The following is a 57003-nucleotide window of genomic DNA, read 5'->3' on the forward strand; positions in this document are numbered from 1 at the left end:
TCTTTTACTCGAAATAAGTATGTCGAAACACCCCAGTGCCGGAAAATCCGGCAATGGGGTTCGATACAATATTATTATGATTGTAGAATTAAATTATACCTTTATCTCCACATCGACGCCAGCAGGAAGCTCTAATTTCATCAACGAATCTACCGTCTTGTTAGACGAGTTGAGTATGTCGATGAGGCGCTTATGGGATCGCATTTCAAACTGTTCGCGCGATTTTTTATCAACGTTGGGAGAACGCAAAACAGTGTAAAGTGTTCGTCTTGTTGGTAAAGGAATAGGACCGGATACGATTGCGCCAGTCGACTTTACCGTCTTGATAATTTTCTCAGCCGATTTATCGATAAGCGTATGATCGTACGATTTCAATTTAATGCGTATTTTTTGTCCAGCCACTTTATTATTCCTTTATTGATCGTTATTTACTCAAGAATCTTTGTTACAACGCCTGCACCAACTGTGCGACCACCTTCGCGAATTGCAAATCGTAAACCTTCTTCCATTGCGATTTCGGAGATGAGTTCTACCGATAGGTTATCAACGTTATCACCGGGCATAACCATTTCGGTTCCACTCGGTAATGTTGCAACGCCTGTAACGTCGGTTGTTCTAAAATAAAATTGTGGACGATATCCGCTGAAGTACGGAGTATGACGGCCACCTTCTTCTTTTTTCAATACGTACACCTGACATGTAAATTTTTTGTGAGGTGTGATACTTCCTGGTTTTGCAACAACCATACCGCGCTCGAGATCGTTCTTTTCAACGCCGCGTAATAACAAACCGGCATTATCGCCTGCTTGCACTTCATCGAGTTCCTTGCGGAACATTTCAGCACCGGTAATAACTGTTTTCTTATGAGCACCTAAACCGATCACTTCAACTTCGTCTCCGACCTTTGCATGGCCGCGTTCAACACGACCTGTACCTACAGTACCACGTCCTGTGATGGAGAAAACGTCTTCAATAGGCATTAAGAATGGCTTATCAACGTCGCGCTTCGGTAACGGAATGTAAGCGTCGACTGCATTCATCAATTCATAAATCGGTTTGAATGCTGCATCGTCCGGTTTTGCATCAGGGGCTAAAGCGCGTTCCATTGCTTTCAACGCACTGCCTTTTACTATGGGAATTTCGTCGCCCGGGAATTCATATTTTTTCAGAAGATCGCGTAATTCCATTTCAACTAATTCGATTAGTTCCGGATCATCCACCATATCAACTTTATTCAAGAAGACTACAATTTTAGGCACTCCGACTTGTCTTGCGAGAAGGATATGCTCACGTGTTTGTGGCATTGGACCGTCATTCGCGGCAACAACAAGAATGGCTCCATCCATTTGTGCGGCACCGGTTATCATGTTCTTTATATAATCTGCGTGGCCAGGACAGTCGACGTGTGCATAATGTCGTTTATCTGTCTGGTATTCTACGTGCGCAACTGCAATTGTAATACCACGTTCACGCTCTTCTGGTGCGTTATCAATGCTATCGAACGTACGGACTGCCGATAATCCTTTCTTGCTCAATACCATTGTGATTGCAGCGGTGAGCGTCGTCTTACCATGGTCAATATGGCCGATGGTACCGACGTTCACGTGCGGTTTGTCTCGGTTAAATTTTTCTTTTGCCATAAATGATCTCCTTAATTAGCTGAGATGTTTGTTTGTTTCATTAACTAAACTTATACAGTGACGGATTCCCGTCCACGAACTTTTTCAACAATTTGATCTGTAATGCTTCTGGGTACTTCTTCATAGTACGCAAATTGCATTGTGTATATTGCGCGACCCTGCGTCATCGACCTCATTTGGGTTGAATAACCGAACATTTCCGAAAGAGGTACTTTCGCTTTAATCACTTGCGCATCTTTGCGCGCAACAAGTCCTTCGATTTTTCCTCGACGTGAACTGAGATCGCCCATCACATCGCCCATATAATCTTCGGGAGTAACCACTTCAACATCCATAATCGGTTCTAATATTACCGGATCGGCTTTATCTGCGGCTTCCTTGAAAGCGATTGAACCTGCGATTTTAAATGCCATTTCAGAAGAATCGACCGCATGGAAAGATCCGTCGAACAACTTCACTTTAACATCAACCACGGGATATCCGGCTAAAACTCCGTTTTTCATCGCTTCAACGATACCTTCTGAGACAGGTTTAATATACTCTTTTGGAACCACACCTCCAATTATTCCATTTTCGAATTCGAAACCCTTACCTTTTTCATTCGGTTCAAGAGTGATCCAAACATGTCCGTATTGACCCCTTCCACCGGATTGACGAACAAATTTACCTTCTTGCTCAACCTTTTTACGAATTGTTTCTCGATAAGCTACCTGCGGTTTACCGACATTTGCCTCTACTCTAAATTCACGCTTCATTCTATCAATAATAATTTCAAGATGCAATTCACCCATTCCACTGATAATTGTTTGGCCTGTTTCTTCATTTGAAGAAACCCTGAATGTGGGATCTTCTTCAGATAACTTAGATAACGCTTCTCCCATCTTTTCTTGATCGGCTTTCGTTTTCGGTTCGATTGCAACTGCGATCACGGGTTCCGGGAACTCCATCTTTTCTAAAATAATTGGATCTTCCTCGTCGCACAGTGTATCGCCTGTTCTTGTATTTTTTAATCCTACTACTCCAACGATATCTCCGGCGTATGCCGCATCCGTATCTTCACGATGATTCGCGTGCATGCGCAGCAATCTTCCGATTCGCTCTTTGCGTCCGGTACTTGAGTTAAATACATAAGAACCAGATTCAATTTGCCCGCTATACACACGCAGGTAAGTGAGCTTACCGATGTACGGGTCTGTCATGATCTTAAATGCTAAAGCAGAAAATTTTTCATTATCTGATACTTTTCGCGTTACATGATCTTTCATGTTGGGATGATGACCGCTAACTTCACATGCAGAAAGATCAACAGGCGATGGAAGAAAATCTATGACTGCGTCCAACAATCCTTGAACACCTTTATTTTTGAAAGATGAACCACAAAGCACAGGAATGATGCTAACTTTTAAACAGGCCCTGCGTAATACATTTTTAATTTCTGTCGGTGATATTTCTTTACCGTCGAGATATTTTTCAAGAAGCGTGTCATCTTCATCAGAAACCGCCTCCAACATTTTTGTACGGTATTCACATGCTTTCTTTTTTAAATCTTTGGGGATTTCGATATCGTCCCACGATGTACCGGCGGATCCTTCGTGGAATACTCTTGCTTTAAAAGTAATAAGATCTATGTAACCGGTGAATAATTCACCTTCACCAATCGGGATTTGTACTGGAACAGCATTGGCATGAAGACGATTTTTCATCATATCAATTACATTATAGAAATCAGCACCTACGCGATCCATCTTATTTACGAATGCTAAACGCGGAACGCCATATTTATCTGCCTGCCGCCAAACTGTTTCAGATTGTGGCTCAACACCGCCAACGGCACAGAATAATGCAACTGCACCATCGAGTACTCGTAAAGATCGTTCAACCTCGACGGTGAAATCAACATGTCCTGGTGTATCTATTATATTTATACGATGATTATTCCAAAAACAGGTTGTAGCGGCACTTGTTATAGTTATACCTCGTTCTTTTTCCTGCTCCATCCAGTCCATTGTGGCAGCGCCATCATGGACTTCACCCATCCTATGAACAACACCTGTATAAAATAATATACGCTCTGTCGTAGTAGTTTTCCCGGCATCTATGTGAGCCATAATGCCGATGTTTCTTGTTCGCTCTAATGTATAAACTCTTGCCATTCTTTAAAAATCTATCTTTCCATCAAATCAAAATATCTTAACTTATATCTAAAATTTAAAATGAGCGAATGCTTTGTTGGCTTCTGCCATTTTGTGTGTGTCTTCACGTTTTTTAACCGCGCCGCCCTCGTTATTTGCAGCAGCAATAAACTCTGCAGCAAGTTTCATTGCCATCGATTTATCTTTCCGTTCATTTGCATAATTAATAATCCATCGGATAGCCAGAGCAACACTTCTATCCTGCCGTACTTCTGTCGGTATCTGATAAGTTGCTCCACCAACACGTCTGGCTCTTATTTCTAAAATCGGCTTCACATTGCTGATAGCTTTTTTGAAAACGTCAAAACCACTTACATCTTTTGATCGTTGTCCAGCAATATCAAATGCGTCATATACAATTTTTCGGGCACAATGCTTTTTACCCTGTTTTAGTACATTATTGATGAACCTACCGACCAAGATATCATTAAATTTTGGATCGGGGGTTACAAATCGTTTTCCTGCAGTCTTTTTTCTCATATTACTTTTTTGGCCTCTTTGCGCCGTACTTAGATCGACCTTGTTTTCTATCCGTCACCCCTGCGGTATCCAATGTACCACGAATAATATGATACCTGACACCGGGTAAATCCTTCACCCTACCCCCACGAATGAGCACAATTGAGTGCTCTTGAAGGTTATGACCTTCACCGGGGATATAGGCAGTAACTTCGATGCCATTTGTTAATCGTACACGAGCCACTTTTCTTAATGCAGAATTAGGCTTTTTGGGGGTAGTTGTATACACCCTGGTGCAGACACCGCGTTTTTGTTGCGACTTCTGTAATGCTGGGGCTTTACTCTTCCAGGTTACATCTTGTCGACTAAATCGTATTAATTGATTGATAGTGGGCAATTATTCAAACTCCTGAATTTTCCAAAAGTTTATAAATATATGAAATTTTTCAACCTTTGTCAATTTTTTATGAAGATATTTTTTCTTTTTTCTTTGTTTTCTTTTTTTCAGCGATAATTTCAGTAACAATCGGCTCTTCTTCAACCATTGCTTCGTCTTTAGAAACAACTATTAAATTCCTGAATTTCTTTAATCCAGTTCCGGCTGGAATTAAATGTCCCATTATAACATTTTCTTTTAATCCAAGTAAATGATCAACTTTTCCTTGAATAGCAGCGTCAGTCAGGACTTTTGTTGTTTCTTGGAATGATGCAGCAGAGATAAAACTTTCAGTTGAGAGTGCCGCTTGTGTTATTCCAAGAAGAACTGGTTCCGCAGTTGCAGGTTCTGCATCTCTATACTCAACTATTTTTTTACTTTTCTTTCTTAAATCTATATTGAGTTCGCGAACTTTCTTTTTAGAAATGATCTGACCATTTTTCAATTTAGAATCACCTTTGCTGGTCAATATTACTTGATCGTGTAATAATTCATTCTCTTCATTCAAAGAATGAATATCAACATAATCATCTTCTAAAAATCTGGTATCGCCAGGTTCTATGATACGAACTTTTTGCATCATCTGACGAACGATAACTTCAATATGTTTATCGTTTATTTTTACACCTTGCATTCGATAAACTTCCTGGATTTCATTCACAAGATATTGTTGAACAGAACTCACGCCTTTAATTCTTAGAATATCATGCGGCTCTATTGCACCATCCGATAAACGTTCTCCGGCACGAATAACATCGTTATCTTGAGCGAGAATATGTTTACCCATCGGGATTAGATACTGACGTTGATCATGCCCATCATGACTTTTAACAATGAGTTCTCGTGAACCACGCTTTTGCGCTCCAAAACTTACCACTCCATCGATTTCGGAAACAATGGCAGGATCTGCAGGACTGCGAGCTTCAAATAGCTCAGTTACTCGCGGTAAACCACCTGTAATATCACGTGTTTTTCCGCTATCCCGAGGTATTTTCACTAAAACAGTGCCTGCTTCTATTTGCTGATTATCATCAACATTAAGATGCGCCCGCGTTGGGATGATATAACTGCCGAGTGATTGACCTTCTTCGTTTTGAATCATAAGCATCGGACTCAATGTCCGATCTCGCGTATCAATAACGACTTTTTGAATATGCCCGGTTTGTTCATCCGGCTCTTCTCTGAATGTAAGGTTCTCTTTCAGGTCTTGATATTTTATAATACCGGAATGTTCAGTAATAATAACTGCATTGTACGGATCCCATTCATAAACAATTTCGCCTTTAGCAATTGGAGCGTTATCTTTGATCAGCAGTGTCGCACCATAAGGGACATCATATTTGGTTAATACGCGATTATCCGGATCAACGATATTTACAACTCCGCTGCGACCCAACACAATAAGTTTACTATCTTCATCTGTCGATTTGAGATATTTAATGCCGTCGTAAACAGCTTTACCCTCGAATTTCGATACGATCTGGGATTGAGTTGCAATTAAACTTGCAGTTCCACCTGTATGAAATGTTCGGAGTGTCAATTGAGTCCCTGGTTCCCCGATCGACTGCGCGGCGATAATACCAACCGGTTCTCCAGGTTCAACTATTTTTGACGTGGTTAAATTTCGACCGTAGCATTTCGCACATATCCCTCGCTTCGATTCACAAGCGAGTACTGATCTTATCTCAATCGCTTCTATAGATGTTTCTGAAATAGCGAACGCAATTTTCTCATCAATTTCCTGACCGGACTTGACTAATACCTCTTTTGTTATCGGATTAACAACATCATGAACAGCAACACGTCCTAATATTCTTTCCGAAAGTGGTTCTTTAACATCCTCTCCTTCTTTCAGCGCACCTGTCAAAACTCCTCGAATTGTTCCGCAATCTTCCATCGCGACGATGGCATCCTGAGCCACGTCGACTAAACGTCTCGTTAAGTATCCTGCATCAGCAGTCTTCAACGCTGTATCTGCCAAACCTTTACGTGCACCGTGTGTCGAGATAAAATATTCGAGAATCGATAATCCTTCTCTAAAATTGGCTACAATCGGATTTTCGATCAATTCACCTGTTGCTCCAGATAAACTTTTCTGCGGTTTTGCCATTAATCCGCGCATTCCTGCCAATTGACGCACTTGTTCTTTTGAACCACGCGCACCGGAATCGACCATCATATAGAGTGAATTAAATCCGTCTCTATCGTGCTGGAGTGAATCAAAAAGTTTTTCAGCAACACGATTAGTTGTGCGAGTCCAGATATCAATTACTTTATTATATCGCTCACCGTTGGTAATGAATCCCCGGAAATATTGATTCTGAACATTATCAACTTCCTTGAAAGCTTTTGTGATAACTTCATCTTTTTCTTTGGGAATTATAACATCACCTACGCTAACCGACATTCCTGCTTTTGTTGCGTATGTAAATCCAAGTTCTTTTAACTTATCTAAAAATTCTGCAGTCCGCACATTTCCACAAGCTCTGAACACTGTTTGAACGATCTGGACAAGCCGTTTTTTATTGAGAAGCTCGTTAATGTAACCTAGTTCCTTAGGAACTATTTGATTGAATCGAACGCGGCCGGTTGTTGTATCTAACACCTTACCGCCAATCCTGACTTTAATTCTTGCGTGTAATCCAACTTTTCCGGCATCATTTGCTATTATTACTTCCTCCGGAGAACTGAATATTTTTCCATCACCAATATCACCTGATCTTGATTTTGTCAGATAATAACAACCAAGCACTTGATCTTGAGTTGGATGAACAATTGGCGCACCGCTTGATGGAGACAAAATGTTATGGCTCGAAAGCATCAGTATACGGGCTTCTAATTGAGAGTCGTAAGACAATGGAATATGCACAGCCATCTGATCACCGTCGAAATCGGCATTGAATGCGGTACATACCATCGGATGTATTTGGATAGCTCTTCCTTCAATTAATACCGGTTGGAACGCTTGGATACCGAGGCGGTGAAGTGTGGGTGCTCGGTTCAGAAGCACCGGATGTCCATCTATAATGTTTTCCAAAATTTCCCAGACTTCTTGGCCTTTTTTATCAACTAATTTTTTTGCGCTTTTGACTGTCTTCACCAATCCACGCTCAATCAATTTTCGAATAATGAAAGGTTTAAACAATTCAACTGCCATATCTTTTGGCAATCCGCATTCGTGAAGTTTCAGTTCTGGACCTACTACAATAACTGAACGACCGGAATAATCTACTCGTTTCCCAAGTAAATTCTGACGGAATCGTCCCTGTTTACCTTTAAGCATATCCGAGAGAGATTTAAGCGCACGATTATTATCGGAGCGGACGGCATTTGCTCTTCGCGAATTATCGAAAAGTGAATCTACAGCTTCCTGCAACATTCTCTTTTCATTTCTCAGAATTACTTCCGGTGCTTTAATTTCAATCAGTCGTCTTAAACGATTGTTTCTGATAATAACTCTTCTATAAAGATCATTAAGATCAGAAGTCGCAAATCTACCGCCTTCGAGGGGAACAAGCGGCCGTAACTCAGGTGGAATAACGGGGATTACATCGAGCACCATCCATTCCGGTTTATTCAACGGTCCATTTTCTCTTTCACGGAACGCTTCTACCACTGCTAATCTTTTAAGTAATTCTTGTTTCTTCTGAACAGATGCTTCAGAATGCACGTTCACTCGAAGGTCCGCAGATAGAGATTCAACTTCTACTCGTTTTAATAATTCCTTTATAGCTTCACCGCCGATTTTTGCAATAAATTTTTTCTCGTCTGTATCTTCTAAATGCTGATTTTTTTCAGGTAAAGTTCCAAGGATATCATAATATTGTTCCTCGGATAGAAGATCCAACTTTTGCAATCCGGTTGTACCGGGTTGAATGACTACATACGATTCGTAGTACACAATTTTTTCTAAATCTTTTCCGGTAACACCTAGAATGTTGCCAATTTTTGATGGTGCGGATCGGAAATACCAAATATGGACAATCGGCACAGCTAAGGCAATGTGCCCCATACGTTCGCGACGAACGCTTTTTTGGGTTACTTCAACACCGCATCGGTCACATATGATTCCTTTGTACCTTATCCGCTTATATTTTCCGCAATGACATTCCCAATCGCGGACCGGTCCAAAAATCTTCTCGCAGAAAAGTCCGTCTTTCTCAGGTCGGAATGAACGGTAATTTACTGTTTCCGGTTTTGTTACTTCTCCGTGTGAGCGGGAAAGTATCAAATCGGATGATGCTAATGTTATAGTAATTTTTGAAAATGTTTTCTTCGCTAAAGTATCGTGTGTTGCGAATGCCATTAAAAATTCTCCAATCTCTAGTTATTCAATCTTAAGATCTAATCCTAAGCCCATTAACTCGCGTACAAGAACATTAAACGATTCGGGTACGTTTGGTTCCGGGAGGTTATCACCTTTTACTATCGCTTCATAAAGTTTTGCGCGGCCATAAACGTCGTCACTCTTTACGGTTAACATCTCTTGCAAAATGTTAGCCGCTCCGTATGCTTCGAGTGCCCATACTTCCATTTCACCAAACCGTTGACCACCAAACTGTGCTTTACCACCGAGTGGTTGTTGTGTGATGAGGGAATAAGGACCAATAGAGCGAGCGTGAATTTTATCATCAACAAGGTGAGATAACTTCATCATGTAGATGTAGCCAATCGTGGTTTCCTGATCAAATTTTTCTCCGGTGCGTCCATCAATTAGTGCCGCCTTCGAGTTCGTGTTTAATCCGGCTTTCTCAAGTTCATGTTGAACTTCTTCCCATGTGGCTCCGTCGAAGATAGGCGATGAATATTTAGTCTTCAACTTAATCCCTGCCCAACCCAGAGCAGTTTCAAACAATTGCCCCAGATTCATACGCGACGGCACGCCGAGCGGATTCAATACGATATCGACAGGTGTTCCATCGAGCATGAAAGGCATATCTTCCTGCGGAACTATTTTTGCAACAACGCCTTTGTTGCCATGCCTTCCCGCCATTTTATCGCCGACAGATAATTTTCGTTTCTTCGCGATATATACTTTCGCAAGTTGGACAATACCAGAAGGTAATTCATCACCAAGCATTATTTTGGTTTTTTCGTGCTTGTAATATTCATCAATATCGGTTAATCGTTGGAAGAAATTTTCATATAATTTGATTAAAAGAGAATTCTTCTTTTTATCCTCAACCCAATCTGTGTTAAAATCAAGTTTTTCAAGATCTGAAATTTTCGAGAAGGTTTCAAAAGTTGCCTGAGTTCCACCGCGAATTATTACATCGCCATTTTTACTTCGAACAGTCGATAATTTTTCACCATTCAATAGCAATCCGAGTTTTTTCGCAAGAAAATCATACGCGTCCTGAGTTGCCTTCTTCTGGGCTTTATCTAATTGATCACTAAGCCGTTTATCTTCTTTCTTAGACTCGGAATCTTTTCGTTTGCGGCTGAATAATTTTGTCGCAATCACGATCCCCTTCATACCCGGTGGAGCTTTCAATGATGCATCTTTAACATCACCGGCTTTCTCACCGAATATTGCCTTCAGAAGTTTTTCTTCGGGTGTTGATTCTGTTTCACCTTTTGGGGTTATTTTACCAATCAGGATATCGCCTTCTACCACTTCAGCGCCGACCCGGATTACGCCATTTTCATCCAAATCTTTTACAGCATCTTCGCTTACATTCGGGATTTCTCTGGTTAATTCTTCTTCACCACGTTTTGTATCGCGTACCTGAAGTTCAAATTCTTCGATGTGAAGCGATGTAAAAACATCTTCAGCGACGATTCGTTCGTTCATGATGATAGCGTCTTCAAAATTATAACCACGCCGTTTCGGCCGAGCGCCAATTCGCCATTCTCGGTGGCGCAACCATCGGCAAGTATGTCGCCTTTTCTTACTTTCTGACCCGGCTTCACGATTGCACGTTGATTAATTGAAGTATCCTGGTTGGTTCTGAAGAATTTTATCAACTTGTATTCGACACGTTTTTTATCTTCAAAACTTACAACAACGTCTGAGCTTGCTTCATCGATATCGTAATTAACTATAATCGAGTTTGCATCTACAAATTCAACAACACCATTTCGTTCCGCAATTACCATAGTTCTGGCGTCATTAGCAATCTTTCCTTCAAGTCCTGTCCCGACAATCGGAGCTTCCGGACGTAAAAGGGGCACTGCCTGACGTTGCATATTCGATCCCATTAACGCACGGTTGGCGTCGTCGTGTTCCAAAAATGGTATTAATGCCGCCGCAGCACTTACAATCTGGCTCGGTGCGACATCGAGGAATTGAACTTCTTCAGGTTTCAAGAGTGGATAATCGCTTTGATATCTTGCCTTTAAACGTTCGGTTAGAAATTTTCCTTTGTCGTCAATTTGTGTATTTGTTTGCGCAATCGCGTATGTATCTTCTTTCTCGGCGGTCATGAATTCTATTTCATCCGTCGCTTTGCCATTCTTGACTTTTCGATATGGCGTTTCAATAAATCCAAACGGATTCACGCGAGCATAAATACACATCGAAGATATCAACCCGATGTTCGGTCCTTCCGGTGTCTCGATTGGGCAAAGGCGACCGTAATGTGTATAGTGAACGTCGCGGACTTCAAATCCGGCACGTTCGCGTGTAAGACCACCCGGTCCAAGGGCAGACATACGGCGTTTGTGTGTAATCTCCGCCAAAGGATTTGTTTGATCCATGAATTGCGATAACTGATTCGTACCGAAGAATGCATTTATAACGCTTGTAATTGTTCTGGCATTTACCAGATCTTGCGGAGCTATTTTTTCTTGATCACGTAGACTCAAACGCTCGCGAATTGTACGAGCCATGCGCGCGAGTCCGATATTGAATTGTTGGCCTATTTGTTCACCGACAGTCCGAACCCGGCGATTTCCCAGATGATCAATATCATCAACAGATTTTCTCCCTTGTTGTAAATCGAGCAGATAGTTGATGATCGCGATTATGTCTTGTTTTGTGAGGGTTGTAGTGGTAACCGGAACATCTAAATGTAACTTTTCATTCATTCTAAATCTGCCAACCTCACCGAGATCGTAACGTTTTTCATTGAAGAAAAGCCGCTCGAATAAATTTTTGGCAGTATCGAGATCGGGAGCTTCTCCTGATCTCAATTGTTGATAGATCGTGTTTAATGCTTCTTCATCGGTTCTGGCTGTATCTTTTAAAATTGTGTTTGCTATTACTGAATTTTCACCGGAGACCTCTTGCTTTAAAAATTTAATTTTTTTGATTTCCGATTTCTTAATTTTTTTCAGTAACTCCTCAGTGAAGATCGAATCTTTGTTGATAATGATTTCGCCTGTCTTTTTATCAACCACGTCGCTGCAAACTATTCTGTCGATATAATCTTTAATGTTGACTTTTTGAGGATCAACCTCTTCTAAGAGATTGAACAATTGCAGAATTTCGTCATCCGATGAATAACCGATGGCACGTAGTAATGTTGTTACGGGGAATTTCTTTTTTCTGTCGATGTAAACATACATTACATTGCTGATATCCGTTGTGAACTCAACCCATGAACCGCGAAACGGAATTATTCTAGCGGAATATATCGACATTCCGTTCGGATGAACAGTTTCATCGAAGAAAACGCCGGGTGAACGATGTAATTGGCTGACAATAACGCGCTCTGCACCGTTAATGATGAAGGTTCCACGGTGAGTCATCATCGGTAAGTTACCAAGATAGACTTCCTGCTCCATCGTGTCTACAAAACTTTTACCATCTTCACTTTTTGTTGAAAGTCGGAGTTTCGCTTTTAGCGGCACTGCAAATGTCAGTCCGCGTTCCTGACATTCAATCACGGAATATTTCGGTTTCTCGACATAATATTCAACGAATTCCAGGAAATAGTTTTCACGCGCATCCGTGATTGGAAAACTAAGCAGAAATATTTGTTGGAGCCCACGATGCACACGCTTCTCCGGTGGAACTTGGGCTTGCAGAAAACTTTCCCACGATTCTAGTTGAACATTCAATAGATCCGGTTGATCAACGATTTGGGGAATTCGAGAAAATGATATTCGTCCATTGGTATGATTGGTCTGGTTCTTCAATTCTATCACCTTAAAAAAATCGTAATTTGCAAAACTTATATCATCGAAACATTAAACAAAATAAAATAGCAAACCGATAACCATCTTTGTAGATGGTTATCGGCACTAACCTTACATTTGTTCCGAACGTTTTTGAGTATGAACTCTCTCAACGTCAGCTTACTTTAACTCTACAGTTGCACCGGCTTCTTCGAGTTCTTTTTTCAGCTTTTCGGCTTCGTCTTTACTAACGTTTTCTTTCACGTTTTTCGGAGCGCCGTCAACCAAGTCTTTTGCTTCTTTCAAACCAAGTCCGGTGGCTGCACGAACAACTTTAATGACATTAATTTTTTGCGCCCCGGCTGCTTTGAGCACAACGTTAAATTCGGTTTGCGCTTCAACTGCTGCTGGAGCGGCTCCAGCAGGCATCATGCCACCCATCATCATCGGTGCTGCTGCTGTGACTCCGAACTTTTCTTCAAGAGCTTTTTTTAATTCGGCTGCCTCGAGTAAAGTGAGCTTTTCAATTTTTTCAACGATTTCTAGTACTACTGACATTGTGTATCTCCTATTCTAAATGATTAAACTTTACGCTGCTTTTTTCTTTTCTATTGCATCGATGATCGTTACAAGATCGCGTGCTAGTGCATTGATTGCACCGACCACACCGGATATCGGCGATTGAATACTACCTATAATACCCGCGATGAGTTCGTTGCGTGAAGGAAGTTTTGCAATGTCATCGAGCTGGCTGCCTTCAAAAACTTGATTCTCAAGAACACAAACCTTGAGTGCCAACTTGTTATGCTTATCGCGAAACTTCTTTATGATCTTTGCTGGTGCTACCGGATCTTCATACCCGAAAGCGATGCCCGTGTGGCCCACTAATTTCGGGATAACTTTATCGTATCCGGTGACACTTTGTAAAGCTTTGCGAACGAGTGTGTTTTTTACAACTCGATAATCGATATTCGATTTTCGGAATTCACGTCGAAGCTCTGTTATCTGCTCAACGGTAATTCCGGTGAAATCGGCGAAGTACATACCCTTCGCTTTTTCGACCATCTCTTTCACCTCTGCAATGATCTGTTCTTTTTCAGAACGTTTCATGATTACCTCGTAAATGAATTATTGTCCCCTGAGAAGCTCCGGTCAAATCCGGACAGAAAACATATTCTATTGTTAATGAGTGCGTAATTTTTTTTCTACTATTTTGACGCTATAATATTTTTGTCGATGTGAACACCGGGACCCATCGTGCTCGAAAGCGCAATGCTCTTTACATATTGACCTTTCGCAGATGCCGGTTTCAAACGAATCACGGTTGCTAAAAATGCGTTTATATTTTCAACCAAATTTTGAGTTTCGAAATTTACTTTCCCGATCGTTACATGAATAATTCCTGCTTTATCGACCCGGAATTCAATTTTACCCGCTTTGACTTCTTTAACAGCTTTGCCAATATCTAATGTAACCGTTCCGCTTTTTGGATTCGGCATTAAACCGCGTGGACCGAGAACTTTTCCGAGTTTTCCCAGATCACCCATGACATCGGGAGTGGCGATGATGACATCAACATCTGCCCATCCAGCTTGAATTTTCTGAAGATAATCCTGATAACCGACATGATCGGCTCCGGCTGCTTTGGCTTCTTCATCTTTTGGAGGTTTCGCAATCGCCAAAACGCGAACAGCTTTTCCAATACCGTGCGGAAGTGCTACTGTTCCGCGAATAGCTTGATCTGCTTTCTTGGGATCGACACCGAGCCGTATGGCGATGTCAACCGCTTCATTAAATTTGGCAGATGCTGCCTCTTTCACTTTCGTTACCGCTTCTTCGATAGTGTAATTTTTTTTCAAGTCAACTTTTTTGATTGCGGCGTTGTAACGTTTACTTCTTTTCATTTAGTTTGTTCTTTCAATGAGTGGTACAATCGTTTCGTTCGACGATTATTTGAACGAAACTTCCACGATATCATTATGATTAATCTTCAACAGTTATTCCCATGCTTCGCGCAGTCCCTGCAATCATTTGCATCGCAGCATCAACATCGTTAGCATTCAAATCCGGCATTTTAGTTTCGGCAATTTCTCTTAATTGCTTTTTGGTCACCTTACCAACTTTATTCCGATTTGGTTCACCTGATCCTTTTTCAATCTTCGCGGCTTTTGTTAATAAAACGGAAGCAGGAGGAGTTTTCGTAATAAACGTGAACGACTTATCTGAAAAAACTGTAATAACAACGGGGATGATAAGTCCTTGCTTGTCTTGTGTACGTGAATTGAACTGTTTGCAGAATTCCATTATATTCACACCTTTTTGACCCAATGCTGGACCAATAGGTGGTGCCGGAGTGGCTTGACCTGCAGGAATTTGTAATTTTATAAAACCAACAATTTTTTTCATAAATTTATCCGATAAATTTGGAAATTATTTTTCGATTTCAACTTGATTAAAGTCTAATTCAATCGGTGTTTTTCGACCGAATATGCTGACCATTACACGAAGTTTTAGTTTTTCTTCGTTAACATCTTGAACTATACCTGTAAAATTATTGAATGGTCCATCAATAACTTTTACTGGTTCACCAACATGAAAAGGCACTGCCATAACTTCAACATCTTTACGCTCTTCCATCCGTCCGATGAGTCGCTTAACCTCCTCATTATGCAGTGGAGTCGGCTCACCTCTTGGTCCGACAAAACTTATCACTGAAGGTGTAGATTGAATAATATGCTTGGTTGTTTTATCCAGAACCGCTTCAACAAGAATGTAACCGGGAAAAAATGTTTTTGTTTTGCTTTTCTTTTTACCCTCTTTGATTTCAAATATTTTTTCAGAAGGCACCAAGACATTAGTTATTTTTTCTTCCATCTTTTGAAGTTTGACTTCATTTTCTAGATGAGACTTAACTTTATTCTCATGTCCGGAATATGTCCTAACGGCATACCATCGTTTTTGTGGTGTTGCATCTTTCACATTTGCCTCGTTACAGAATTACCTTCATGAGTGTACTGACGACCCAATCGACTCCGAAAACAAACGCCGCAATTATCCCGCAAACAGCGAGAACAATAATAGTCGACTCTCGCAATTCCTCTTTGCTGGGCCATGTTACTTTTTTCATTTCTTTCACCGTATCGGTGAGAAATGCTATGATTTTTTCTTTCATACAATACTCTTAAAAATTTATAAATTTCCGTTGCACGTCAGGAGGGACTTGAACCCCCAACCTGCGGTTTTGGAGACCGCTGCTCTGCCAATTAAGCTACTGACGTATGGAAAAATTATTTTGTTTCCTTATGGGTAGTATGTTTATTGCACCACGGGCAATATTTTTTATACTCTACCCTTCCGGTTTGTTTTTTCTTGTTCTTAGTCGCAGTGTAATTACGACGTTTACACTCCGTACATTCTAATGTTATGTTATCTCGCATAGAAATTCATCCAATAAAAAAAATTATGAGCCGAGCTTGCGATCGGGATTGAACCGATGACCTCATCCTTACCAAGGATGTGCTCTACCAACTGAGCTACGCAAGCGTTTCACTCGATATCTTCGAGCGGGAGACGGGATTCGGACCCGCGACCAACAGCTTGGAAGGCTGTGACTCTACCAACTGAGTTACTCCCGCATAACAGCGTAACCTTCGGTCGTGGGCAGGGGGGGATTTGAACCTCCGAAGGCATGAGCCGACAGATTTACAGTCTGTTGCATTTGACCACTTTGCTACCTGCCCCATCTATTTTACTTTACCTTGAGCTGGCGATCAGATTTGAACTGATGACCTGCTGATTACAAATCAGCTGCTCTACCAGCTGAGCTACGCCAGCATTTATAGATTGAAATTTTCAATCTCTTTCAAATAATTATTTTAAAAAAAATAAATTTATTTCTTGCCAACCCTCGGATCGGAGTCAGCTTCTTCTACATTATTTGATTCAAAAACTGCTTAATTTCTCAAAAAAATGAAGATTATTTAGAAATTGGGGAACCCATTATTTTTTTTAGCTTAGTAATATAGTATTTTCAAGTTAAAAAACAAACATTTGCTTGAAATAATTACCTCGTATAACTAAAAAATATTGTCGTTAAACAACTGCACATCTAGACGATTATCACCGTGGATATTGTGCCTTTAGAGTAGGATCTATTTCGAATGCCATCTTTAAATATTTATTCGCTTCTTCCGGATTTTCAATCGAATTATAATATAGTCCATAATTCAAGTACGACCTGGCATAAAGTTTTTTAATCCCAAGTGTATAAATATTTTCATTATCAGGTTCAATGTATGCATAGTCTACCTCCTTAAGTGCACTGCGATATGGTACCTTGCTTAATTTAAATGCTACCCCTGATGGAATTTTATAATATCCTTGAACGTATTGATCTTCAATCTCGGGAGTGATATATATCGAACGATTAGAAATATTTTTTTCAATGATACCTTGAATCATCCGCTGGTAATGATATTCGATAACATTTGGATTGTATGGTAGATTTTTTTCAAATTTATTCAACTCTCTCCGTATATTATTCAACTCAGTATTAAGTGATTCGAATAACCATGGGAAACGGTTTTGTAATTGGTCATAATACCATGACCGACGAAGGAGTTCTTTATCAATAACTACCACATCTTCTCTTTCATTCTCAATCGATTGAAGATAATATGCAGCCGATACAAAATAATCCCACTGATATGAAATAATTATTGAATTTTTATCCACTGATTTAAACATATCTCGCGTATAATTTTCAACTATTACATTTTTACTTTCAGCGGCCCGATCATAATTCAGAAATATTATGATCACTGCGAAAATAATTCCAGCGATAGTAAGATAATGATACTTGATTTTTTTAATTGCCAAAGAATAAATCCACGCCACACCAAATCCAACCCAAATCGCGATTGTTATATACGCGAGTAAAAAGTATGAATCAATGTCGTGTATATCGTAGTTTATTGAGTAAAATAGCGTTGTTAAAAAAAGTATTGATGTGAAAATGAATATCTTTTTATGCCGTTTAAATAAAAACATCGATCCTGCTATTGAGAAAATGATCGGATAATATGCCAATTCAGTTGGTAGATTATTTATAAAATAATTGAACTGTTTTGCGGCACTCTCCGTCGATGAAAATATCCAAACCCTATAAACTTTACCGCTGAAATGCCAAAACCATCTCTCAAGATCGATCGGATTTCCCCAATTCAACAACGGATGTTGAGTTGCTCTAACCGGTAAATATAAATAAACCGAAAACCCTATTATGAATGGAATAATTAATATTGCTATCCTTTTCAATGATGTCGACTTAAAACCATATGTGGTGAAGAATATAAATATCGTGGCTGGAGCTAATAAGATGGTCGTTAAATGATTGGCGAATGATATTCCGAGCAAAAATGAAAATAACAACCACGATCTTTCTCCATCTCCTTCTTCAAAATATTTATTATCTATAAGGTCTGGGGAATAAATCGCTCGAATCAAACTAAATAGCAGTATTGATAAAAATAATAGATGAAGTGAATACACCTCGATAGATGCCGATTGCGACCAAAATGTTGCAGAAAATCCCAATGTTATCGTTCCAAGAATTGCAGGTAGGAATGAAAGAGTTGTGATTTCTGATTCTTGTTTAATTGCAGAACGATTATTTTTCTTTTGCCCAAGCAATATAACTTTTTGTAACACGTACAATAGTCGGAAGAAAAAATATAATGTGGCGGAACAAAGAAATGACGACATCAAATTTAACTGATGAATTTTCCTGAGGCCCAGCGGAAGATGAGAGAATATCCATCCGATCAACGTGAACATCGGATAACCGGTAGGGTGAGCGATTCCCAAAGTACCACACACTGTTGCTAATTCACCGCTATCAATAAAATCAATAGACCGATTTACCGTCATCGTATAAATAATGAACGAAAAAAGAGAAACGCTCAAAGCGATAATATTTTCTTGTTTTTTTACAGTAAGCTTCATAGGTTTATGAAAATTCGAGATCTAAATTTCTTAAATTCTTTCGAATATTCCAATTTGTTTAATTTAAAAAAATAACGGTTTGTTTTTTCCATATTTATTTTCAATTTTGTACTTCAGTATATTTTAAATTTTTATGATGAACAAATTTATAGGAGATATTTCCCATAGATTAATCGTTGATCTGGGCGTCTGATCATAATTATAATTCTTCATGATATCACGTTTAAAATGACAACATCTATTTGTGCAGTAGTATTATCAACGCTTCTGATTATCAGTTGCAGAGAATTCGATTCCGAGGTTCGTATTAATACGACGGACCAACCAGGAATTTTTGAATTGAAATCACTCAACAATCACCTTCATGCTGAAATATTTTCAATTGCTCAGCTAACTCCAACTGCGTTGATTGCCGGTAGCGACTCCGGCAATATTTTTAAGATATCAGCATCAAGTGGAATGATCGAATTATATTCTTCTTATGGAGAGTCCTACAATATTGTCTCTCTGCATGTCGGCGATTCTTTAAATATTGTATTGTTGAACAGTAATTCGGACATTGGAAAATCTACCGATGGCGGACTAACCTGGCACCCCTGGAGCGAAAATCTTGATGGAAAAATTATTATCACACTCTACTATCAAGTTTCTACAAATCGTTTTTATATCGGTTCATCCGATGGTTCGATATACCACAGGTCGTTTGCCGATACAATCTGGTATCCTATTACCAATCTACACCGATCTGTTACATCGTTCACTTCATCCGATTCTACCAATCTCTTCGCAGGTACATGGAGCAGCGGGATTTTCAAAATAAATTTGCAGACCAATCAAATCGAAGGAATTAACTCTGGATTATTGAATCCATATATTAAAACCCTTCACACTTGCAAAAACAATAAAATATTCGCAGGAACCTATGGTGACGGGATTTTCTATTCTAGTAATAATGGAATATTCTGGTTCAATTATTCAAAAATATTAGATACAGCCATCATAAATAATCTCGATGCAACTTCGAATTATGATTTGATAGCAACAACAAACTCAGCACTCTACATCATCAAAAACAATTCATCTTCGCATTCAATTGGAATCTTCGATTCAACGAACATTTTGATAAACACACTCATCGTTGACATCAATGATCGTATTTACATTGGAACAAATGATGGTATATATCGTGCGGATCCAAAATAATCATCGATATCTATAACTTTCTTTTGAACGACATCATGTATAAGATTTTTAAATTTATTTTATTTATACCTTTTTTAATCCCGATTACCGCCTTAAGATCGCAATCGAACGATTACATCGAATTGGTAGAAAGTTATCCGATTGAAACTACACTTGATGATACGAGTATCCGAAATACGCCCGATGTTTGGATGGAAATGATTAAAGGTGCAAAACAATCACTTGACATCGAACAATTTTACATTTCTACTCAAGCTGGTGAGCCCCTTGATGCAATCATCAAAGAAATCATTGCCGCATCCGAACGGGGAGTCAGAGTTAGAGTAATTGCAGATAGTAGAATGTACAGAACATATCCCGAGACGATTGACTTACTGAAGAAACAAAAAAATATTTCAGCACGAATAATTGACTTCGGAAAAATTGCAGGTGGAATTCAACATGCAAAATATTTTATTGTTGATAACGAAGAAATATTTTTGGGTAGTCAGAATTTTGATTGGCGGGCACTGAAGCATATTCATGAATTGGGAGTTCGAGTACGGAACAAGGAACTTGCAAAAATATTCGGCGATGTTTTTGAGATCGATTGGAATTTATCCGACACGAGCAGAACCAAAATATTATCAAAGAGTATCACTAATAAAAAGTATAGCCGTCCCATCACTTTAATCGGACAGGTGAATGATACTATATCTCTCATACCTACGATGAGTCCGATTTCTGCAATTCCAGACTCGACACTATGGGATGAGAATTGGATTACAAAGATGATTGATTTAGCTAAGAATGAAATCTTATGTCAGTTCCTCACTTACTCACCATTAACGAGAGATAAAAAATATTACGCGGTATTGGATGACGCACTTCGGCGAGCGGCAGTTCGTGGAGTGAAAGTGAAAATTATTGTATCCGACTGGTCTAAAGATCATCCGACGATAGATCATTTAAAAAGTTTATCCATGGTCCCGAACATCGAAATAAAATTCAGTTCAATACCGGAATGGTCAGGCGGCTACATTCCCTTCGCACGAGTAGATCATTGCAAATATTTAGTCGTGGATTCTGCGCAATGCTGGATCGGGACAAGCAATTGGGAAAAGAGTTATTTTTATACCTCCCGGAATTTAGGATTATGTATTTCGAATAATTCTATCGCTCAAAAAGTGAGGAATATTTTTCAATTGAGTTGGAATAGTCATTATATAGAATTGATAAAACTCGACATCGAATATAGTCCCCGCGAGCATGGAGAGAGGCGATGAGAAAGCTGGGATTATTTCATTTAACGGATCCAGTATTTGTTCGATTATTAATCAGAAAAAACATACTGCAAATCCATTCTCTTCCCTCAGCTTAAAATTAATATATTGCTGTTTTTACGCTATTTTAAAGGTTTTTAATCGAACATCTAAATCTATATTTTTCACATAAATCTATGTTGGTTTTTCCAAATAATTCAGTTATAATATGCCAACAAAGGCATTGTGGAAAATGCAACCTATCACATAGATCGAATTTAAATATCTAGGCCATCAACTGATTTAATTCAATCTGCACTTGGTTGCAATCGGCTCCTCCTTATCGTAATATTTCTTCATTTCCAGTAATAATACAATACAGACTCGATTACGAGTATCGTTACACTTCCATGTTTTGATTAAATGATAATCAAATCAAAAATATTTTTCATTATATCCTGTTATCGATAATAAATCAAAATATTATGAGACATATCAAGGCTATATACTATTTCACAACATTATAAAGGAGTATTTATCATGACCCGCAATTTATCATTTTTTATATTTTTATGCGGTATAATCATTTTGTCATTTATATTGATTACGTCCGCATTCGGGAGACAACAATCAACTTCCTCCGACAAAATATACTCGGTGATAAATCAGACTATTGAGTTGATGAAATCTGAAGGTATTACCGCAAAAAATGCCCGCCAGATGAGCGTTGCAAAAAAATACAATTCACTTATGACACAATTTGATCAGACCGGAAGATTCGGTCTGATTCTAGACGTAAAAAATATTTCATCTAACCTCCTGGCATACCTTGGTTCGCTGGGGTGCGAGATTCGGTTAACGGTTCCTGAAGCAAACTTAATTTCTGTTTATTCACCAATCGATAAGATCGAATCAATAGCGGAATTAGAGGATGTAAAAATTATTCGTCCAATAATGCAAGGAGTTTCAAATACAGGATCTGTTACTTCGGAAGGAGATACCGTTCATCATGCCCTGGATGTTCGTAACGAATTAAATGTTAATGGCGACCTCGTAAATGTTGGTGTCATCTCAGATGGTTGTACAAATTGGGTTCAATCACAGATACTGGGAGATTTACCGAATACTTTTGGTCCGGGGAATTACACATTCCAACCGCCTGCAAATAATTGTATAGGATCGGGAGATGAAGGTACGGCAATGATGGAAATTGTAAACGACATCTCACCAAATTCTAACCTTTATTTTTATGGCGCACTCGGGATTGGCGGTGGAAGCCCCACGATGATCGATGCTATCAAACGATTGGTGCGAGAAAAAAATTGTGATGTTATTGTAGATGACTTAACATACTTTGACCAACCGATGTTCGAAGATGGAACTCCCGCAACCGCCGGTTGTATTTCAGCATGGGCAAAGTGGGCAAACGACACGGGAGTTGTTTATATCAGTTCGGCAGGCAATTGGGCGAAAGGAGGAAACACAGATCGATCTCATTATCAGTCGATGTACAACGACATTGATCCTATCCATGCGACGCCCGGTGTAAAGCCTCTACCTAATGGACCGATTCCAATTCCACCACCAAATCAGCCACCACCAAATGTTTTTGATAATCTTCACGATTTCAATACGGCAGCGGGCTTCGACCCGGGGTTACAGGTAATCATACCAGGATATTCAGGGACCGGTGAACCTCCAAGAATGTATGTTATTTTAGAATGGACAGATCCGACCGGTGTAATGCCCGATGCATGGGGTGCCTCATCAGATGATTATGATTTATATCTCTACGATAAAAATTTAGTCATACGTAAAGCAAGCAGCACAAACAATCAAGTAGGCGCTCAAAATCCATACGAAGCATTATGGTATTATAATATTTACCCCACACCGGAAACTTTAAATGTAGTAATCACACATTTCGGTCCGTTTGGAACACCCGCAAAATTACTTGGTATGTACATCTCTGGTTGTTCGTGGGTTGAATATAATACTCCGGAGAACAGTATTTGGGGACAACCCGGTGTACCTGAAGTTATCGCTGTTGGTGGAGTAAATTATAATGATGCAAACAGTGGCTACATCTACAGTTCTCGGGGTAATTATGATGTTTATGTCCCGGCATTTAGCAGCAGACCCAAACCCGATGTTGTGGCTCTTACAGGAGGTGTTATCACAGGTGTTGGTGGTTTTGGATTCTGGGATGGAACGAATTGGCGATTTTGGGGAACATCTGCATCTGCCCCACACGTTGCGGGAATGACCGCTTTATTGTTATCCAAATATCCGGCGTTCACTCCTGCACAAGTGCATTCGAAATTTGAGCGAACAGCGGTTGACTTAGGCGTTGCCGGCTTCGATCAGATTTTTGGTAACGGAAGGCTCGACATCGAACTTGCATTGTTAGAGCTCGACAAATCAGTTGGCAGTGATGGTCCCTACACAATGAATAATACTGTTGGTTCACCGATGTTTTTTGGAACTTCGGCGGGTTATGCTTCAAACACGATTACAATAAGCGGAGGAATATGGCCCCCCGCCACAGTCAGCAGTACGGTTAATGTTTCTTCTGATAATCCATACACCGATGCGAGTGTGTTAGATCCCGGATGTCCAACGGTTAAACGATGGTATCAATTTACACAAACACTTGGTCTCTCTAGGATGTACAGCTCAGATATCACTGCGTATATCGATGAAACGGAACGTGCGGCATCGGGAATAAATTCAGATGATTTAAGAATCATCCACTGGAATGGAAATTATTTCAACGTTCTTCCCACGTTTGCTAGTGCAAAAAAAGTTGGTAACACATGGAAAGTTACCGGGCGTGATCTTACGGCAGATTTTTCACCATTCTTCATCGGTCATCTTACAAGAGGAATAGCATTAACTCCACCGCCCGACACTTCGGGCAGAAACGATTCAACCATCATTCTAAAATATTCATTGAAGAATACAGGTAACGGATGGGATACTCTTTCAATTAACATAGCCGATAACAAAGGATGGTCGATATCCCCAAACGATACGGCTCTTTCACTAACCTCCAATCAAGAAGTTCAAATTGAATATTCTGTAAAGATTTCTTCGAGCGATCCGGTTGGGACAATAGATACTTTACAAATCATTGCACAATCTATTTCTGATACGAATTACAAAGACACTGCATACACAACCATAGAAATAACATTGGGAGAATCCAAAATCACACACGATATGTTGGTTGGCTGGAACATGCTATCATTACCGTTGCTTGTAACAGATCAAAGAAAAGAAATAATATATCCAACTGCTATCTCAAAAGCATTCGGTTATGATGGTTCATATACAATTGCTGAAACATTAAAATACAGTCTCGGTTACTGGGTAAAATTCGATAGCGCTGAATCTATCGACATTACCGGATATAAATTCGAGAATGATACAATCGATGTTATCGACAAATGGAATATGATAGGGTGTCCATCTGAAATTGTTCCTGTCGATTCTATCGCTTCTATCCCGGGCGGTATCATCACATCTAATTTCTTCGGATTTGATGGATCGACATACAAGAAAGCAGATACATTGAAACCGGGATACGGATACTGGGTTAAAGTAAATCAGGCAGGCCAACTCATACTTAGGAATAATTCATCCATCGCTATGATGAATCGGATAAAGATTCGTCCGACATCTGAAATGCCTCCTCCACCGCCGGATGGAGAAATAATATCGAATATCGAATATCTAATATCGAATTTTGCCCTTGAGCAGAATTATCCTAATCCGTTTAACCCGTTGACAATTATCAGTTATCAATTACCAATTGACAATTGGGTAACAATTAAGGTGTACAACCTGCTTGGGGTAGAGATGGCAACATTGGTTAACGAAGATAAGAAGGTGGGAAAATATGAAGTTGAGTTTGATGCTTCTACCCTTCCCAGCGGAATTTATTTCTATCGTCTAACTTCCGGACTATTTATTGAAACGAAGAAACTAATCTTGATCAGATAATTTTAAACAAGAATATGAACTTAATCATGTAATTTATTGCGTCAATAAAAAGGGGTTCGAGATGAAAACATCAAAGCTAATCTTGTGTATTAACTTATTCACATTATTTTTTATCGGAAATTTCAATGCTCAGTTGAAAGAAGAGTTAAAAGCATTTGGCTCCATCAATCAATATGAACAGGAATCAAAACCGGCTGCATTCAAACTCCGGTCTTTACCTCAAAAGCCGTTTAGAACGACTCTCTCAGCTTTCGATGAGAGAAATCTGATCGAAGTTAAATTTATTGATAACATTGAAATCGCGATAGAAACAAATAACCAGCCTTTCGACAGGAAAGGAGAATATTTGAAATCAACCTCTGCATTGTCTTTAATAAAAAACATTGCCGAAGCCGGAGGTGTATGGAAAAGACTTACATCTGGATTTGAGGATCGAATTGAGAGCATGAGGAGGAATGCAGAACTAAACGCAAACCGTGCGATAGCAAATCTCAACAATTATTTTATCCTTTCGGTACCTCAAGGAATTAATACTGAGGAATGGATTGATCAACTTAATTCTATATCTGAAATTGAAATTGCCGAACCAAGACATTTGCCCCCACCCTTGCCATTACCGGGCAATTACCAGAGTTATCAGGGATATCTTAATGCGGCTACAGACGGTATTGATGCTAACTATGCATGGTCGCTGAACGATAGCGGTCAGAACGTAACAATCTGTGATTTTGAATATGCATGGAATCTGAACCACCAAGATTTACCGGCGGGCATTGGGAAGTTAATACCACCAGGTTATACGGAAGCCATCCTCTCTTCAGCAGATACCAATCACGGCACAGCTGTCCTTGGTGTACTTGCGAGTAAGAATAATGGATGGGGAACAAAAGGAGCGGCGTATGGAGCTACTCTAAAAGTAGCACCGACATATTTTACTTCCGGTTGGTATTTAGATGCTGCATTAGCTTATGCAATGACTCAATTATCTCGTGGTGATGTATTTTTAATTGAGCAACAACAATGGGGACCATACAATAATGGCACCGATACGGGATTAGTACCGGTTGAATGGGATGGAACAATTTATAACCTTATTCTCACTGCAGTTGGAAATGGTTTTCATGTCGTCGAAGCTGGTGCAAATGGTTTTAGAAATTTGGATAGCGCCATCTACAACCAAAATCATGCGCCATTCCTCCCCCAGAATAATTCGGGTGCAATTATTGTGGGTGCCGGTGCAGCATCTTCATCTCGGTCCGGAAGTGATACTCCACGATCAAGACTTTCATTCTCAAATTATGGATCCCGTCTCAGCCTCCAAGGATGGGGAGAAAAAGTTACAACTACAGGTACACTTCCATTTTGCTCGGCACTATATACAACTGAAGGAAGGAATTATTATTATGATAGCTGCTTTGCCGGCACTTCAAGTGCTTCTCCTGTAGTGGCGGCTGCCGTTGCATTAGTGGAAAGCAGGTTCGAATCCTTATACGGAAAAGAGATCACACCGATTACAATGCGGACGATCCTCGCGAATACAGGATCTGCCCAACAATCAGGATCTTTCCCCTCCTCACAAAAGATTGGTCCACTTCCGAATGTCCGTGCCGCTATAGATTCATTCGCTTCTTCGACAATGACCCTATCAGGTTTATACACTGTTGGGATTGGAGCTAATTATACAAACCTGACTGCCGTTGCAAATGAATTAAAACAAAAAATTATTATTGGAAATGTTGTCTTCGAAATCCAATCAACATATCAGGGTATGACTGAAACAGTCCCGATCGTCTTTTCGGAATATACGACACGCGGCGGGAATTGGACAGTAACTATTCGCCCGGCGAGTGGAGTAACTTCGGTAGTCACATATGGCAAACCACCCGGTCATCCGTATACAACATATCCGGTAATAAAATTAGACGGCATTGATAGAATGACACTGGATGGAAGACCCGGGGGCACAGGTACTGTCGGTGTATGGATAGTCCGGAACACAAGAACAGATTCGGTTGGCGCAACTGTTCAGTTTGAAAATGATGCAACAAATAATTTATTGACGTATTTACAAATTGAAGGACAAAATCCCACTCAATACCCCGGTACGGTATACTTCGGAGGATATTCCGGTAATCAGGGGAATAGTCATAATGTCGTGTCGTATTGTGATATCCGTGATCGTTCGGATGTTTCAGGAATGCCCGCCGTTGCGATATATTCTGACTGGACACTTGGCGCAGCGAACGATTCAAACTCAATCATTAGTAATAATATTTACAATTGGACCGGGTACGGACTTTATTTATATGGTGAGCGCTGGATTATCAGAGATAATTCATTGTTCGAACAGATTCCTCAGAACAGTATGATGACTGGAATCTTCATGATGGGCGGAAACGGTCACGATATTTCTGATAATTATATCGGAGGTGGAACGCCAAAATGTGCCGGGTCCATGCTAACCAACATTAATTCATCAATATTCACAGGCATATCGTTGATCGTAGATACACTCCAATCAACCAGCATTCAAGGGAATAGAATATCAAACATTGCATGCTCAAATCCAATCGGTTCAGGATTTATGGGTATCACGATACTGGCAGGTAATGCAAATATCGGAACCATAAAAAGAAATGTGATTGGTGATTCAACGTTGCCGGGGAATATTTCAATTAGTGGAAACAATGCTGTGGGTGGAATTGTAATGAATGGGATCGGAAGAAATATTGTAACAATAGAGAATAACATCATCGCCAACATCGATCAAACTGGGGTAAATCCGGGTGAACTTAGAGGAATAAATGTGATAGGACTTTTAGAATGTAAAGTTCTTAAGAATGAAATCAGAAACCTTGGGCCCTCAATGCCGATGGCGAATGGTTTTGTACGAGGAATATATATACAGGGTTCAAATGATAGTGTGATCGTTGCAAACAACATGATCGATCTCGGAAATCCAATTATAAATAATTGCCGCTACACCGGCATTTATGATTTTGGAATGTGGGGAAAACTTTCGAAAATATATTATAACTCAGTTTATATCGGAGGGGCGACCGGTGGTCCAAATAATTCTTATTGTTTAGAAGATGCAGGAGGTTCTATATTTAATGTCAAAAACAATATCTTCCATAACGCACGAGCCGGGGGTCCAGGACTAAACTATTCAGTTGCAACTATGAAAGCATGGTTATTACCGACAAGATCAGATTACAATATTTTATATAATCAGTCAAGTGCTAATTTAACATTCCATACAGGAATGAACATGAACTTTGCCCAATGGCAAATGGCAACATCAGGAGAAGCAAACAGTATAAACCGAGATCCAAAATTTAAAAATCCAATTGCAGGTGACTTGCACCTTGATCCGGCAAACTACTCACCATCAGATAATGCCGGCATTTCAATTTCTGAAATTACAAACGACTTTGATTATCAGCTCCGTGGTGGCAATCCGGATATCGGTGCTGATGAGTACACTATAAACGTTCCCTCTGCGTTTTCACTTCTACTCCCAGCCAACAGTGATACTAACCAACCCCGCAATGGAATATTAAAATGGCAGAACTCACCTCCGGCAGGCAAATATGATGTTTATTTGGATACCAGCACTCCACCCGTAATCAAAGCAGCATCTGATGTAATAGATACTTTTTATAATTATACAAGTATCGATACGAACAAAACATACTATTGGTTTGTGATAGCGAAAAACTCAAGCGGTCAACAGACATCCAATAGTGCACCATGGCGATTCTTCACAGGTGCAGGTTCGAGTACAGGAGAAATTACCCAATCATTCCCCATGCTTAATGGTTGGAACATGTTATCGTTGCCACTCATAGTAACCGACCCGAGAAAAGAGACACAATACCCCACTGCATCATCGAAAGCATTCGGGTATAACGGTTCTTATACTATCGCCGAAACATTAAAATACGGCATTGGCTACTGGTTAAAATTTGATAGCGCGGAATCTATCGATATCACCGGATATAAATTCGAGAATGATACAATCGATGTTATCGACAAATGGAATATGATCGGTTGCCCGTCTGAAATTGTTCCAGTTGATTCAATCGCTTCCATTCCTGGTGGTATCATCACATCTAATTTCTTCGGATACGATGGATCGACATACAAGAAAGCAGATACATTGAAACCGGGATATGGATACTGGGTGAAAGTAAATCAGGCAGGACAGCTAATACTGAGAAATAATTCATCCATGGCAATGATGAATCGGATAAAAATTCGTCCGACATTTGAAATGCCGCCGCCGCCGCCGAATTCCGAAATCCCAAACCCGAAATCTCAAATCCCAACAAGGTTTGTTCTTGAGCAGAACTATCCCAATCCGTTTAACCCATTAACAATTATCAATTATCAATTACCAATTGACAGTTGGGTAACATTGAAGGTATATAATGTTTTGGGTGTGGAGATTGCAATGTTGGTGAATGAGTATAAGAAGATGGGAAGGTATGAAGTTGAGTTTGACGCCTCCTCCCTTTCAAGCGGAATATATTATTGTCGTTTAACGGCTGAACACCCTTCGTCAGGCTCAGGGTGGAATTTTATTGAGACTAAGAAATTAATCTTGCTCAGATGATATCATCATATTAATTCATTAAACAAATATACAGATCAATTAATTGAGGAGATATGAAAACAACTATTCTTGTTTTGGTGCTGATGTTATGTCACACTCTGGCCCTAAGCCAGCCACAACTTTTTACAAACAATTCGTCAACCGAAGCGAAATACGAACGAGGAGTGGTATTAGTAAAATTTAAAGATGACGTGGAAATGCCCATCAATAAAGAGGGCCGTTTGGGTAAGTTAGCAGCTACAAATGTCCAGGAGAAGTTTACCAAGTACGGTATCGTAAAAGGAGAAACGCTGTTCAAGAAAGCTAAGCGGGGAGAACCGATAAAAAAAGTACGGAGTTTTTCCGGGAATGAGCACGAAGCCGCAAGTCTGTACAATATTTTCCGCTTACACTTCGATCCAAAGTATGATGCAAAAACTGTTGCTGAAGATCTATCCAAGTTAGATGGTGTGATTTACGCTGAGCCCGATTTCATTGTTAATGCTTTGGAAACCATTCCTAACGATCCATACTATAATCAACAGGGATACTTATCTACGATAAAAGCACCTGCTGCCTGGGATACAACAAAAGGTGATACGACACAAATCATCGGGATACTGGATACCGGTGTAGATTGGGATCATCCGGATCTAATTCAAAAAAACAAAATTAATTGGCAGGAATTAAATGGAATTTCGGGAGTAGATGACGATGGAAACGGTTATGTAGATGACATCCGCGGCTGGGATTTCATAAACAACGACAACAATCCGAATGACGATAACAGTCACGGCACACATGTGGCTGGGATAGCAGCCGCGCGAACGGATAACAATACCGGTGTTGCCGGTGTAAGCTGGGGCGCAAAAATTCTGCCGGTGAAGATTCTGCAAAGCACAGGTCACGGCAGTGCCAGTACAGTGGCACAGGGTGTGGATTATGCTCGTATACTCGGCGCAACTGTCATCAACCTGAGCTTGGGAACATATTCCGAATCAATAACATTAAGAACGGCATTGGAGAATGCATATTCAACAGCGGTGCTCGTTGCCTCAGCTGGGAATGATGATAATCCGATAGAGTACGACCCTGTTCGCAGGCGTGAAGCTGCACCAATGTTTCCGGCGTGCTATGGATGGGTTATTGGTGTTGAAGCGACAAAGCAAACTTATGATGAAAAATATGGTTATCGTGCGACATTTTCTAATTACGATCCGAGCGGACCTGTTTCATTCACCAATAACTTCGGATACAATTATGAATTGAAAGCTCCGGGTGTTTTGATATATAACACTTTGCCTAACGGACAATATGGTTCTCTCTCAGGTACTTCAATGGCAGCACCAATGGTTTCTGGTGCAGTAACACTTTTGAAAAGCCACCACCCTGGAATGTCGAATGAACTTCTTCTCGGGAATCTGATAAATGGTCTGGGTAACACATTAGATATTTTCGCCTCAATGAATCAACACCCAACTCCCAATCTGCAATACATCAGCCATACATTGATTGACACGTTAGCTGGAGGCGATAGGGATAATCGTCCAGATGCAGGAGAGACAATTCAAATTTGGCTGACTGTACAAAATACATGGGGAGATGCGGATAGTATCTGGACAAAGTTAAGATTGAATCCCCTTGAAGATCCTTCTGTAGCATCCATTACCGACAGCACAAGTTTTATTATCAATGGACTCTCGACTTACGCAACTGCTACAGGTGAAGCAGATCCGTTCATAGTACAATTAGCATCCGATCTCGCGAACAACAGGCAGATTGGTTTTAATTATGAAATCGGTTGTAAAAATAGTGGAGTAAAGAAGACGGGTAGTTTTAACCTGACGATACAAAAGGGGCAAGAAATTTCAGGTGTTTATATCGGTAGTTTACATCTGACGGAAGATAATTTCTACATCGTCTCTAGCAGTGCGGTCATAGACTCATTGATAATTGATCCTGGTTGTGAAATTCATTTTGCACAGAATACTTCAATATATGTAAACAAATTTCTATTTGCCCAGGGTACGCCAGAAAAGATGATATTATTTACCAACAACGGCAGCGGATATTGTAAAGGTATAAGGAACTTTAGTGGACAAACCGCTCAACTTAAATATTGCATATTTGAATATGGAGGGCTAGTAGATGGCCGTTTTGAAGACTGTATTTTCCGATATAACTCAGCCGAAATTAGAGGACCTATATTTCAGTATAATGGCGACTTAGTAGTGATTAGAAGCAACTTTATAGACAACAATAGTTACGTTGACGGTCTACTCAATACATCAGTTTTTGAAAACAATGTTATCGTGCATAACAATTCCAATGGCGAACCTGCTTTTTCATCAAGTCCGCTGCCTAGCAACACGCACAGAAACAACATCATCTTCGACAATAAAGGACCTTCCTACTCGCTTCGCTTTTGGGGTGGGTGGGGAACCTATCACGCGCCGCCGCAATATTATGGGACTACTAAAAAAAGTGAAATTGAAGCTTTAATACTCGATTTTTTTGAGAATGATATTTATCCAGTAATCTTAGGTGATAGCGCGCTAACTGTACCACCAGCGCTTGCTCATGGAATCGTTTGGGAAGTTCTTCTCAATGGAAAGAATCCGCACGAAGAAACTCTCGATCCCATTGGGATTGAAACCGTACGATTCGATGTTCGTTTTAACCGTTCTATGGATACCAAGCACCCACCAATTGTTACTTTTGGAGTTCGGGAGCCATTTACTCAACACATGGTCGAGGATAGCACCGGTTGGTCTTCTGATTCGACAATGTGGCATGGGTATTACACTATGGGGCTTGAGACCGGGGACGGGATTAATACGGTACGAGTCAGCGGCGCAAAGGATACAGATCATTTTGATATTCCAATCGAGGATACACGCTTCAAGCTCGTTATCGATGCAGCAGGATCAGCGGCAAATGAGTTTTTGGCAACTGCCGATGTCGGTAAAGTTATCCTCAATTGGCCCAAGGCACCGACAGATGATGTGTTGGGATACAATATGTATCGGTACTACAATCTTACCGACAGCACATACAGTTCTATTGAAAGAATCAACACGAATCTTATCACAGATACAATGTACATCGATTATTCGGTTATACCTGACACAACTTATCATTACCAATATAAAATTCTTGGTACCGACATGGTGGAAAGCGATTATTCCAAAACGATTGTTGCAACTCCGATTAAAGCTTCTTCAGGCGATGCCAACGGTGACCTTGCTGTAAATGTTCTCGACATCATGTCGATCGTTTCATATATACTCGGTCAAAATCCTCAACCATTTTTATTGGAGGCATCTGATATCAATGATGATAGTTTAGTTAATGTCCTGGATATAATCGGTGTTGTGAATATTATACTTGGCGGTTTTGAAAAGACTCCGACAATTGCTTCAACCGGTAATGCAACGATTGAACTAACTGCGGATCAACTTAATTTATCGACAGACGTTCCGGTGGCGGGAATTCAATTCAAACTTAGAGGTTCCGGTGTAGATGAATTGCAGTTTATTCCCAAAAGTGTACTTGGATCATTTGAAGTTGTCAGTGGCATGCAGGGTGATTCTTCGAGAACATTTATTTTATTCAGCATGTCGGGTGCTGCCATACAAATCGGACAACATACACTCGGCACATTCAGTGGAATCCATTCGGGTATATCCATTACAGAGGCAGTCATATCTAATTCACAAGGTCAAAACATAATAACATCGGTTTTTGACAACGGTGTACCGCTGATTCCAACGGAATATTATTTATCTCAAAACTATCCAAATCCATTCAACTCATCTACAAAAATACTATATGGACTTCCTGAACGAAGCGAAGTAAAGATTTATGTTCATAACATTCTTGGACAACAGGTTAAGATGTTTGAACTCGGAGAATTGAATGCAGGAAGATATGAAGTTCTGTGGGAAGGAAAGAATAACTCAGAGAATAGTGTGGCAAGTGGAATTTATTTTTATAGGTTTGTTACTCCAAAATATACACAAGTGAAGAAACTTGTCTTAATCAAATAGTATCAAGTGACTTCACGAAATATAATAAATATGGAGTGATAAAATATATGGTCAAATACATAATCATATTAAACCTACTGCTGCTATCTGCCGCTACGGGACAAAATACAATTTGGATCGATAGTGTTCAATCTCCACCAAGACAAACTGTTCAGTTTTCAGTAAAAGTTGAAAACTCACTACCATTTGTAGCTTTCCAATTTGATGTTGAACTGCCAAATGTCCTGACATATATTACAGGTTCTGCACAGCTTACATCAAGAGCGAATGGACATCAGCTTGCTGTCACTCTATTGGATCAAAGCACAATAAGAATCGTTTGTTATTCTTTAACTCTCAATCCTTTTTCGGGAAATACTGGAACTATACTGACATTTAATGCTGCCACAAGCGCTAAGCCGGGGACTTTCAATCTATCATTTATCGATCCAATTCTCGGCGATTCATCAGAAAATAATATTCTGACCAACTCACGATCAGGACAGTATCTACTCCTGGCTCCTGATATTAAATTGGATGTTGATTCGCTTGACTTTGGAAGCATTCCGTTATTGCAATCATCAGTCCGCACAATCACAATTACAAATCAGGGTAACCAACCACTCTCTATGACGGACCTAAATTCCACTCATCCCGAAATTTATTTTGAAGACACTAGCCAAATAGTAATACCAGCAAGTGGTTTTATCAATCGGGTAGCGCGTTTCCAACCGTTGGTTAAGGGAAATAAGTCGGGGACACTAAGAATTACCAGCGATGATCCGGATGATACCTTAAAAATTGTTCATACATCTGCTCACGCGTACGCTGTGAATGAAGTTAGGATCGGTTCTACATTTGGCAGGTCAGGATATGAAACAATCCTCAAAGTTCGCATAAATAACATGGAACCGTTCACGGCTTTCGAGTTTACGCTCGCACTTCCATCGGTGGTGAAGTTTATTCCCGGCTCGCCTCAACTTACTACAAGAAAAGTCGACCATCTGATCTCCGCTGATACGATCACAGGTAACAGATTAAGAATCATTGCTTTCTCTCCGACCAATAGTATTTTTTCAGACATTGATGGCGACATTGCTGAGTTAACGTTTCAAGTCGAAGGAGCCGGAGGTATCTATCCAATTCCAATAAGCAATGCATTGATCGGAGATTCTACAGTTTCAAATATTCTTTCAGCATCATATGGAGGAACAGTCGAGATTGCTTCACCAAAAATTCACTTCGATAGCAGTATAATTAATTTTGGGAATGTATCAATATTTGATACTGCTCTCGCTTCAATACAAATTTCCAATATCGGCAGCGATAGTTTAAAAATAAATTCTATTACGGGCGGAGATTCTACTTTTTGGATAGAATCTATATTTCCACTTTATTTGCCTCCTTCTTCCTCGACTCAACTTCTTTTTCTATTTCATAATAAGGAAAAAGGGATTTATTCTAAGAGATTTACATTACTCCATAATGATGTTACAACAAATCCATCGTACATCGATCTTGCAGCAACGGTTTTTATTCCGAATCGCTTGCATGTTATATCTGCATCAGGAGAACAAAACACAGTAATACCGATTTCATTTGGAATTGCTAACGATGAAGAGTTCGTTGGATTTCAATTCGATGTGGCTCTACCGCCATCGATAATATTTCAAACTGGAACAGTACAATTAAGTTTGAGAGCGCAGGATCACTCTGTCTCCGCAAGCATTCTTTCGAATGGCGATATAAGAATTCTAGCTTTCTCACTGACGCAAGCTGCATTTCTCGACGATTCTGGAGAAGTAGTAAGATTTAATGTTAATCTCCCAACAGATACCGGCATTTACCCAGTAGAACTCAAAAATATCATTATCGGAAATACGGCAAATCAAAATATCGCATCGGGTTTTGACAACGGAACTCTCGAAGTTAAAATCAATACTTCTGTTGATGAAATGACCGATTTGCCATCAAACTTTGCTCTAACCCAAAACTATCCCAATCCCTTTAATCCGTCAACAATTATCAATTATCAATTACCAATTGACAATTGGGTGACATTGAAGATATATAATGTTTTGGGTGTGGAGATTGCAACATTGGTGAATGAAGATAAGAAGATGGGAAGATATGAAGCTGTGTTCGATGGATCGTCCGCCTCCGGCGGATTAACAAGCGGTGTGTATTACTACCGTCTCATTGCAGGTGATTATGTATCGACAAAGAAATTCGTACTTCTTAAATGACTTAAATAATCCATCATTAAATTATCAAACAATTCTAAATCCAAAATGTTAACGGAGAATTTATGCAACCACACAATCTCTTTTTTACCATGTCGCTCTTAGCCCTCTGCTCTTGGCTAAGCTTCTCTCAAATCCCTCGCACTCTATCCTATCAAGGCGTGTTGACGGATAGTTTGGGAAATCCGAAACCTGATGGAAGTTACAGTCTGACCTTCCGACTGTATGAGGCAGAATCAAGTGGAAGTGTATTGTGGACAGAAGTAAAAACGTTAGACGTAGAGCGAGGATTATTTGCAACAATGCTTGGCGATCAAGTTATTTTTAATCCAACCATAAAATTCGATAAGCCATACTGGCTGAGCATCCAGATTGCGAGTCAGCCGGAACTCTCACCTCGGATTCCACTCACGGCAGTTGGTTACAGTTTATATTCTTTAAAATCGGACACAGCAAAATTTGCAATCTCCTCCCCGCAACAACCGTTTGTTGACAGTGCACGAATTGCAGGGACTATTCCTCACAATTCAATCACAAGTCAAAAAATTCTTGATGGCACAATCCAACGTGTTGATGTTGTACCCACATTTACAGCGCCGTATGCAGATACAGCGTCGTATGCAAGAGGAACACCGGCACAAGGATATGTTGACAGCGCACGAATTGCAGGTACGGCAGTGAGTGCCGCTACTCTTCTGCCTGGCGCGAATGTATCAGGAACTATCTACAATAGCCCGATCGTACAGATTACGAACAATGATTCTTCCTCAGGAGGTGGATATGCACTCAGCGCGAAAAATTATAGCCATTCCACATGGCGACCGGCAATTTATGGAGAGAATAAAGGTTTAAGCGCAGGAGTGTACGGACGTGCTGACAATTGGAACGCGGTAGTCGGATGGAACCAAAGTGATAATTGGGCGGGTGTGTGGGGAAGAAATATCGGTGGCGGAATCGGGATCCTCGGAGAAAGTGATAATGGAATCGGGATTCGTGGTTTAGGAATGACAGGAGTTCTTGGTGAAACTCAAGGTGGTTCGACATCACCAAAGTATGGATTTTTTGGCACTGGCCAAAATACTTCTAGTGGAAGTACGTATGGTGGTTATTTCAAGGCTGCACCTGAAGGATCGGGTAAACATTATGGTGTTTACGGTTATGCCGAAAATAGCACATGGACTGGTAACAATTTTACGTATGGTGGATACTTTGAAACACGACCATTAGCAGATGGATATCATTACGGATCTTATGGTACGGCTACGACATCGATAGCATATTATGTGTGTGGCGTTTCGGGATATGCGTCAAATGCTTCCCATGGTTTCGCGTACGGTGGTTCTTTCGGCACAAGTGATTCAGGCAATGGAGTCCACATCGCTCTCCAAGGTTGGGCAAATAGTTCTTCACCATCTGGTAATCACACCACAGGTATATATGCCAGTGCAGAAAATAGTTCGAATGGTGAAGTCTATGGTGGCAGGTTCCAAGCAATTGCTTGGAGTGGAACCGGGAAAAATACAGGTGTTGATATCCTTACTACCGGTGGGTCCGATTCTTCAACTTATGGATTATATAGTAATACTTTTAATTCTTCTACCGGAAAAGTCTATAGTGGATATTTCAACGCTGAGGATTATGGAACCGGTACAAAATATGGTGTATATGCGCGGGCTCCGATCTCCGGTTGGGCTGGTTATTTTCAGGGTGATCTTGGTGTGAGTAATAATTTATATGTTTATGGTGGAACCAAGAGTGCAGCAGTGCAAACCGACGATGGTTCTTTTCATGCTCTCTACTGCCAGGAATCTCCTGAAAATTGGTTTGAAGATTTCGGTGAGGGTCACTTAATCAATGGAAAAATAACAATCAAGATCGATCCTCTTTATGCACAAACGGTAAATACATCGACAACGTATCATGTATTTCTCACCCCTCACAATGAACCAATCGTATTAGCGGTTGCAAATCGAAGAGCGGCCTCATTCGATGTTGTTGGTCCGGTCGGTAGCAATAATTCATTTTCTTATCGGATAGTTATCAAGCGAAAAGGATTTGAAAATCAACGGCTTACTCAAGTGAAAGGATTGACTCCCGCTGAACTGGAAGCTGAACATGAACGACAACGTGTTACATCGTCTCAGCATCTGCAGCAGTTGGAGGAAGAGAGGGAGATGAGACCATTAGAAAATAATCGATAACAGAAGCAATGAGGAATAATGATGATTCTAGAATTCATGTAAATGAAAAGAAGTTTCATATGAATAAGAAAATCTTTACTCAATTTATTATAGTCTCATACACTATCTTGGCCATCCATGTTGCCTTTTCTCAAAACACAAATGTCATTTGGTATTCTTTCAACATGCGATATGCTGAACTAAAATCCGGGAACACCATGGTCAAATCAGTTGTCGGGCAAAACTTTGTCGGCACAACTCAGCAATCAAACACACAAATTATAAGCGGCTTTCTCGCCGATACATTATTCAGAAACACAGTTCTTGATGGAAAGAATCAAGAACAACTGCCTGCCTCTTACTCGCTCTGGCAAAACTATCCGAATCCCTTCAACCCAACAACTACAATACACTTCGAGCTTCCGAAAGAATCGCATGTAAATCTGAAAGTGTATAACATGCTTGGACAGGAAGTGCTTATGGTTTTAGATGAACAGAAGGATGCTAGAAGATATGATTTGAGAATCGATGGAACGCTATTAGCAAGCGGTGTATTTTTCTACCGTCTCGTGGCGGGTGATTATGTTTCTACAAAGAAGCTTCTACTTCTTAAATAGTTTTTCAGAACAATTTCGGAATAAGGACTTATGCGAAAGATAATTTTTACACTTGTGCTAATCATTCTCAATGCGCAGAGTGGAATGACGCAGTTGGTACCATTTGGTCTTGACGGGATGACCGTCACCGATCTGCGATTTTATGGGAGCACACTTTACGCATCCACGGATAGGAATGGTGTATTCAAATGCTCGTTACCCGATACGATATGGATACCGATTGGATTAGAGGGAAAAAATATCCGTACCGTTTATCCTCACCAAGTGGGACCGATTGGATTTGCAGTTACGGTTGGTGTAAAACCAAATCGCCCTGCGGGTGATTCAACGCTTGTCTATTGTTGGTTTAACGATACCTGGAATATCACCGATAGTGGAATGAACCACCCGGATACATGGGCGATCAAATCGATAGATGGCATCCCAACACCACAAGTTTGTGGAGAAACTTTTGCCGGTGGATCCGGATCAGTTTTCAGGAAGAAAACCGATTTCTGGGAGAAGGTTTTTGAAGGAGCGGTAATAAATGTCGTTCGTGTTTCACCCCAATACGAAATATGGATCGGTGGTGAAACAAATATATTCTGGCCCTTCCTCGCAAAATCTACTGACATCGGAGGTACCTGGACGCTGATGTATCCCAATCTCGCCGGTGATAATGCATGCAACTCTTTAGCATTTGATCCCTCAGATTCCAATATTGTGTATGCAGGAATGGAAGGTGTTGTGATAAAATCTACTGATGGAGGAATCAATTGGGAACGCACAGGATTGACAGACACACCATTTTATGTAAGAGGTCTTGCAGTTGATCTATCGTATCCGAATCATATCTATGCAGGTGGTATTGCATCGCCAGATAGTATAGGCTTCTTCGAATCCACCGATGGAGGAATGACATGGCAAGATATTCCTGCACCGCTTGGTACAAAAGGCATCTCAAGCATTGTCATCAATCCAATTGATCATCGCGATGTTTATATCTCAACATTTGGCAGCGGCGTGTTCAGGTATCGAAGTCCTATAGTTAATGTCGAAGAAAATCCGACAACACCAGCCAAGTTCTTTTTATCTCAGAATTATCCCAATCCATTCAACCCGTTGACAATTATCAATTATCAATTACCAATTGAGAGCTGGGTCTCTCTGAAGGTATACAATCTCCTCGGACAAGAAGTAGCAACATTAGTGAATGAAGTTAAGAAGTGGGGAAGTTATGAAGTTGAGTTTAACGCTTCCACCCTTTCAAGCGGTGTTTATTATTACCGACTACAGGTTGGGAGCATCGCTGAGACTAAGATATTAATGGTGCTGAAATAATATTTTTGTCAAAACCATTCACTGAATCAATAAAGGGAATGGTTAAAATATGAATAACAGTGCAATATCAGCATATAATTCTTACTAAATGGAACCAATGGCAGATTAATCCTGTTGTATGATTCATTATTAGTAATTCTTTTTTTCCCTTGACAATTTGATAGATGTTCGTTATCTTAACGCTATCATAAATCAATAGTAACTCGTTCTTCTCATCATAAGTACCGATCATCGTGGTATATCATTTCAAAAAATATATCCACCAAGGAAATACATTGCACCAAGGTGCTTTGTGTATCCTCCGAATTCCATCTCAGCGTCTATTCCCCCAAAATATAATAGTAATCTAATTCTCTACTCATTTATGCAACTCAATGGACATAGAATATCACTTTCATTAATTTATCAACAATTATAAGGAGCCCGCAATGAAAAATGTTTTAACGATTCTTTTCGTTTTACTGTCAGTCTCATCGCTGTACAGTCAAACATTTGTATCCGGAACGATAACGGATACAATATGGACGCGCACCGCGAGTCCATACATCGTAACTTCTAATGCAACGATCCCCCAAAACAAAACTCTTGCTATCGATTCCGGTGTTACGGTTCGATTTCAGAGTAATCAAGGATTGTATGTAAACGGAACATTAAACGCGAGACATGTTCTATTTACTTCCGGGAAAGATACTGTTGGTGGAACTCCGGCTAAGGGAGACTGGAATTATATTCAAGTCGGAAACAGCAGCAGCGGCATCGCGAAGTTTGATACTTGCAAAATAAGATATGGTGGAACAAGTTACTTCCCTTCTGCAAATCCCAACCTTTATGTTTATTGGGGATCGGCAACGATCAACGGTACAGATATTATGAGCAGTAAAAATTATGGATTATTATTGAACACTTCAGGTGCGGCAACAATAACCAATAGTAATATTGCTTCATGCGATTGGCCCATTGTTTACAACGGAGCAGGTTCTTTAATTTTCAACAACGGCAATATTCTTACCGGAAACACCCATAACGGAATTTCGTTGAGTTACTCCGGCAACTCGAATTCATTAGTTCTCGATACCGTAAATATTCCTTATGTTTTAGGATCTTACATGGTGTATGCGGGCGGTTCAATGCATATCGCTTCGGGAAATATGTTGAAGTTCACAAGCGGCGGACGCTTAGACGTGGTTGGTTCACTTAATGCCGTCGCTTCATCAGGAAATAATATCCAATTCAGCAGTTACCTCGACGACAACCTGGGTGGTGATACAAATGCGGATGGAACTGCCACCGCTCCGGCATCAAGGAATTGGGATGGTGTAGTTTTCGAGGACGCAAGTATAGACGGTAGTTGTTTAATGACCCGCTGCAAAATAACATTTGCCGGTTCAGGAAACATCGGCGGCATCACGATGTATAATGCAAGTCCGACGATTGATAGTTGCGACATGGCAAACAATTATTACGGCGCAATGATGCAATATGTTTCCAATCCTAATTTTATAAATAACACAATCGGTTCGAGCGTAATGGTACCGATCGCGATGTCGTTTTCCGCAAATCCAAATTTTGTGAATAACACATTCTCTTTCTCCGATAATGCTTATGATGCAATCGGATTGCTGGGTGGAACCCTTCCGGCGAACGCGGTTCTTCCAATCCGCTCAGTTACATCGATACCAAATGTTACCTATCTCCTTCTCGAAGCAGTAACTGTTCCGGTTGGCAACAGTCTTACAATCAATAAAGGAATTGTAATTAAGGGATACAGCAATTACCATCGTATTATTGTTCAAGGGAAATTAACAGCGAATGCTACTCCCGACAGCATGATCGTAATTACATCTGCAAAAGACGATAATTTTGGTAATCCGGGAGATTCAAACAAAGACGGCACACAAACAACACCGACCAAAGGTGACTGGGGTGGAATTGTTTTTGAACAAGGAAGTGACACAACTTCCATTTTAAATTATTGTAGATTCCAATACGCAAGTCTTCCAGGTTCATATTACAATACCCGATATATTAGCGGTGGGACAGTAACAACTGTCGGCACACATCCAACGATATCGAATTGTGTTTTAAAAGATACATATTACGGTATTTATGCTTTTCAATCTTCAAGACCCAAAATCATCAACGATACAATTATCAACACCACATATACCCCGATCGCGCTTTCGGTTTCTGCCGATCCTGTATTCAGCGGAGTTCATTTCATCAACACCACATGGACTGCCTTAGGAATAGTGGGTGAAAATTTGGGATTCGATGGAACTATCCGGAAACGTAACGTCGCGGGATATGATAACATCACGTACGTTTTGCTTGAAGACCTCACGGTTAATTCGGGCACAAATATGACAATTGATCCGGGTGTTATCATCAAAGTAAACGGATCGGGAATTTACGTCAATGGTGGATTCAGAGCCAAAGGAACAACCGCAGGCGGACAAATTGTTTTTACATCTCTTAAAGATGATAATTTCGGAAATCCCGGCGATACAAACGGCGACGGTGCCGGTACTTCCCCGACTTGGGGTAATTGGCAAACAATTCAGTTTCTCGCAACGAGTGATGATGGATTCTGCCTCATTGATAGTTGTTTGATAAAATATGGAGGATCCCAATATGCCGGAGTGACTTTTACAAATGCCGGCGGAACATTATCGCACACCATACTAAGCGATATTTATAATTATGGTATCCAGTGCGACGGCGGTGCAACACCAACCATCGATGGTGTTGATATCATCAATTGCCGTTTGGATCCAATCGCGATGTCGTTAACATCTGATCCAACATTTTTAAATATTACTTTTGCTGCTAATGGCAGCAAAGGTATTAGAATTCTGGAAGGCACTCTTTCATCAAATGCAACTCTTAACACTCGCGATGTTGCAGGAATAAATAACATTGCGTACATAGTCGGCAATTTGACCATAGCTCCGAACGCGGTTCTCACCATCGCACCCGAGGTAGTAATCAAGTTTGTAAACAACGGCTACAGCGGCATTGCAGTTCAGGGTGCGCTAATTGCCGACGGTACTGCAGTACAGAAAATTATTTTTACATCATTACCCGACGACGCGGATGGAGGAGACACGAACAATGATGGAAACGCCACTCAACCTGCCCGCGGAAATTGGAATGTAATAGATTTTGTGAGCTCATCTGCCGATTCACTGAATTCATTTAAAAATTGTGAATTTAGATATGGCGGCAACGGAGTGTATGCGTATAACTATACTTATGGAGTGATCAGAGTAACAAACTCCAAAGTTGTTGTAGATAGCTCTGTTATTCAGCAGTCGAATACAACTGCAATTGGTGTCTTTGGTAGTGCGAACCCCACATTTTCTAACCTTCAAATAAATAATATATCCGGCTGTCCGGTTGCCATGAGTATGTTCTCAAACCCGACATTTACGAACATCTCTGCTTTGAATATCGGATATATGGCTCTTGGCATTGTTCCGGAAAATTATTCTGTTGACGATACTATCCCGGTAAGAAATTTTGCAGGGTACGATAACATTACATACTACTTGTACACCACGTGCACAGTCAATTCAGGAACTGTGCTGACAATTCCGGAAGGTCTTGTTTTCAAGAATGGAGACTTCACCATCAATGGCGCGCTTGTAGTGAACGGTACAAACTCTAATCCTGTAATCTTCACAGATGATGCGGACGATACATTCGGAAATCCGGCAGATTCGAAAGGAGACGGTTCATTAACGAAGCCAACAATTCAAGGCAGCCAGAGAATTTATTTCTCGGATATCAGTAACGATAGCATCAGCATCGTGAATCATGCGATAATCCGCTACCGTGAAGGCGGTATTACAACGTTGAGCAGTTCGCCTAAAATTACCAATACAGCGTTCGATAAGAATAATTGGGGCGTCTACCTTCAGGGTGTTTCCGATCCTATAATCGATACGTGCGTTTTCAGTAACCTCACATACGCTCCGCTCCGCACATCACTTGTATCGTATCCACGTTCAACCGCGAACAATATAATATCCGGTTCAACGTATAAAGCAATCGGTGTTCTTGATAACGAAACACTCGTTCAAGATGTAACATTGGTTAAGCGAGATTTCGCAGGCATTACAAATATTCCTTACCTTTTCGGAAATTACAATATTGGAACCGGAGCGGTTCTTACCTTTTCTCCCGGTTTAGTTATTAAGTTCTTTTCATGGACAGGTATGACCGTCAGAAAAGGGCTGATTGCAGAAGGCGGTTCAACTCCGGATAGTGCTATCGTATTTACAGATTACCGCGATGATTTTTATGGCGGTGATACCAACGCAGATACAACAGCAACTTCACCTTACAGCAGCTATAATGGCTGGTTTGGAATTACATATCAGGATGAATCACTCGACCCGCTTTGCCGTTTAAAAAATTGCATATTCAGATATGCCGGTTTATCGTACAGTACAGCTGCGGTAACAGCGAATAATGCAAGTCCGACGATTATGTACTCCTCCTTCTCGAAGAACTATGATGCGATAAAAGCAACGGGTTCTGCAAAACCGGTGATCAATTACTGCGATATATTCCAGAATTCAAATTACGGTGTCAATAACGTTAATAAAACATTCAATATCGATGCCCGCTATAATTGGTGGGGAAATAATTCGGGACCGACACACAAAGATAATCCAACAGGAACAGGTGATGCTGTTACCGATAGCGTTCGGTATTTGCCTTACAGAGAAATTGGTGCGCAACAACCTATAGCAGGTGATGTGAGTCTTAACGGATTTGTACAGGCGTATGATGCTACGGTAATTTTGCAATATGTAGTCGATCCCTTTACATATCCGCTCAACTCAATCCAGCAAAAGATTGCCGATGTAAGCGCAGCCGGAGGAATAACTTCATTCGATGCGTCGCTTATTCTCCAGTATGTTGTCGGTAACATTTTAAACTTCCCGAGCGAACTGGGAAAAAATATTCCCTCTACACTGCCGCGAGTTAGCGCTTCAACGGTTGAACTCGGGAATCCGGTTACAACCACAGTTTCCTCCGTTACCGTACCGATAAGAGTCAGTGGTTTGCATAATTTAGCATCGGTTGATATTGGATTGAAATACGATTCAAAAATCCTGATACCAAAAGAAATAAAACTCGCATCCGGTGTTTCTACTATGCTGATGCAGAATAAATCAGATAACGGTTCACTGATTATAGCGATAGCGGGCGATAAGGTTACCGATATTGACGGCGAACTTCTGTTTGTTACATTCGATATTGCCCGTGAGGTGCGCGGGTCGGTGAAATCTCAAATCACATTCACCAAACTGCTCATCAACGAAGTCGATTTCAGTTCATCCGCGGTTAACCGTGATATTACGATCAATGGTAAGCCGACTGAATTCGCGTTAGATCAGAATTATCCGAATCCGTTCAATCCAACAACCACAATCCGATATCAAATACCGGAAGATGGTTCACATATCACACTTCGGGTTTACAACTCGATCGGCGAATTAGTAACCACACTCGTTGATGAATCTAAATCTGCGGGCGAATATCAGATCGATTGGAATGGAACAAACAACCTAGGCGTTCCGGTTGCGAATGGAATGTATATCTACCGAATATCAGCCACCGGAAATAAAAACTTCACGAGCGTAAAGAAAATGCTCCTCATGAAATAATTCAAATTAAATAAGGAGCAAACAAAAATGAAAAAAATCATATTCATCATATTGCTCGGAACTCTACTGGTCCTGCCTTTAATGGCGGGACCAATAAGGGTTTCGTTCCGCGATTCAACAATCACGCGCGGCAACACTGTTTACATTCCGGTTAGAATCGACAGCAGTGTTACCGGTTTGAATGTAAAATCGTTTGAGCTTGATATAAATTACAGTGCAGGTGCAATGGTGATCGATTCGGTTATCACAATCGGATCGATGACCGAGGGGTGGGGCGCTCCCGCGTTTCATCTTTCACTCGGAAAAATAACAATTGCAGGCGCCGGAACCGCACCACTTGAGGGGACGGGAATATTACTATACCTCAAAGCATCGTTCCCGCTTACCTCGACCTGGTCATCGGGTTCTCTTCAATTTGTTAGAGCATATTTCAATGAAGGGTCTCCTGCCACAATCGTGAGAAACGGAACCATCTATATTCTCAACTTACCGATCATAACTGTTTCCCCAAATACAGCGCTGCTGACAGTTGGTGAAACTGCGCAATTCAGCGCGAGCGGTGGTAAGATTCCTTATAGCTGGTACACAACCGATCCGTTTGTTGCAACTATCAACCCGAGCGGTTTATTGACCTCACAACACGGCGGCTTTTGCCAGGTTGTTGCGGTTGATAGTAACGGAATCACAGATACAACAGGGTTGGTTGAAGTAAGGTCGTTCAAGTTGACAATTCGCGACACATCGTACCTGCAAGGACAAACAATCAACATTCCGATTTATATCAGCGATTTGAGTTTGGTTGATATTAAGTCAGGTATATTTTCTGTTACATATAACACGAACATCCTGACTGCGCTTGATGTTATCACAAGTGGATCGTTGCTATCGTTATTTCCCTCCCCCGTTATTCATTTCGACGCGGGGAAAATAACAATGGCATTCGCAAGCGATACTTCACGATTGAACGGCTCGGGGACATCAATACTCGCATTCATCCGTTTTAAAATAACAGAAGTGAACACGTACGGATCATCGCTTCAGCTATCCAACATCATGTTCAACGAAAGCATAACGGGTAATATTAGAAACGGAACATTCACTCCCCTACTCCGCGCTAATCTAACAGTTACTCCATCTACAGCAATACTTGTTGCCGGAGATTCTTTGCAGTTCAATGTTTCGGGCGGAGCTACACCTCCTGTGGTTTGGTCTGTAACCGATTCTACACTTGCAACAATCTCATCAACCGGAAAACTGAAAGCATTGAAGAGCGGAATCGTTCATGTTTTGGTTATAGATTCAGTTGGTGCAACAGGTACAAGCGGAAATATTACGCTGTACGATATGCGAATCCGTTTACTCAACGTTACCGGTGCGGCAGGAGATTCGGTTGAAGTGGCTGTGGAAATTGGTTCGTATCCTGCGGGTGTTTTTTCAACACAGCTTACACTCACTCATAACGCGAGCTACTTAACACCTTTGCAGGTTATTACGGCAGGGACATTATTCGAAGGTCGAATGGTTGCGATGGCAACACCCACAGCGGGAAGTGTGAATATCACTGCTGCCGGAGCTACACCTGTAACCGGACCGGGAGTTTTGTTGAAGATACGATACAAAATATCTTCATCAGCTCCTCTCGGCTCTTATCCTGTTAACTTTACGTCACAACTGCTGAACGAAGGAAAACCATTAGCACTTCCATCTAACGGACAGATAACAGTCGGCACAACGGCAGTCGATGATCAAGAGCCTACACAACCGATGAAATATTCTTTAGAGCAGAACTATCCGAACCCGTTCAACCCTGTTACAAATTGTCAATTTACAATTGGCAATTCTCAATTGACAATTCTAAAGATATATGATGCATTGGGAAGAGAAGTTGAAACCTTGGTGAATGAGGTGTTGAGTCCGGGTACTTATAATGTGAAATGGGATGCGAGTAATATACCAAGCGGAGTTTATTACTATAGCATTCATGCCGGTAAATATAGTGAAACGAAGAAATTAATTTTGATGAAGTAAAATAAATCTCTATACCATGTAGAGGGACTGACTAATAAGTAAATTTAGTGTTGTCATTCCCGAATGCTTCTATCGGGAATCTAGGAATCTGAATAAATCTGGGGACTGGACTCCCGCTTAAAACATGCGGGAGTGACAGTAAAGTACTTTTTGGTCAACCCCTAAACAAAACGGCTCGCGCAAAAACGTGAGCCGTTTTTTGTTTTATGAAGCTAAACCCGACGTAGCCGCGGACATTTATTGGGTGTCTAAAGGTAAATGTCCGCGCTATTTGGCATTATACGCAATCATCTCGGGTTAAAGCCGGGAGGAGATTGCGGCTACACGATGTTACTTTCTCTTTGAAGAGTTCCGCTTTCTGAATCCCGCTTATAAGCGGAATCCAAGAGCGGGAAAAGTAACTCCGCCGGAGGCGGATAAAAAAGAGAACTTTCCGCAATCATAAACGGTGGCAGATGAAAGCAGTCAACATTCAAGGCGATTCCATTCCTTGTAAGTAGCAATATTATTATGGAATCGCAAAGCGGAGTTTGATAATTGCTGATTGACAGCAGTATGATTGCGGAGGCAATTATAAAAATAAATATTGACCATTCCTTTCGTGGGGCTGACCAATAAGTAAGATTTAGGTGGTAGCCGCAATTTTCGGCAGATCACTTCGTGACTACTCCCGACCTGTACGCCGATAGTTTCGGTCGGGAGCAAAGCTCCCTCCCAACAATAAAATATTAACTAATTGCGTAAGGAAATGGAAGAGGATTGTGAAGAAATGGCGGAGGGATGTGACGCAATGCCAATTAATGCCTGTGCAATGGAAGAAACTTTTGATGAAATGAAGCGATGAGGCGAAGAAATGAAGCAAAAGGGTGAAGCATTGACACAATAAAGCTAAGCAATGACACTTTAAAGTGAAGAAATGACAAAATAAACTTAAGCACTGACATTTTAAAGTGAAGCATTGACACAATAAAGCTGAGCAATGATACTTTAAAGTGAAGCAATGACACAATAAACCTAAGCATTGATACTTTAAAGTGAAGCAATGACACAATAAACCTGAGCAATGATACTTTAAAGTGAAGCAATGACACAATAAACCTAAGCAATGACATTTTAAAGTGAAGCAATGACACAATAAAGTGAAGAAATGGATTTAGCGACTGACGCAATGGCATATTTTGACGAATAAATGGCAGATACCGATCAGGAAATGAGGAAAAGGTATTAAAATATGGATATTTGGTTAATTACCAGAAATTGAGAGATTTAAAATAACTGTATCCGAAGGTAAATATTTTGCTTGACTCTTTGTAGAATGTTTCCTAATTTAAACATCAGGAAGATACGGGTTGATATTGAGAGAGCTCACACGGTGTAGAATTTCATGTTGGGATAAGTTTGTACGTGTGGGTATGATGATAAGCTTGCGAATAAGAATTTTCAAAGATGTTGGATGTAAAAGATATAAGAAGAGTTGCACCTGTTTCAAATTTTTATGAAACAGTTCGCCGCGAGATGCGGCTGCGGAACTACTCGTATAAAACGATAAAAGCATATATCAGTAATTTACGTTCTTTTATAAAATATTTTTCTCCAAAGCATCCTCGCGATATAACAGAAGAAGATATTAAAAAATATCTACTGCACTTGATAATGAATCAGAAACTTGCTGCAAGTACGGTGAACCAAGTATTCAATGCTTTGCGGTTTTTATATGTTGAATTGTACAAGAAATCGTTTGTTATTGGTGCTATACATAGACCGATGAGAGAGAAGAAATTACCCGATGTATTGAACGAGGATGAGGTTTTAAGAATATTTAAAGCAGTGCCTAATTTAAAACATCAAACAATGTTAATGTTAGCGTACGCAAGCGGTTTAAGAGTAAGTGAATTGGTTAGAATAAAAATAGAAGATATAGATGGCAGTCGCGGACTTATACATATTCGTAACGCGAAGGGTAAGAAAGATCGGTTCACAGTGTTTCCCGAATCGCTTCGCGTACAGTTGATTGAGTATTGGAAAAAGTATAAGCTTGGAACAAGCGGTTGGCTATTCCCCGGAGAAACAACAGATAAACATTTGGCAGCGCGCAGTATTCAAGCAGTTTTAGCAAGAGCAATACATACAAGTGGCATTACTAAACAAGTTTCGATGCACACACTGCGGCACTCGTTTGCCACACATTTATTAGATCACGGAACCGATTTAAGGTATATTCAGGAATTGTTAGGGCACCAAAGCGTTAAGACAACAGAGATATACACACATGTTAGCCCAAAAGGACTTGGGCGAATACGAAGTCCGCTTGATTTCCTGAAAACAAAAGACGAACATAAAATACAACATGGAACACAAAAACTGCTTAAATAAGCGAAAATTAAAAACAGTAATGACGCAATATTGCGTCATTACAGATGATGCGCAACATTCGCTCCGCACTTCGTGCTTCGCTCAAAGCGTTGCGCATCGTTGCGCGGGCTACGCCCTCGATGGGCGAAGAGCCGTTCGCTCCGCGAACGTCGCCCATCATCGGGAAAAACTCCAATGTAACTCCAATGTTCGTCCGAGTCTTCGACTCGTCCGCCCACTTCGTTTTTCCCGCGCAACGTTATGTGCAAGCAACCCCACGGTATTAGTATGATTCATTATAATCTACTTTTCTGGTAATATTTTATGATAGCACCCACATATCCGAAAACATATACTGAGTATAGAAATACAATTAATGATAGGAGAATATCCCAATGACCGTAGATGAACTCCAACACTGGGCAAGTGTCCTCCGTTGGGTTGGTCTGAGCGTTACTGCTGTCGGTCTCTTGATTACATTCGGCAGTTACTATGTCGCCGACAAACTGCTTGTTGTTCAGCGGGCAGATAAACTCAAAGCGCAAGAGCGACTCAATGCAACGGAAGCCGAACTTAAACAAACCAAAATCAAAACCGCCGAGCTTGAACACCGTCTCGCTCCAAGAACACTCACAACTGAGCAACGTGAACGATTCATTAAATTTCTCAGTAAAACCACCAAGGGACCAGTTGCTCTCGAACACTCTGGTCAAGCCGCTGAAACCATCAAATTCACCGAAGAAATTAGATCGCTGCTTGTATCCGCAGGTTTCACAATTTCTGCCTACAATATGCCACTTGGTTATGTTTTCAAGGAAGCCCCCGATCCATGGTTTATTACTGTCATTGTCGGCTCGGGTCAACATCCCGCCTATGCCGATCAACTTCTTCTTGCTTTCAAAGATATTGGGATAAACGCTCTTGCTGGTGATGGAACAAATATCGCCAATCCGGGAGAAGTTAAGGTCTTTGTTGGGGCTAAGTAATGATGAAAATAAACTCGTGGGGTTGCCTGCACATAACAGCAATAAAAACGTGAAATGAAAAATATTCCACTCACATTTTGGTCTAAGATATTTGTTTGTAGTTCGCTTCATACATTCGTTTTTATTGCATACGTTATACGCAATTTTGGCTTCACAAATTGAGGAAGTATGCAAGAGACAATTAAGATCAGTGCAATCCAAGCTTACCTTGAGTTGGCAAGGAGTTACGTCAAAGCGACGGCTCATTCAAAAACAAGTAACGTTGCAGTTCCCGACCAAGTCAACCAAGATTCCAGAGCAACCACCACCTTCGCTTTTGCAGCACTCTCTACAGTTTTCAGTTATGCGACAATCGAAGCATTCGTCAATTACGAGATATTCAACATCTGGAGCCATTCTCGGTATGCGCACGATGCAATCGAGGAAGTCAAGAAGCTTGATCCTTCAAGACAGTACGTCGCTCTGTACGATACCTTTTATCAGAAGTATGGAATCAAGAGTCAGTTTGATGAATTAAAGAAGACTGATTTGAGGGACTTGACCGAACGGATCAAGCAGATTTGCAAGGCTCACAAGATTCCATCGATCGCTTCCGAGAAAAAAGAACTCTGGGCGAAGTTACTTGAACTTGAAAATGCCAGACATCGCATAATTCATCCAGTACCGAAGGATGTTGAGTTTAACGAGCTTGCTCAACGACTCTTTTCGGAGAAACCGTACACGGAATACCCGCAGGTGGCGGTTGATGTCATTTCGTACTTTTACGACATATTCAAGACTGCCAAACCTGAATTTCTCCAAGCGAACAAGTTATTTAAGATTTCAGGAATTGAGATACTCTACTGAAGCCAAAACTGCGCATAACACGGCAAACAACGACGCTGGAAAAATCATGATTAGAAAAAGCCTCGCTCAACATTTTTGTTCACGACAATGAGAATTATAGGTTCACAAAAATATTGCGTTGTTTGCCGAGACGTTAGCCGCAACGCCGCCACAATATTGATTGTTAGATGAAAAAACTTTTTATCACGGTAATCCTTGTTCTTTTGTATCACGAGTACGTCTGTACTCAACTATCGAATTGTCTTCGTTATGAGCCAGCGGTAGTCACACTGACAGGAGTCATCGAAAGGCAAATATTCCCGGGTCGTCCGAATTATAAGAGCATCAAAAATGGAGATGAGCCGGAAACATGTTGGATACTAAAACTTCAACGGTCGGTTTGTGTAGCTGCATCAGACACTGACCAAGTAAATGAAACTGAATACAATGTAAAACGCATGCATTTAGTTCTTCAACAGCACCAATACAAAAGCTATCATAAACTTCTTGGTCGTAAGGTTATCGTAACAGGAACTCTCTTTCACTCTATTACAGGTCATCATCATACGAGAGTCCTATTGACCACGAAGGAAATTAAGGAACAGTAATTAATGATTCACTATGCGGCGCTGCGGCTAACAAGCAAAAACATGACGCTCAAACAAGGTTTCCTGAGCGATTCTTCGACATTGAGTCTCGAATCGCTCAACACTTTTACTCTCAGAAAATTAATTCATTTGAGTTCGCAAAAGTGTTGCATGTTTTTGCAGAACGTTAGCTGAAAATTGTTTTGCAACGAAGCACACATAAATGAACATAAAATGGAGCAAACAACATGGAAGAACAAAAACAGCAAAAAGGGATTCTTTTATTCGTAGTATTAGGTGTAGTCATATTAGTTTACGGCTTCATCTATTTTAATCGAGCTATGAAAGCAGAGAATTCAGAAATGGCTTGGCTACTACTACTAGCCACCACACCTTCACTAATTTCTTGCTACGCTGGCTACCGTTGCACATTACAGTATCCAAAGCGGAAAGGAATTATCAATTGGTTAGGTTCCTTGTTCTTTGTAATCGGAGCCGGTTACTTGTATATTTTTTTGGGCCAACACATTGCTAGAGCAAATGTAAATCCAATGTTAGGACTGAAAATGGCCGTCTCGGGTCCAGATACTTTGATACTTCTCATACCAGTTGTTCTTATATTTGTTTCTTATTTTATGATCTTCAATACGAGTAAATCAAATGATCAAGTCACTACATAAGACTAATTCTAACAGCATTGTCGAAGCTGTTGCAAAACAACTTCAGCTAACACGCAAAAGTACGACGCTCAAAGTCTACATGAGCGAATCCCGACATCGAGTCGTGATTCGCTCAATGCTTCCGTTCACGATAATGGATTTGTTATGAGTTCGCTCCAGCATTGCGTACTTTTGCAGCACGTTAGCCGCAATTGCATCACCTTAAGAACAAAACTCTATGATTGATTTCTTGCTTAATTATTTTCCAGTACTGATTCCGATAATCATACTACTTATCAAATCAGGATTGAAGCACTCGATAGGTAAACATGTCGATGAAATCAGTTACGTCGATTTCCTCCTAGATCTTCCAATTGACTTACTATTTGTAAGCATTGCGTTGAATGTTAGTTACATTTTTAAGGCGGGTGCTGACCTCAAGGTTGGCTTTGGAATGATACTATTTCAGTTTCTCGTCTCTATAATTGTCATACTAGTTTGGCGTTACGCCTCGATTGCCTTCAAGGAACAGGAGAATATCACAAAGACTCTCGGATTGGGACTGACAAACTTCATATTAACAATCCCATTTTTCGTCCAATTAACTCAACTTATCGTCAAGTAATATGAATATTGAACTGCTTACTACGTCTGTCATACTTCTAGTCGTTTTGGCTGTCTTATTGCTTTTAGCCTTGTGGATTTTTCGTCAAGAGAAATATCGTAGGATGGAAGCACAAAAAAGTTCTGCTGAGTTGTCATTGATGCGTGAACACATTGAACGCAACTTGTACAATTTGAACGATCGGTTGCTTTCAAATGAAGAACGGTGGAAGGATCTAAATCATCTTTTATTATCCTACAAACCAGAAATCGAAAGCGACTATGCTAGGGTTAAAGAATCAATTACTCCCGATTTTTTCAAACAGCTTGGAATTAATCAATCGAAGATAAAAGTGCAAAAGAATCTCGTTTTTGTCCTAACACCATTTCATCAAGATAAGAAGCAAACATTTGATGCGATTGTCCACGCATGCAGAGAGGTAGGATTAATCGCCCTCCGAGGAGACGAGGAATTTGTTCAAGGCGATATCTTCAAATTTATTGTTGAGAAAATGCTTGCTGCAAGACTTATCATAGCAAACATTGATGGACGTAACCCTAATGTATTTTATGAACTAGGTCTAGCTCATGCTATTGGCAAACCTACGATCATCGTTTCAAAGGAGCTCTCTGGAGTGCCATTCGATCTTCAATCAAAACACATTATTCTATACAAGGATATTGCCGATCTCAACTATAGACTACTTTACACATTCACAAGGCTTTTGATAAACGAATGATGCAACTGCGGCTAACACGCATAAAAATGGAACAGAAACTTAACATATTAAAATCGAACGTCTCGCTTAGTGGAACATACCGTTGCTCTCGGAAATTATTTTATTGTAGTTCGCAACGGCACGTCATTTTTATGCGAGACGTTATGTGCAATTGCCCCTTCTACGATATTAATGAATGGAGTTAACACCATGCGTGGAGTTTCTACAATCTCTGGGACACTGCTCTTTATCCTATTATCTCTTTCGCAAGAATCGATGGCTCAGAGTGGTTGGTTCTTGCAGAATCCATTGCCAACAGGTCACCAACTCAACAGCGTCCAATTCATTTCATCGACTGTAGGTTGGGCTGTTGGTGATTCAGGTACAATCCTGCGAACCACAGACGGAGGACAATACTGGATCACTCAGGCTAGCGGTACAACCGGTTGGCTTGATGGCGTATCCTTTACAGATTCAAATAACGGAACTATCGTTGGTGCATCGTCTGATGATGCGCTGATCTTAAGAACAACAGATGGGGGACACAACTGGATCTATCAAAACGTCAGCTATATCCAACATCTTACTGATGTTTCCTTTACAGATTCAAACATGGGCATTGCTGTTGGTGTCAATCACAAATTCAACTCCTTGCTTATGGCAATCGCAAGAACAACAGACGGAGGACAAAACTGGATTAGCCAGTTAATTGGAGCTGATGGTGTCCTCTATGGAGTATCCCTTACCGATCTAAACAACGGTACTGCCGTCGGAATAGAATATGATAGTGGGAATCCGATTGGAACTATCCTACGAACCACAGATGGAGGACAGAACTGGGTTACTCAGACTAGCGGAACAACAAAATGGCTATCAGCAGTATCCTTTATAGATGCTAATATAGGAACCGTGGTGGGTGATTCAGGTATGATCCTACGAACAACAGACGGAGGACAGAACTGGGTTACTCAGACTAGCGGAACAACAAAATGGCTATCAGCAGTATCCTTTATTGATGCTAATTATGGTTGGACAGTTGGAACTGAAGGGACAATCCTCCACACGACTAACGGCGGTGTAACGGGGATCGTAGATGAAGAGACTAATCAAGTACCGCCAGGGTCTTTTCTTTCGCAGAACTACCCCAACCCGTTTAATCCGAGCACGACAATAAGCTACCAGCTTCCCACACAAAGCCACGTCACCCTCAAAGTATTTGATGTGCTTGGCAGAGAAGTGACAACGCTGGTGAATGGAGTTGAAGAATCTGGTTACAAAACGGTGAGCTTCAATGCATACAATCTGGCAAGTGGTGTTTACTATTATCGGCTGCAAGCTGGCAGCTATGTTGAAATCAAGAAACTCGCATTGCTCAGGTAATGGGCAACTGCACATAACACGGCAAACAACGACGCACGGAGTTTAATCATGGTAGCTCAATACTTTTGTTCACGAGAATGAGAATTATAGGTTCATCACGAAGTGATCCCCTTGGGACAAAAATATTGCGCTGTTTGCCGAGACGTTGTACGCCATGTGTAATTATTATTCACTATTTCTATCGGATAAATAAATTATGTTTCTTTATATAGTGTTACCAATTGCAGTTTCTTTGCTTGGCGGTGCTACCGTGCTTGCTATTTCATCACCACAAAAATATTTAAAAATTTTCCTTTATCTATATATTATTAATATTTCACTTGCGGCATCAATGTTGTGCTGGAATTTAGGCATCGCCGATTTCATTAATTATTATGCAGGAAACGGCGGTGGAGAAATTAATGGTCTCAAAGATTTCGCTTCATACATCCAACTACCAGTCATATATTTTCTGATACCGCTTGTTATTTTTCTTTGGTTACTTGGTCTATCTTATCTTGCCAAATCACTGGCACGAACTATAAGCAAATAAAGCAACCAGAATATTATAGATTTTAACGACCATGTGGTTAACTCCATTAACCAAACTGCAATTGGGTTATCACTATTAAATTTATTTTTATGTCTCATATAGTTTTTATTAAAATAAAAGTTGTTTTTACACACGGCGCACAACATGCAAAACCACGACAAAAATAAATGCGTGGATTTTGCTATACGTTATGTGCAATGCAGGTGCAATGACAAAAACAACGAATCCTATATAACGGAATAATCATGACTCGCCTTATACATGTCACCCTATTCATCTCTCTGCTCCTTTCCGGAGTTGCTTTTCCGAAAAACATCTTGTTTTCTTCAAGCAAAAATGTCCAGCTTTCAAAGACGGTTTCCGCAACTCTCCAAATCACTATTTATGGCAAAAATTGGAAAGACTCAATCCACGGAATTCTAACCATAA

Annotated in this window: 35 protein-coding genes, 5 tRNA genes and 1 pseudogene; 21 read left to right on the plus strand and 20 right to left on the minus strand. The window is 40.5% G+C overall.

Going from position 1 to position 57003, the window contains the following annotated elements; genetic code table 11:
- Nucleotides 1–93: 93 nt before the first annotated feature.
- From rpsJ to HZB59_00660, 20 genes and pseudogenes are all read right to left on the minus strand, one after another.
- On the minus strand, nucleotides 94–402 hold the full coding sequence (gene rpsJ / locus HZB59_00565) for a 30S ribosomal protein S10 (GenBank protein ID MBI5019912.1): 309 nt from the start codon (nucleotides 400–402) through the stop codon (nucleotides 94–96).
- A gap of 26 nt (nucleotides 403–428) precedes the next feature.
- Nucleotides 429–1640, minus strand: a complete 1212-nt coding sequence (gene tuf / locus HZB59_00570) for an elongation factor Tu (GenBank protein MBI5019913.1) — start codon at nucleotides 1638–1640, stop codon at nucleotides 429–431.
- A gap of 50 nt (nucleotides 1641–1690) precedes the next feature.
- Complete coding sequence (fusA, locus tag HZB59_00575; GenBank protein MBI5019914.1) at nucleotides 1691–3793, minus strand: elongation factor G; 2103 nt, start codon at nucleotides 3791–3793, stop codon at nucleotides 1691–1693.
- A 48-nt stretch (nucleotides 3794–3841) separates the two neighbouring features.
- Nucleotides 3842–4312, minus strand: a complete 471-nt coding sequence (gene rpsG, locus HZB59_00580) for a 30S ribosomal protein S7 (protein MBI5019915.1) — start codon at nucleotides 4310–4312, stop codon at nucleotides 3842–3844.
- A gap of 1 nt (nucleotide 4313) precedes the next feature.
- Nucleotides 4314–4688 (minus strand): 30S ribosomal protein S12, encoded by a 375-nt coding sequence (locus HZB59_00585; protein ID MBI5019916.1) that lies wholly within the window; start codon nucleotides 4686–4688, stop codon nucleotides 4314–4316.
- Between the two features lie 67 nt (nucleotides 4689–4755).
- Nucleotides 4756–9033, minus strand: a complete 4278-nt coding sequence (gene rpoC, locus HZB59_00590; protein ID MBI5019917.1) for a DNA-directed RNA polymerase subunit beta' — start codon at nucleotides 9031–9033, stop codon at nucleotides 4756–4758.
- 21 nt (nucleotides 9034–9054) lie between these two features.
- Nucleotides 9055–12809 (minus strand): annotated as a pseudogene (rpoB, locus tag HZB59_00595) (DNA-directed RNA polymerase subunit beta).
- A gap of 159 nt (nucleotides 12810–12968) precedes the next feature.
- Nucleotides 12969–13346: a 50S ribosomal protein L7/L12 gene (rplL, locus tag HZB59_00600; protein MBI5019918.1), complete on the minus strand. Its 378-nt coding sequence runs from the start codon at nucleotides 13344–13346 to the stop codon at nucleotides 12969–12971.
- Nucleotides 13347–13376: 30 nt separating this feature from the next.
- Nucleotides 13377–13898: a 50S ribosomal protein L10 gene (gene rplJ, locus HZB59_00605; GenBank protein ID MBI5019919.1), complete on the minus strand. Its 522-nt coding sequence runs from the start codon at nucleotides 13896–13898 to the stop codon at nucleotides 13377–13379.
- Nucleotides 13899–13996: 98 nt separating this feature from the next.
- A complete protein-coding gene (locus HZB59_00610; protein MBI5019920.1) occupies nucleotides 13997–14692 on the minus strand; it encodes a 50S ribosomal protein L1 in 696 nt (231 codons plus the stop codon).
- Between the two features lie 79 nt (nucleotides 14693–14771).
- On the minus strand, nucleotides 14772–15194 hold the full coding sequence (gene rplK, locus HZB59_00615) for a 50S ribosomal protein L11 (protein MBI5019921.1): 423 nt from the start codon (nucleotides 15192–15194) through the stop codon (nucleotides 14772–14774).
- A 24-nt stretch (nucleotides 15195–15218) separates the two neighbouring features.
- Entirely contained in the window at nucleotides 15219–15767 is a 549-nt protein-coding gene (gene nusG / locus HZB59_00620; protein MBI5019922.1) for a transcription termination/antitermination factor NusG, read from the minus strand.
- A 10-nt stretch (nucleotides 15768–15777) separates the two neighbouring features.
- Nucleotides 15778–15960: a preprotein translocase subunit SecE gene (gene secE, locus HZB59_00625; GenBank protein ID MBI5019923.1), complete on the minus strand. Its 183-nt coding sequence runs from the start codon at nucleotides 15958–15960 to the stop codon at nucleotides 15778–15780.
- A 33-nt stretch (nucleotides 15961–15993) separates the two neighbouring features.
- Nucleotides 15994–16066, minus strand: a tRNA-Trp gene (locus tag HZB59_00630).
- Between the two features lie 9 nt (nucleotides 16067–16075).
- Complete coding sequence (gene rpmG / locus HZB59_00635; GenBank protein ID MBI5019924.1) at nucleotides 16076–16225, minus strand: 50S ribosomal protein L33; 150 nt, start codon at nucleotides 16223–16225, stop codon at nucleotides 16076–16078.
- 33 nt (nucleotides 16226–16258) lie between these two features.
- Nucleotides 16259–16331 (minus strand) — tRNA-Thr (locus tag HZB59_00640).
- A gap of 19 nt (nucleotides 16332–16350) precedes the next feature.
- Nucleotides 16351–16423, minus strand: a tRNA-Gly gene (locus HZB59_00645).
- A 22-nt stretch (nucleotides 16424–16445) separates the two neighbouring features.
- Nucleotides 16446–16528, minus strand: a tRNA-Tyr gene (locus tag HZB59_00650).
- 21 nt (nucleotides 16529–16549) lie between these two features.
- Nucleotides 16550–16622: transfer RNA gene (locus tag HZB59_00655), tRNA-Thr, on the minus strand.
- 285 nt (nucleotides 16623–16907) lie between these two features.
- A complete protein-coding gene (locus tag HZB59_00660; GenBank protein MBI5019925.1) occupies nucleotides 16908–18791 on the minus strand; it encodes a DUF2723 domain-containing protein in 1884 nt (627 codons plus the stop codon).
- Between the two features lie 228 nt (nucleotides 18792–19019).
- Here HZB59_00660 and HZB59_00665 point away from each other — a divergent pair, with 228 nt between their 5' ends.
- The 21 genes from HZB59_00665 to HZB59_00765 all read left to right on the plus strand — a co-directional run bounded on the left by HZB59_00665 (nucleotide 19020) and on the right by HZB59_00765 (nucleotide 56574).
- Nucleotides 19020–19994, plus strand: a complete 975-nt coding sequence (locus HZB59_00665) for a hypothetical protein (protein ID MBI5019926.1) — start codon at nucleotides 19020–19022, stop codon at nucleotides 19992–19994.
- Between the two features lie 35 nt (nucleotides 19995–20029).
- Nucleotides 20030–21259, plus strand: coding sequence for a hypothetical protein (locus HZB59_00670; GenBank protein ID MBI5019927.1), 1230 nt, complete (start codon nucleotides 20030–20032; stop codon nucleotides 21257–21259).
- Between the two features lie 564 nt (nucleotides 21260–21823).
- A complete protein-coding gene (locus tag HZB59_00675) occupies nucleotides 21824–25240 on the plus strand; it encodes a S8 family peptidase (GenBank protein ID MBI5019928.1) in 3417 nt (1138 codons plus the stop codon).
- Between the two features lie 61 nt (nucleotides 25241–25301).
- Nucleotides 25302–29858 (plus strand): S8 family serine peptidase, encoded by a 4557-nt coding sequence (locus HZB59_00680; GenBank protein ID MBI5019929.1) that lies wholly within the window; start codon nucleotides 25302–25304, stop codon nucleotides 29856–29858.
- A 53-nt stretch (nucleotides 29859–29911) separates the two neighbouring features.
- Nucleotides 29912–33886: a S8 family serine peptidase gene (locus HZB59_00685; GenBank protein ID MBI5019930.1), complete on the plus strand. Its 3975-nt coding sequence runs from the start codon at nucleotides 29912–29914 to the stop codon at nucleotides 33884–33886.
- Between the two features lie 47 nt (nucleotides 33887–33933).
- Nucleotides 33934–36111, plus strand: coding sequence for a choice-of-anchor D domain-containing protein (locus tag HZB59_00690; GenBank protein MBI5019931.1), 2178 nt, complete (start codon nucleotides 33934–33936; stop codon nucleotides 36109–36111).
- Nucleotides 36112–36173: 62 nt separating this feature from the next.
- Nucleotides 36174–38309: a hypothetical protein gene (locus HZB59_00695; GenBank protein MBI5019932.1), complete on the plus strand. Its 2136-nt coding sequence runs from the start codon at nucleotides 36174–36176 to the stop codon at nucleotides 38307–38309.
- Between the two features lie 59 nt (nucleotides 38310–38368).
- Nucleotides 38369–38905 carry a T9SS type A sorting domain-containing protein gene (locus HZB59_00700; GenBank protein MBI5019933.1) on the plus strand — a complete coding sequence of 179 codons (537 nt, stop codon included), beginning with the start codon at nucleotides 38369–38371 and terminating at the stop codon, nucleotides 38903–38905.
- 30 nt (nucleotides 38906–38935) lie between these two features.
- Nucleotides 38936–40225: a T9SS type A sorting domain-containing protein gene (locus HZB59_00705; GenBank protein ID MBI5019934.1), complete on the plus strand. Its 1290-nt coding sequence runs from the start codon at nucleotides 38936–38938 to the stop codon at nucleotides 40223–40225.
- Nucleotides 40226–40653: 428 nt separating this feature from the next.
- A complete protein-coding gene (locus HZB59_00710) occupies nucleotides 40654–45903 on the plus strand; it encodes a right-handed parallel beta-helix repeat-containing protein (GenBank protein MBI5019935.1) in 5250 nt (1749 codons plus the stop codon).
- A 27-nt stretch (nucleotides 45904–45930) separates the two neighbouring features.
- Nucleotides 45931–47931 carry a T9SS type A sorting domain-containing protein gene (locus tag HZB59_00715; protein ID MBI5019936.1) on the plus strand — a complete coding sequence of 667 codons (2001 nt, stop codon included), beginning with the start codon at nucleotides 45931–45933 and terminating at the stop codon, nucleotides 47929–47931.
- 1446 nt (nucleotides 47932–49377) lie between these two features.
- Nucleotides 49378–50304: a tyrosine-type recombinase/integrase gene (locus HZB59_00720; GenBank protein ID MBI5019937.1), complete on the plus strand. Its 927-nt coding sequence runs from the start codon at nucleotides 49378–49380 to the stop codon at nucleotides 50302–50304.
- 374 nt (nucleotides 50305–50678) lie between these two features.
- On the plus strand, nucleotides 50679–51269 hold the full coding sequence (locus HZB59_00725) for a hypothetical protein (protein MBI5019938.1): 591 nt from the start codon (nucleotides 50679–50681) through the stop codon (nucleotides 51267–51269).
- Nucleotides 51270–51437: 168 nt separating this feature from the next.
- Entirely contained in the window at nucleotides 51438–52115 is a 678-nt protein-coding gene (locus HZB59_00730) for a hypothetical protein (protein MBI5019939.1), read from the plus strand.
- A 167-nt stretch (nucleotides 52116–52282) separates the two neighbouring features.
- Entirely contained in the window at nucleotides 52283–52702 is a 420-nt protein-coding gene (locus HZB59_00735) for a DUF4431 domain-containing protein (GenBank protein MBI5019940.1), read from the plus strand.
- Between the two features lie 227 nt (nucleotides 52703–52929).
- On the plus strand, nucleotides 52930–53361 hold the full coding sequence (locus HZB59_00740) for a hypothetical protein (protein ID MBI5019941.1): 432 nt from the start codon (nucleotides 52930–52932) through the stop codon (nucleotides 53359–53361).
- Nucleotides 53342–53509, plus strand: coding sequence for a hypothetical protein (locus HZB59_00745; protein ID MBI5019942.1), 168 nt, complete (start codon nucleotides 53342–53344; stop codon nucleotides 53507–53509). Before HZB59_00740 ends, HZB59_00745 begins: the two co-directional genes overlap by 20 nt.
- Nucleotides 53510–53578: 69 nt before the next feature.
- Nucleotides 53579–53965: a hypothetical protein gene (locus tag HZB59_00750; protein ID MBI5019943.1), complete on the plus strand. Its 387-nt coding sequence runs from the start codon at nucleotides 53579–53581 to the stop codon at nucleotides 53963–53965.
- A gap of 1 nt (nucleotide 53966) precedes the next feature.
- Nucleotides 53967–54683, plus strand: a complete 717-nt coding sequence (locus HZB59_00755) for a hypothetical protein (protein MBI5019944.1) — start codon at nucleotides 53967–53969, stop codon at nucleotides 54681–54683.
- 255 nt (nucleotides 54684–54938) lie between these two features.
- The gene (locus HZB59_00760) at nucleotides 54939–56042 is read left to right on the plus strand and encodes a T9SS type A sorting domain-containing protein (GenBank protein MBI5019945.1); all 1104 of its coding nucleotides are present in this window, start codon (nucleotides 54939–54941) and stop codon (nucleotides 56040–56042) included.
- A 196-nt stretch (nucleotides 56043–56238) separates the two neighbouring features.
- Nucleotides 56239–56574, plus strand: coding sequence for a hypothetical protein (locus HZB59_00765; protein ID MBI5019946.1), 336 nt, complete (start codon nucleotides 56239–56241; stop codon nucleotides 56572–56574).
- Nucleotides 56575–57003 lie beyond the last annotated feature (429 nt).

Source organism: Ignavibacteriales bacterium (genome assembly GCA_016214905.1).
In the GTDB taxonomy this organism is placed as follows: domain Bacteria; phylum Bacteroidota; class Ignavibacteria; order UBA10030; family SZUA-254; genus PNNN01.

Coding starts and splice junctions, on each gene's coding strand:
- HZB59_00740 (MBI5019941.1), top strand. CDS start 52,930: ATGGAAGAACAAAAACAGCAAAAAGGGATTCTTTTATTCGTAGTATTA.
- HZB59_00705 (MBI5019934.1), top strand. CDS start 38,936: ATGCGAAAGATAATTTTTACACTTGTGCTAATCATTCTCAATGCGCAG.
- HZB59_00720 (MBI5019937.1), top strand. CDS start 49,378: ATGTTGGATGTAAAAGATATAAGAAGAGTTGCACCTGTTTCAAATTTT.
- HZB59_00755 (MBI5019944.1), top strand. CDS start 53,967: ATGAATATTGAACTGCTTACTACGTCTGTCATACTTCTAGTCGTTTTG.
- HZB59_00695 (MBI5019932.1), top strand. CDS start 36,174: ATGCAACCACACAATCTCTTTTTTACCATGTCGCTCTTAGCCCTCTGC.
- HZB59_00715 (MBI5019936.1), top strand. CDS start 45,931: ATGAAAAAAATCATATTCATCATATTGCTCGGAACTCTACTGGTCCTG.
- HZB59_00665 (MBI5019926.1), top strand. CDS start 19,020: ATGACAACATCTATTTGTGCAGTAGTATTATCAACGCTTCTGATTATC.
- HZB59_00680 (MBI5019929.1), top strand. CDS start 25,302: ATGAAAACATCAAAGCTAATCTTGTGTATTAACTTATTCACATTATTT.
- HZB59_00765 (MBI5019946.1), top strand. CDS start 56,239: ATGTTTCTTTATATAGTGTTACCAATTGCAGTTTCTTTGCTTGGCGGT.
- HZB59_00690 (MBI5019931.1), top strand. CDS start 33,934: ATGGTCAAATACATAATCATATTAAACCTACTGCTGCTATCTGCCGCT.
- HZB59_00670 (MBI5019927.1), top strand. CDS start 20,030: ATGTATAAGATTTTTAAATTTATTTTATTTATACCTTTTTTAATCCCG.
- HZB59_00700 (MBI5019933.1), top strand. CDS start 38,369: ATGAATAAGAAAATCTTTACTCAATTTATTATAGTCTCATACACTATC.
- rpsG (MBI5019915.1), bottom strand. CDS start 4,312: ATGAGAAAAAAGACTGCAGGAAAACGATTTGTAACCCCCGATCCAAAA.
- rpmG (MBI5019924.1), bottom strand. CDS start 16,225: ATGCGAGATAACATAACATTAGAATGTACGGAGTGTAAACGTCGTAAT.
- HZB59_00710 (MBI5019935.1), top strand. CDS start 40,654: ATGAAAAATGTTTTAACGATTCTTTTCGTTTTACTGTCAGTCTCATCG.
- HZB59_00745 (MBI5019942.1), top strand. CDS start 53,342: ATGATCAAGTCACTACATAAGACTAATTCTAACAGCATTGTCGAAGCT.
- HZB59_00760 (MBI5019945.1), top strand. CDS start 54,939: ATGGCTCAGAGTGGTTGGTTCTTGCAGAATCCATTGCCAACAGGTCAC.
- secE (MBI5019923.1), bottom strand. CDS start 15,960: ATGAAAGAAAAAATCATAGCATTTCTCACCGATACGGTGAAAGAAATG.
- HZB59_00750 (MBI5019943.1), top strand. CDS start 53,579: ATGATTGATTTCTTGCTTAATTATTTTCCAGTACTGATTCCGATAATC.
- HZB59_00610 (MBI5019920.1), bottom strand. CDS start 14,692: ATGAAAAGAAGTAAACGTTACAACGCCGCAATCAAAAAAGTTGACTTG.
- HZB59_00660 (MBI5019925.1), bottom strand. CDS start 18,791: ATGAAGCTTACTGTAAAAAAACAAGAAAATATTATCGCTTTGAGCGTT.
- rplK (MBI5019921.1), bottom strand. CDS start 15,194: ATGAAAAAAATTGTTGGTTTTATAAAATTACAAATTCCTGCAGGTCAA.
- tuf (MBI5019913.1), bottom strand. CDS start 1,640: ATGGCAAAAGAAAAATTTAACCGAGACAAACCGCACGTGAACGTCGGT.
- rplL (MBI5019918.1), bottom strand. CDS start 13,346: ATGTCAGTAGTACTAGAAATCGTTGAAAAAATTGAAAAGCTCACTTTA.
- HZB59_00725 (MBI5019938.1), top strand. CDS start 50,679: ATGACCGTAGATGAACTCCAACACTGGGCAAGTGTCCTCCGTTGGGTT.
- rplJ (MBI5019919.1), bottom strand. CDS start 13,898: ATGAAACGTTCTGAAAAAGAACAGATCATTGCAGAGGTGAAAGAGATG.
- HZB59_00735 (MBI5019940.1), top strand. CDS start 52,283: ATGAAAAAACTTTTTATCACGGTAATCCTTGTTCTTTTGTATCACGAG.
- fusA (MBI5019914.1), bottom strand. CDS start 3,793: ATGGCAAGAGTTTATACATTAGAGCGAACAAGAAACATCGGCATTATG.
- HZB59_00685 (MBI5019930.1), top strand. CDS start 29,912: ATGAAAACAACTATTCTTGTTTTGGTGCTGATGTTATGTCACACTCTG.
- rpoC (MBI5019917.1), bottom strand. CDS start 9,033: ATGGCATTCGCAACACACGATACTTTAGCGAAGAAAACATTTTCAAAA.
- HZB59_00730 (MBI5019939.1), top strand. CDS start 51,438: ATGCAAGAGACAATTAAGATCAGTGCAATCCAAGCTTACCTTGAGTTG.